General features: G+C 47.0%; 57 protein-coding genes (1 of these 57 running past the window's edge). 28 read left to right on the top strand and 29 right to left on the bottom strand.

Going from position 1 to position 57,671, the window contains the following annotated elements:
• The 5 genes from HX778_RS00285 to HX778_RS00265 all read left to right on the top strand — a co-directional run.
• Positions 1-34: the final stretch of a hypothetical protein gene (locus HX778_RS00285; protein WP_032610473.1), read on the top strand. The gene continues 512 nt to the left of window position 1, outside the view; the window shows 34 of its 546 coding nt (coding positions 513-546); its start codon lies beyond the left edge, outside the window; its stop codon occupies positions 32-34.
• A 45-nt stretch (positions 35-79) separates the two neighbouring features.
• Positions 80-316 carry a DUF905 family protein gene (locus HX778_RS00280; RefSeq protein WP_032610472.1) on the top strand — a complete coding sequence of 79 codons (237 nt, stop codon included), beginning with the start codon at positions 80-82 and terminating at the stop codon, positions 314-316.
• 537 nt (positions 317-853) lie between these two features.
• Positions 854-994 carry a hypothetical protein gene (locus HX778_RS00275; RefSeq protein WP_154591402.1) on the top strand — a complete coding sequence of 47 codons (141 nt, stop codon included), beginning with the start codon at positions 854-856 and terminating at the stop codon, positions 992-994.
• 266 nt (positions 995-1,260) lie between these two features.
• On the top strand, positions 1,261-1,575 hold the full coding sequence (locus HX778_RS00270) for a hypothetical protein (RefSeq protein WP_015063011.1): 315 nt from the start codon (positions 1,261-1,263) through the stop codon (positions 1,573-1,575).
• Positions 1,576-1,662: 87 nt separating this feature from the next.
• Entirely contained in the window at positions 1,663-2,022 is a 360-nt protein-coding gene (locus HX778_RS00265; protein ID WP_015063010.1) for a hypothetical protein, read from the top strand.
• A 32-nt stretch (positions 2,023-2,054) separates the two neighbouring features.
• Here HX778_RS00265 and HX778_RS00260 read toward each other — a convergent pair whose 3' ends face one another.
• From HX778_RS00260 to mobI, 8 genes are read right to left on the bottom strand one after another with little or no spacing between them, the layout of a single operon-like run.
• Positions 2,055-2,783, bottom strand: coding sequence for a nuclease-related domain-containing protein (locus tag HX778_RS00260; RefSeq protein WP_176981023.1), 729 nt, complete (start codon positions 2,781-2,783; stop codon positions 2,055-2,057).
• A gap of 1 nt (position 2,784) precedes the next feature.
• The gene (locus HX778_RS00255; protein ID WP_040113315.1) at positions 2,785-3,966 is read right to left on the bottom strand and encodes a S49 family peptidase; all 1,182 of its coding nucleotides are present in this window, start codon (positions 3,964-3,966) and stop codon (positions 2,785-2,787) included.
• A 12-nt stretch (positions 3,967-3,978) separates the two neighbouring features.
• Positions 3,979-4,641: a DUF4400 domain-containing protein gene (locus tag HX778_RS00250; protein ID WP_015063007.1), complete on the bottom strand. Its 663-nt coding sequence runs from the start codon at positions 4,639-4,641 to the stop codon at positions 3,979-3,981.
• Positions 4,628-5,731, bottom strand: coding sequence for a hypothetical protein (locus HX778_RS00245; RefSeq protein WP_015063006.1), 1,104 nt, complete (start codon positions 5,729-5,731; stop codon positions 4,628-4,630). The genes HX778_RS00250 and HX778_RS00245 overlap by 14 nt, the downstream gene beginning before the upstream one ends.
• Positions 5,731-7,815 carry a conjugative transfer system coupling protein TraD gene (gene traD / locus HX778_RS00240; protein ID WP_040113316.1) on the bottom strand — a complete coding sequence of 695 codons (2,085 nt, stop codon included), beginning with the start codon at positions 7,813-7,815 and terminating at the stop codon, positions 5,731-5,733. Before traD ends, HX778_RS00245 begins: the two co-directional genes overlap by 1 nt.
• Positions 7,815-10,850 carry a MobH family relaxase gene (gene mobH / locus HX778_RS00235; protein ID WP_015063004.1) on the bottom strand — a complete coding sequence of 1,012 codons (3,036 nt, stop codon included), beginning with the start codon at positions 10,848-10,850 and terminating at the stop codon, positions 7,815-7,817. Before mobH ends, traD begins: the two co-directional genes overlap by 1 nt.
• A gap of 10 nt (positions 10,851-10,860) precedes the next feature.
• On the bottom strand, positions 10,861-11,583 hold the full coding sequence (locus HX778_RS00230; RefSeq protein ID WP_015063003.1) for a hypothetical protein: 723 nt from the start codon (positions 11,581-11,583) through the stop codon (positions 10,861-10,863).
• Positions 11,580-12,065 carry a conjugative transfer protein MobI(A/C) gene (gene mobI, locus HX778_RS00225; RefSeq protein ID WP_015063002.1) on the bottom strand — a complete coding sequence of 162 codons (486 nt, stop codon included), beginning with the start codon at positions 12,063-12,065 and terminating at the stop codon, positions 11,580-11,582. Before mobI ends, HX778_RS00230 begins: the two co-directional genes overlap by 4 nt.
• 668 nt (positions 12,066-12,733) lie before the next feature.
• Between mobI and HX778_RS00220 the strand changes: the two genes are divergently transcribed.
• The 5 genes from HX778_RS00220 to HX778_RS00200 all read left to right on the top strand — a co-directional run bounded on the left by HX778_RS00220 (position 12,734) and on the right by HX778_RS00200 (position 21,114).
• Complete coding sequence (locus tag HX778_RS00220) at positions 12,734-13,531, top strand: trhR (RefSeq protein WP_176981022.1); 798 nt, start codon at positions 12,734-12,736, stop codon at positions 13,529-13,531.
• Positions 13,532-13,536: 5 nt separating this feature from the next.
• A complete protein-coding gene (locus tag HX778_RS00215) occupies positions 13,537-14,049 on the top strand; it encodes a hypothetical protein (RefSeq protein WP_015063000.1) in 513 nt (170 codons plus the stop codon).
• A gap of 615 nt (positions 14,050-14,664) precedes the next feature.
• On the top strand, positions 14,665-15,711 hold the full coding sequence (locus tag HX778_RS00210; protein WP_015062999.1) for a thioredoxin family protein: 1,047 nt from the start codon (positions 14,665-14,667) through the stop codon (positions 15,709-15,711).
• Complete coding sequence (gene trhH, locus HX778_RS00205; protein ID WP_015062998.1) at positions 15,701-17,116, top strand: IncHI-type conjugal transfer protein TrhH; 1,416 nt, start codon at positions 15,701-15,703, stop codon at positions 17,114-17,116. Before HX778_RS00210 ends, trhH begins: the two co-directional genes overlap by 11 nt.
• Positions 17,117-17,124: 8 nt before the next feature.
• Positions 17,125-21,114, top strand: coding sequence for a conjugal transfer protein TraG N-terminal domain-containing protein (locus HX778_RS00200; protein WP_015062997.1), 3,990 nt, complete (start codon positions 17,125-17,127; stop codon positions 21,112-21,114).
• Positions 21,115-21,485: 371 nt separating this feature from the next.
• Here the strand turns inward: HX778_RS00200 and HX778_RS00195 are convergent, their stop codons facing one another.
• Together HX778_RS00195 and HX778_RS00190 are read right to left on the bottom strand one after the other, a co-directional pair.
• Positions 21,486-22,052, bottom strand: a complete 567-nt coding sequence (locus HX778_RS00195; RefSeq protein WP_015062996.1) for an HAD domain-containing protein — start codon at positions 22,050-22,052, stop codon at positions 21,486-21,488.
• Positions 22,053-22,151: 99 nt separating this feature from the next.
• On the bottom strand, positions 22,152-22,667 hold the full coding sequence (locus HX778_RS00190) for a lytic transglycosylase domain-containing protein (protein WP_032610469.1): 516 nt from the start codon (positions 22,665-22,667) through the stop codon (positions 22,152-22,154).
• A gap of 147 nt (positions 22,668-22,814) precedes the next feature.
• Here HX778_RS00190 and HX778_RS00185 point away from each other — a divergent pair, with 147 nt between their 5' ends.
• Genes HX778_RS00185 through HX778_RS00175 form a run of 3 tightly spaced genes read left to right on the top strand, consistent with a single transcriptional unit; the run spans position 22,815 to position 24,439 of the window.
• Complete coding sequence (locus tag HX778_RS00185; RefSeq protein WP_040113318.1) at positions 22,815-23,564, top strand: thioredoxin fold domain-containing protein; 750 nt, start codon at positions 22,815-22,817, stop codon at positions 23,562-23,564.
• A gap of 25 nt (positions 23,565-23,589) precedes the next feature.
• Positions 23,590-23,982: a hypothetical protein gene (locus tag HX778_RS00180; protein WP_032610466.1), complete on the top strand. Its 393-nt coding sequence runs from the start codon at positions 23,590-23,592 to the stop codon at positions 23,980-23,982.
• 34 nt (positions 23,983-24,016) lie between these two features.
• A complete protein-coding gene (locus HX778_RS00175; protein WP_015062992.1) occupies positions 24,017-24,439 on the top strand; it encodes a hypothetical protein in 423 nt (140 codons plus the stop codon).
• Between the two features lie 58 nt (positions 24,440-24,497).
• Here HX778_RS00175 and HX778_RS00170 read toward each other — a convergent pair whose 3' ends face one another.
• The gene (locus tag HX778_RS00170) at positions 24,498-25,109 is read right to left on the bottom strand and encodes a hypothetical protein (protein WP_015062991.1); all 612 of its coding nucleotides are present in this window, start codon (positions 25,107-25,109) and stop codon (positions 24,498-24,500) included.
• A 105-nt stretch (positions 25,110-25,214) separates the two neighbouring features.
• Between HX778_RS00170 and HX778_RS00165 the strand changes: the two genes are divergently transcribed.
• Positions 25,215-26,024 (top strand): DsbA family protein, encoded by an 810-nt coding sequence (locus HX778_RS00165; RefSeq protein WP_015062990.1) that lies wholly within the window; start codon positions 25,215-25,217, stop codon positions 26,022-26,024.
• Positions 26,025-26,075: 51 nt separating this feature from the next.
• Here HX778_RS00165 and HX778_RS25070 read toward each other — a convergent pair whose 3' ends face one another.
• The 14 genes from HX778_RS25070 to HX778_RS00095 all read right to left on the bottom strand — a co-directional run bounded on the left by HX778_RS25070 (position 26,076) and on the right by HX778_RS00095 (position 39,740).
• The gene (locus HX778_RS25070; RefSeq protein WP_223203177.1) at positions 26,076-26,129 is read right to left on the bottom strand and encodes a DUF4113 domain-containing protein; all 54 of its coding nucleotides are present in this window, start codon (positions 26,127-26,129) and stop codon (positions 26,076-26,078) included.
• A 198-nt stretch (positions 26,130-26,327) separates the two neighbouring features.
• Positions 26,328-27,827: a helix-hairpin-helix domain-containing protein gene (locus HX778_RS00155; protein WP_032610464.1), complete on the bottom strand. Its 1,500-nt coding sequence runs from the start codon at positions 27,825-27,827 to the stop codon at positions 26,328-26,330.
• 25 nt (positions 27,828-27,852) lie between these two features.
• Positions 27,853-29,490 (bottom strand): PP2C family serine/threonine-protein phosphatase, encoded by a 1,638-nt coding sequence (locus HX778_RS00150; protein WP_015062988.1) that lies wholly within the window; start codon positions 29,488-29,490, stop codon positions 27,853-27,855.
• Complete coding sequence (locus HX778_RS00145) at positions 29,490-30,530, bottom strand: TerY-C metal binding domain-containing protein (protein WP_015062987.1); 1,041 nt, start codon at positions 30,528-30,530, stop codon at positions 29,490-29,492. Before HX778_RS00145 ends, HX778_RS00150 begins: the two co-directional genes overlap by 1 nt.
• An 88-nt stretch (positions 30,531-30,618) precedes the next feature.
• Positions 30,619-31,257: a VWA domain-containing protein gene (locus HX778_RS00140; protein ID WP_015062986.1), complete on the bottom strand. Its 639-nt coding sequence runs from the start codon at positions 31,255-31,257 to the stop codon at positions 30,619-30,621.
• Complete coding sequence (locus HX778_RS00135) at positions 31,257-31,898, bottom strand: TerD family protein (RefSeq protein WP_032610462.1); 642 nt, start codon at positions 31,896-31,898, stop codon at positions 31,257-31,259. The genes HX778_RS00140 and HX778_RS00135 overlap by 1 nt, the downstream gene beginning before the upstream one ends.
• A gap of 22 nt (positions 31,899-31,920) precedes the next feature.
• Positions 31,921-32,559 carry a VWA domain-containing protein gene (locus HX778_RS00130; protein WP_001388628.1) on the bottom strand — a complete coding sequence of 213 codons (639 nt, stop codon included), beginning with the start codon at positions 32,557-32,559 and terminating at the stop codon, positions 31,921-31,923.
• Between the two features lie 463 nt (positions 32,560-33,022).
• Entirely contained in the window at positions 33,023-33,490 is a 468-nt protein-coding gene (gene terW, locus HX778_RS00125; RefSeq protein WP_001176767.1) for a tellurium resistance protein TerW, read from the bottom strand.
• A gap of 17 nt (positions 33,491-33,507) precedes the next feature.
• Positions 33,508-34,716: a DUF4236 domain-containing protein gene (locus tag HX778_RS00120; RefSeq protein WP_000506888.1), complete on the bottom strand. Its 1,209-nt coding sequence runs from the start codon at positions 34,714-34,716 to the stop codon at positions 33,508-33,510.
• A gap of 10 nt (positions 34,717-34,726) precedes the next feature.
• The gene (locus tag HX778_RS00115; protein WP_032610458.1) at positions 34,727-35,683 is read right to left on the bottom strand and encodes an HpcH/HpaI aldolase/citrate lyase family protein; all 957 of its coding nucleotides are present in this window, start codon (positions 35,681-35,683) and stop codon (positions 34,727-34,729) included.
• Entirely contained in the window at positions 35,683-36,762 is a 1,080-nt protein-coding gene (locus HX778_RS00110; RefSeq protein ID WP_032610457.1) for a cysteine protease StiP family protein, read from the bottom strand. The genes HX778_RS00115 and HX778_RS00110 overlap by 1 nt, the downstream gene beginning before the upstream one ends.
• Before the next feature lies 1 nt (position 36,763).
• A complete protein-coding gene (locus HX778_RS00105; RefSeq protein WP_032610456.1) occupies positions 36,764-37,537 on the bottom strand; it encodes a hypothetical protein in 774 nt (257 codons plus the stop codon).
• Complete coding sequence (locus HX778_RS00100) at positions 37,530-38,672, bottom strand: phosphoribosyltransferase domain-containing protein (protein WP_032610455.1); 1,143 nt, start codon at positions 38,670-38,672, stop codon at positions 37,530-37,532. Before HX778_RS00100 ends, HX778_RS00105 begins: the two co-directional genes overlap by 8 nt.
• 9 nt (positions 38,673-38,681) lie before the next feature.
• Entirely contained in the window at positions 38,682-39,740 is a 1,059-nt protein-coding gene (locus HX778_RS00095) for an ATP-grasp domain-containing protein (RefSeq protein ID WP_176981021.1), read from the bottom strand.
• Between the two features lie 322 nt (positions 39,741-40,062).
• On the opposite strand from HX778_RS00095, the gene HX778_RS00090 reads away from it, so the two are divergent.
• The 8 genes from HX778_RS00090 (at position 40,063) to HX778_RS00055 (ending at position 46,580) form a co-directional block, all read left to right on the top strand.
• Positions 40,063-40,644 carry a TerD family protein gene (locus HX778_RS00090; RefSeq protein WP_015062979.1) on the top strand — a complete coding sequence of 194 codons (582 nt, stop codon included), beginning with the start codon at positions 40,063-40,065 and terminating at the stop codon, positions 40,642-40,644.
• Positions 40,644-41,801: a TerD family protein gene (locus tag HX778_RS00085; RefSeq protein WP_015062978.1), complete on the top strand. Its 1,158-nt coding sequence runs from the start codon at positions 40,644-40,646 to the stop codon at positions 41,799-41,801. Before HX778_RS00090 ends, HX778_RS00085 begins: the two co-directional genes overlap by 1 nt.
• A gap of 22 nt (positions 41,802-41,823) precedes the next feature.
• Entirely contained in the window at positions 41,824-42,279 is a 456-nt protein-coding gene (locus HX778_RS00080; protein WP_000007448.1) for a tellurite resistance TerB family protein, read from the top strand.
• A gap of 22 nt (positions 42,280-42,301) precedes the next feature.
• Positions 42,302-43,342, top strand: coding sequence for a tellurium resistance membrane protein TerC (gene terC / locus HX778_RS00075; protein WP_000255079.1), 1,041 nt, complete (start codon positions 42,302-42,304; stop codon positions 43,340-43,342).
• 48 nt (positions 43,343-43,390) lie between these two features.
• Positions 43,391-43,969, top strand: coding sequence for a tellurium resistance membrane protein TerD (terD, locus tag HX778_RS00070; RefSeq protein WP_015062976.1), 579 nt, complete (start codon positions 43,391-43,393; stop codon positions 43,967-43,969).
• 69 nt (positions 43,970-44,038) lie between these two features.
• On the top strand, positions 44,039-44,614 hold the full coding sequence (locus HX778_RS00065) for a TerD family protein (protein ID WP_015062975.1): 576 nt from the start codon (positions 44,039-44,041) through the stop codon (positions 44,612-44,614).
• Between the two features lie 58 nt (positions 44,615-44,672).
• The gene (locus tag HX778_RS00060) at positions 44,673-45,323 is read left to right on the top strand and encodes a hypothetical protein (RefSeq protein ID WP_032610453.1); all 651 of its coding nucleotides are present in this window, start codon (positions 44,673-44,675) and stop codon (positions 45,321-45,323) included.
• 15 nt (positions 45,324-45,338) lie between these two features.
• Positions 45,339-46,580 carry a VWA domain-containing protein gene (locus HX778_RS00055; RefSeq protein WP_015062974.1) on the top strand — a complete coding sequence of 414 codons (1,242 nt, stop codon included), beginning with the start codon at positions 45,339-45,341 and terminating at the stop codon, positions 46,578-46,580.
• Positions 46,581-46,727: 147 nt separating this feature from the next.
• Here the strand turns inward: HX778_RS00055 and HX778_RS00050 are convergent, their stop codons facing one another.
• The gene (locus HX778_RS00050) at positions 46,728-47,408 is read right to left on the bottom strand and encodes an HAD family hydrolase (RefSeq protein WP_032610522.1); all 681 of its coding nucleotides are present in this window, start codon (positions 47,406-47,408) and stop codon (positions 46,728-46,730) included.
• 313 nt (positions 47,409-47,721) lie between these two features.
• On the opposite strand from HX778_RS00050, the gene HX778_RS00045 reads away from it, so the two are divergent.
• From HX778_RS00045 to HX778_RS00030, 4 genes are all read left to right on the top strand, one after another.
• On the top strand, positions 47,722-48,351 hold the full coding sequence (locus HX778_RS00045) for a hypothetical protein (RefSeq protein WP_032610449.1): 630 nt from the start codon (positions 47,722-47,724) through the stop codon (positions 48,349-48,351).
• Between the two features lie 82 nt (positions 48,352-48,433).
• On the top strand, positions 48,434-48,853 hold the full coding sequence (locus HX778_RS00040; protein ID WP_015062971.1) for a hypothetical protein: 420 nt from the start codon (positions 48,434-48,436) through the stop codon (positions 48,851-48,853).
• A 273-nt stretch (positions 48,854-49,126) separates the two neighbouring features.
• Positions 49,127-52,468 (top strand): hypothetical protein, encoded by a 3,342-nt coding sequence (locus tag HX778_RS00035; protein WP_032610447.1) that lies wholly within the window; start codon positions 49,127-49,129, stop codon positions 52,466-52,468.
• A 309-nt stretch (positions 52,469-52,777) separates the two neighbouring features.
• Positions 52,778-52,999, top strand: coding sequence for a hypothetical protein (locus tag HX778_RS00030; protein WP_032610446.1), 222 nt, complete (start codon positions 52,778-52,780; stop codon positions 52,997-52,999).
• A 206-nt stretch (positions 53,000-53,205) separates the two neighbouring features.
• Here HX778_RS00030 and HX778_RS00025 read toward each other — a convergent pair whose 3' ends face one another.
• Entirely contained in the window at positions 53,206-53,805 is a 600-nt protein-coding gene (locus tag HX778_RS00025; RefSeq protein WP_015062969.1) for a hypothetical protein, read from the bottom strand.
• A gap of 261 nt (positions 53,806-54,066) precedes the next feature.
• Between HX778_RS00025 and HX778_RS00020 the strand changes: the two genes are divergently transcribed.
• A complete protein-coding gene (locus tag HX778_RS00020) occupies positions 54,067-54,597 on the top strand; it encodes a hypothetical protein (protein ID WP_032610444.1) in 531 nt (176 codons plus the stop codon).
• 220 nt (positions 54,598-54,817) lie between these two features.
• Here HX778_RS00020 and HX778_RS00015 read toward each other — a convergent pair whose 3' ends face one another.
• Together HX778_RS00015 and HX778_RS00010 are read right to left on the bottom strand one after the other, a co-directional pair.
• Complete coding sequence (locus HX778_RS00015) at positions 54,818-55,279, bottom strand: hypothetical protein (RefSeq protein ID WP_015062966.1); 462 nt, start codon at positions 55,277-55,279, stop codon at positions 54,818-54,820.
• 8 nt (positions 55,280-55,287) lie between these two features.
• A complete protein-coding gene (locus HX778_RS00010; protein WP_053287398.1) occupies positions 55,288-56,928 on the bottom strand; it encodes a hypothetical protein in 1,641 nt (546 codons plus the stop codon).
• 314 nt (positions 56,929-57,242) lie between these two features.
• Here HX778_RS00010 and HX778_RS00005 point away from each other — a divergent pair, with 314 nt between their 5' ends.
• On the top strand, positions 57,243-57,500 hold the full coding sequence (locus tag HX778_RS00005) for a hypothetical protein (protein WP_103216141.1): 258 nt from the start codon (positions 57,243-57,245) through the stop codon (positions 57,498-57,500).
• The last annotated feature ends 171 nt before the right edge of the window (positions 57,501-57,671 follow it).

Here is a 57,671-nt window from a genome sequence, read left to right as displayed (position 1 = left end):
CTTCGTTAAACTCGCGAAACGCCTTGTGGCCTGACACCCAGTGCCAGGCTCAGGCCTGGCCATTATGAAGGAAATGCCCATGAGCGGATTTTTCAGCAACGAATCACCGTTATCACTGGCTCAAGCCCGCGCCGTTGCCGCCGGTTACCAGAACGTCTTTATCGAAAACCTCCAGCCAGCAGGCCATTTCCAGATTGCCATCCGTAATCATCGCGACCACGATCGCCAGCTGATCTGGCGTAACTGGAATTATGAACCCGATGCCTATGATGCGCTCAATAGCCACCTGCAAAGCCACGGACTGAAGGCCAGCTGATCAGCACAAGAACCCGGTAACTCCGGGTTTCTTTTTATGGACTCAGCTGTCAGTGCTGGCAAACGGGGAAGGGAGTCTGGGTCTGCCCGGGGCCCACAGCTGGTGGTATAAGTCTGACCCGCATGCAGATGGTTTCGCCCGGTGCCGAGATGGCGCCGGGGAACTGAAAAGGTATCTTGCATCCGGAAAGAAATCGTCGTGACCTCCCGACCTGCGTGTAGATATGCCTGGCGGATGCCTGCGGTGTGTCGTCTGTAACTGAACTGAGCCATCTTAATTCGCGATCGAGAGAAAAGGGACGTGCTAGCAAAAATTAAGCGCGAGGGACTTTGATATAAATACTCAGACAATTAACGATGACTCACAGGATTTCACTGGTGCTTATGATTCTCCATATTGTTTTAACCCTCTATGTGGTTGTATGTCTTTTCTGCTGTCTATTTTTGAGAGCCCGTAATAAAAAGGCACTTTGCCATTCCCAGACCGAAGGGCGTCGGTATACGCAGGATAGTAAGAGAGGGGGGATTGCCGACGGAAATGGTTCCTTCTTTACCCCCGATACCTCAGGCGGTGATGGTGGATGTGGGGGTGGTGGTGACGCTGGTGGCGGATGTGGGGGTGGTGGTGATTGATGCTGTTCGCAGGCGTCCGCTGGTGGGGAGCTATCGACATTGGTAATTTTGACGGTTTTTTTCGTAAAGGTTGCGGCCGTGGGCTCTGGCTGGTGGGGCGTGAAGTCAGAGAATCTAAATTAAATCCGTCGTGCAGAAAAGTACCTTTTCTGAATCTGTCAGACGCATCCGGAAAGAAAATATCTCTCGGGGCAGCAAAGGCACGCCGGAGGTGATTTGCAGATTCAAGCGGGAAAGTCTATTTTTCATGCACCGAACCTATTTGGGCTGGGACGGAACCTGGTATAATGGACACATACAAAGGAGGGCATTATGAATACTTTTCTTTACGTACTGGTAGGCTGGATTGTCGTGCTGTATCTGGTTAATAAAGTGCGCGAAAAACGCAGCAAAGCGAAAGCGGTTAAAATCCTGGTGAAACGCAATGGCGTTTATCAAGAAGTGGATGCCGTAATGTTGCCCAAATACCAAGGCAGCGATGTGAGTACAGTTAAGACAGGCAATGAATCAGCCTCGCAATGGTTGAATAAAGAGGATGATATTACTGAACCGGAGTACTACAGTGGCGCTTCATTATTGAAGGCAACGAGAGATTTTGAAGCTCAACAAATGGAACAAAAATTCTAGCTACACTAGCCAGTTTTCACGACTAGGAACTGTTAGTTGAACCCTATTCATTCAGATTTAATAGGGTTGGACGGGAGGAGTTTAATAATGACAACGGCCAACGTAACCACCACTACTATCTACCGCTCCGATGATATTGTGCCTTTTCGTCGGCCACAGGGCGTTCTGGATAATCGTTATATGCCGCAGGCTTATGCTCTGGTACGGAACTGGGCCAGCAAACCAGCGGAGTACGGTTCTGGTGTTCTGGCAACCTACAGACAGGCGGTAGTTAATCTTGCGTATCAGGTTAAAGGGACTCGTGTGATTTTAATTCTGGTTCCCATTGAATGTGAGCCGGTTGGCGTAATCATGACTGACACAGTCTTATGGCCGTCGCTACCCATTGGGGAGGTCATGCAAATTATGCAGGAAGCATGGCAAAATATTCCGGTGTTGAATCCATAAAAAAGCCCCGCATAAATTAGCAGGGCTTTTTTTTACTTTGTCGAACCGAATATTTTACCCGGTAGATGCCGAAGAAAGCGCAAAAGGTTATAGGTAATACGCTGCTCCAATCGCATAGTTGTTTTGTATCTGGTGGTAACGTTGTGGATATGGTCCAGATCAGTATAAAGGCCAGGAGGCTTTCTCTTTAACTTCAGCTCCCCACGGATATAACTTACTGCCTCAGGCTTGAATACAGTTAACTGGCGCCGCTCAGTGACTTTCCGAACAAAATCACCCATACCCATGCAAAGCCAGTCTGGCTTCTCACCTTCAAACTTGCAGGGCCCGTTAATGATGACAACATTGATACACTCCAGTTCGCTGGCGCGTAATGTAGACTGAATGGCCTTGATGTGACCGTAGTTTTGCCTGAACGGGTTTTGTAACTTTAGTGTCCCTGACGATTTCCATTTTCGCCAGTGGCTTTCATCCAGCTTCCCATAGAGCTTTCCAGCATAGTTCTTCTGCTCGATGACGTAGAGCCCATGAGAGGCGATAAGGACGTGATCAATCTGCGTGGTGCCAGTGGCACTAACCGGCAGAGTTAAATCGCTCAGAAGGCCTTCTGCATCATCAGGAAGGTACGCTTCAATTTGCTTGGCCGTCCTGCGTTCAGCAATGGCTGACGATACGAATCCCATCAAGCAATAAAGCACAATGAGTACCAGGGCAATAATACTTATTGCTATCACCCGCCACGCCATCAGGATCACGTCCATCTTATTTCACCGTCGGATAGCTGGTGGCCTGAACAGAATCAAGTAACCGGGAGGTTGTGCCCGCCAGCGTTTCGATGTTGGTTGACAGGCTCATTAACATACCGAGCGCGGAGCGAAGCGATCGTTGCGGCTCGTTGTACGTTTTGAATGTAGTGGTCGAATACATTTGAGACAGACGCGAACGGACCTCGACTGGTGTCAGGTCACCGTCGATGAGACCGTACTGGATTGCTTGCTGCGTTGTCCATACCCGGCCGGAATACAGAGCGACAGCATTTGCCTCCGGGCGGCTAATTAGTTTGTAACCCCGGCCTTGCTCAACGTCCGAAATAAATTTTTCATGCATGGAATCCAGGATTTGCTTCTGCATAAAATCCCGGGTGGCCTCGGAAAGCGGATGATAAGGGTCGAGTGCAGCTTTAAATTCCCCTGCTGTGAGCGGCTCATTTTTAACACCGACCGTATCCATGACGCGGGACAGGTTCCAGTGATCCATTCGTACGCCGATCGAGCCGGTCAGAGCGCTGCTATCTGCATAAATGGCGTCAGCAGGGGACACGGCGTAGTAGCACGCTGAAGCACAAATGCCTTTGACGCTAACGATAATAGGCTTATAGCTGGTTTCCATATCGGCAATGAAACGGCCACTCCCGGCGGAGAGGACCTCCAGGGTATTGCGTTTCGATTGTTCGGCATTGATATCGTCCTGCGAGCGTGAAGCACTGGTATCACCCGTATTACGGGTCTTGCTTGCGGATTCCGCATGTGAAATACGTTCAATCTTCTGCTGGTGGCTTCGAAGTGCATTAATCTGGCGATAAATAATAATCGCGTCTGAAGGTCCGCCACCACCTGACTCCGCCTCGATAATGACAGCTTTGGCATGCGGGTTGTTGTACGCTTTTGCCAGTGCTGCGGCTATCACAGAACCGTCACCGGCCTCTGACCCGGTGCCCATTTCTCCCGATATGCGCACGACGGCAATATGATCCATTCGTCCTTCTGATTCCTGATACTTATCGTAAATATTAAAGGCCGAAACCCCTGCTGCTGCTAATGCCAGAAGGGAAATAACCACTTTTGAGGTGGTATGGATTCGGAACATCTTATAAAAACGGTCAGCGTTCTCATCAAGCGATTCTTTGATATTGGCAGGTGACTTCTTATTTTTACGGTTAAACATCTGACCACCTTATTACATAAGTTTTTGAAAGTTAGACCACAAGCGGTTGAGTGCAATTCCCAATATCAGCAATGCGACAGGGGGGAACAGTTGAGCGATATTGTTAAAAAGAGACATATTAGGCATTGAGAGGTAAACAAAGGTTAATGCACCAATTATCCAGAAGGCTCTGAACCAGATCCTGTAAAACTGAACGGTTACATTACCGAAAACGTAACGTTTTAATTTCCATTGATACATGCCGTCAGCGAGCATAGCAATTAAGTAAGGTGAAAACACAATCAGCCAGCCGAGTATCAGATTCCAGCGGAAAATGGACTGATAAATGAGCAAGGGGAGATTCTTTGCCACAGTGTAGTTTACCGATGACATCTTCTCTGCAACGTAATTCAGCCCACGCGCAGGTTTCGTCGTTTCCGGGATCAGTATCGTATTCAGATATTCGATCAGCTTATAGTCATTAATCAGAGTCGACAAAGTAGCTTCACTATTTGCAATAACCGACAACCACCGGTCATTAGAAATGAGGCTACGACTGGCGTTCACCTCCTGAGTGATTTGTTGCTTTAGATCGTCAGTATTCTGGAAGCCCAGACTATAAATAAGATAAAGCATCATCCCTAAAAAAAGCAGTCCTCTGATGAATACTGCCCGTGCAGAATTATCCGCAGCCATTTGCGTCCCTCCACTCCCTGAATAAGTCTAATCGGTCGCCATGGTCGCGGTAGTGGCTTCGCCAGATTGTTGGCACACCCAGCAACCAGTGGTATTGCTGCGGGATTATGTGGTTGATCAGGCTGAACTCAGCCAGTTCCTTATGCTCCGGACTTTTCCAATGAATTTGACCGGGTTCAGGAACATAGACACAGGCTTTTTCCTTTGCAGCCTGACGGCTAAACTCAACAAAATTAATCCCCCAGGGCGTCCAGTGTCGGTATCTCCCGGTGATCCCTGTATTAAATACCGGGAGCGTTAGCATGGTGTCTGCGTAGGTTGAGATGACCTTTTTGCACACACAAGGGCTATCAATTTGCTCCCGGTCGAGGTGTGTTAATAGTGCCCGGTCCATAATGTGGTTGAACATATTGGCATATAGCCCGGTCGGGTCGGGCAGGCGGTCAATCGCCGAGATTAGTTTAAATTTGATACGAGAGAGAAACGCCGAGTCTTCTATGGTAAGAATGTGACTTAATGTGGTTTCAGGGTGAATGAGTGGCTTATTGCGTTGTACTTGTTTAAACGTGACGCTGTCAGGCAGCGTAATAAACGCCGATGCAGCACTCGTAAAATTGACAAAATAGGGAAGTAAATAACTCCCCAGCATTTTTGAATTTTTATCAACAAGGCGGCGGCGCTCTTCAGAATTGTCGAATGTAATGCGAAAACCAATAAATTTTCGCTGTCCGTCTTCGCTCGTAAGAAGAGACTGAACCCATTCATCACAAGGTCCCTGAGCTACGGACCAGTAACTTGTTTCATGGTCACCGTATTCATTGCTGGTGGACAGTTCCCCTTGGAGCAGAAAAAGCTCGGAAAGGATAATAGCCAGCGCTGATAAAGACTCAGCATCGTTGTCATGGCAAAATTGCCCCACAGATTTCAAAGCACCTTTTTCAATCCCTGCCAGACGGTCACGAACATCCTGCGAATCGGCAAACTTCAGGCCTAATGACTGCATACGCCGTTTAACAAGCGAACGGCTTTTACTGACTTTCAGAGATGAACTGAAAATTTGATTTTGTGTCAGAGTAATTTGCTCGTCCATCAATGCAATTTCCTTAGATGTTTATTTAAATAGTCTAAACCCACATTCTGACGCAAAGTTACTTTTCCGGCGGGTTTCAGGAACATCTCCAATAATGTTGTATTGGGTCTCATCGAGTTTTCACTTACGGCAATCGGGATCTGCCCGACGACTTTACGACCATCCTGAAGTCTGGCCACAATATGAAATTTTGGAACCTGGCCTAAAAGCTCTTTCGGAATACTTTCTTCCAGCGTTGTTTGCTTTCTTTCTGATATCGAACCAGAGAAGTTATTATGCGGCAAAGTGGTTTCTGATCCTGTCGTATACGTGACCATATTTGTACTAATTGGACTTTTACCAAAGTTTTCTACAACCAGCGTTTGCGTTGGGGTGTCGTTTACCCGCAGGCTAATGTAATTGTTACACAGACCCGTAATACGATTTGCAGTCTCAATGTTTGCTGCTGCAATAAAATCGGAAATGGTTTGCGTGCAAATAAACAATGCAATTTGTGCGGCACGACCCTGAGCGAGTAAGTTTATCATTGAATTGTTGATTGCGGAGTGTGCTTCGTCGACGAAAATACTGATCCTTGAATGTGAGGACATATCACCATCATCAGAGTTATAGCGACTACCCGCGCAGGACGTCAGGTCTGACATTATCAACTGCGAAATAGCCCGGGCGGATTCCGGGTTGGAAAGACCATCGAGCGAGATATAGAGAACACCTCCGGTACTGAATATTCCATCTGAAGTGACTATTTCACGCGAAGTGAGTGAATTAGGTGACGGCGAAAGCAATTCATTCAGTGGTTGTTCGGTCAGACGACTGAACAGCGGCATAATACCCGCTGTCATTTTTGACATGTGCTCAGGATCAGACAAAGAATAATCTACTAACCGGCCGACGGTATCAATCCAATCAATGGGCTCGGCACCTTCATAATTCAAGAAGTGGGCAGAAAACCATTCAACAAGGCGCTTAAAGCGGACTTGTAGAGTATCATTCGAAGAATATTTCACCTTTTCCATCCATACATCGGGCCCGTAGTGCCGTGCATAACAGCATTCCAGAACTTTTACGGTGAGGTTCAGGATTGCCATGTGGCTTTTCATGTTTTTATGAATGAGATATATCGACGGTTTTTTATCCGTGTAAGACAGACCGGTGATCACAGTTGAAACGAGAGCCTCGGCATATTGTACGAATGGGTTAACTTCCCCGGGAACCGAAACCAGACTAAGAAGGCGTGAGGTGAGGTCCGAAACATTGGTATAAGCGTTGCAGACATCAATACACACTGAAGAAGAAGGCTGGGCAGGGTGAAACTTATAAAATGGCAACCCAAGTTCCGCCGCTTCATCCATAAGTGACTGCCGCCAATCTGCGTCGTTCTTTGGATCAATAACCACAATGACGTGGCCTAAATGCAGCATACTGATGCTCAATAACCGCTGAAGGACTGTTTTACCGGTACCGACGTTTCCGGTAATGAGGGTATGGCCGAACCAGTTATCTTCGGTAACAAAAATTGGCGCCCGTTTATCAACAGCAAAAATGGCGTTACTGCCACCCATGGATCTGGCCATCGCCTCAAAATGCCGCGCTATGGGGTTTAGGGCAAATGGCAGGGCTATCTCTCTTTTATCGCTTGAGAGATTGGCAATTTGATACGCGCGATCTGCATGCTCGGGACCCCATTCAAAGCCGTTACAGAAGTAGGTTTTTCTGTCCGGTACCTGACGGTTGGATTTTTTATACTCTTGTACCAGCTGGCGGTACTTTCGCTCGTTAGAGAAAAAGTTACTTTTGTTGATCGACCTGAGCGATTTAAGGCTAATAAACATAATCTGGCGCTGAAACACGCGCCAGTGCGCCATCAAATAAGGGTATGCCGTTTTACAGCGGTACAAACAAACCAAAAGCATGAAGGCAGCGGTATACAAAATGATGGGGGCAATATTCAACCCATCTGATCGAAACCCCATAAACAGCATTATTATGGCGCAAATTAAAAGTACTGAGGCACTTCTGTACTCCAATATCGGCCTGTAAAAGTTTTCCTGGGCGTGCAGGTTGGTCCTTTTTGATTTTGCCATTATAGATTCCCTACATCTTTAAGTGTGTTAATGATTAACTCAATATCGACCTTTGCCCGGTCGGATGCGGCTACCAGAGTTGGCATGTTGAATGCGAAACATTTTGTATTGACTATGGCGCCGGAGGTGACCTGGTATTGAGGAAGCTGGTTAAAAAGCTCAGGCGCATTTAACTGCGTCCCGTATTTTTCAACACATGACTGGGTCAGAAAAAAGGTGTTCTGGGTCAAAACCATGAATCGGTTTTTCCGCTTTCTTTTAAACGACCCAGATAACTTAGTCAGAATGTGGTGAAGCATTGTGGCAATTTCGACGTATTCAAGTTCTGTAACTTCACCGCCACTTAGCAGGGTAAAATCTTCCAGTGTCTCCTTTTCTTCTGCACCAGGTTGGTCAACGGCAATAGGAGCCTGAACTGTGGCAGAGTTGGATCGATTAAAGGCTTCTTTCACTGGAGTCGTGACCGGCGGATTTTCATGCTTCTTCTCTGCTTGAGTGTTTACCGCAAACAGACGAGCCAGGGCCGGAGATAGATGGTTCGCTTTCTCCCCGGCGGGTTCCGATTTTATAGGGTCCTGTGATGACACAGGACTTGTTAAAATTACTTCTTTCCCGGTTGTATTGGGAGCTGGTGGCTCTCTGGTATCCTCAGGATCATTCAATTTACCGGGCGCAACGACCTGGTCTGTTTCATCATGGAATTCGGCGACATCGCTATTTTTCGCCTCAGGCTGGGGGGGTTCAACCACAGAGTTGTCGGCGACTATAAAGTCAGAATATGCCTCACTATCGCTATCTAGGGTTTCTTCCAGCAGGTGGCCATATTGCTCATACTCAGAAGCAGTGACGGTCTCCGGTTCGGAGTGGGCGTTAATCTGTTCAGCTACCGAGTTGGCCTCTACAGCCTGGGGGGTATTCAGTCGCGCCGGAGGGAGATCAAGCGGTGTTTGTGGGGGCGAAACCGCTTCGTTTAATGATGGACTTTCAGGGATATCCAACGGCTGGTACATTGACGTATCAAAAAGCGACTTCAGCGTAGAAGTGGTTCGGGGTTCCGAGGTGCTCACCTGAATACCAGCACAGTTATCCCCCAGTTGTATCAGGCGTAGATTGTTTACGTCACGGACTATCCACATACCATCCAGTGATCCATCACGGTACGTCAGCTGGAAAAAGGGCCCATCACAAAATGCCGCCTCATCAATACCAGGGATTAACGCAATAGCAGCATCGAGATTAAGGTAAGGTACGGAATCAATATTAATGACTGCGTTGTGGGGCAGTGGGGCGCTCAGAAGCATTTCATGCAGCTGCTCGACCAGACGCATCTGACTCTGCTCTTCATGTTCCTCTACCCGTTCCTTTTCATCCAAGCCGCCTGTTCCGGCTGTATCTGTTGGCGTAGTAACCTGCGGATCAATAATATCGGTTGCTTTATCCGTGCCAGCCGCCTCCACACTTTCTGTGATGGCTTCAGTATTTTCACTGCTTTTACCGTTGACACTGTCGGCATCAGGGCCGTTCACGAGTTTGAGTCCGTATTGTGGAGTATCTTCAATGGCGTCGCTTACGGTGTCCGTTACTCTGGTAACAGACTCACGACCCGGGACCGGCCTTCTGTATTCTGTTACAGTTTTCTGTTCATCAATATAGATGAAATCTTTATTTGCATTAACGCTGAAGAGGCCCGGAACAGAATCCGGGATTTTATATGAGTCAAAAATTAACCCGATCCAGCGAAGTTTCAGGAGATTATAAAATTCCAGCTTACCGATACCGTTTCGGAAGATGCTGGCTATTTCATTTTCCGAGTATGTCCCGGGAATAAAATAATGAACCACACGCTCATCATCGTAAGGCTCAACATAACCCCGTTGAACCAGCGACTCTACTAGTACAGTTTTACCTGCATCCCCCTGTGGGAAGTTGAACTTGTGGGCCGCAAAATCACTAAGTACAAAGTCGAGGAAGGCGTTTTCATTGAGGTAAACTTCACCGTTTACAATAATGATGTGCATGGGTTTGGATTTATAGTTATTAATATTAATACTGGTGAAGTTATGCTTAATGGTACCTATTGCTCTTGCCGCAGCATCATTCGACCGCAGACCCATTATCGGGTCCCTCAATACATTAAGGTCAGTTCCCGTTGAATAATAATCTGAGGTTCTTACACATTTGGACAGAAAGTCATTGCCATCGTTATAGACATTCAGTGCCGTAACCATTTTTGCATAGACGCGCTCCTTTTTGACTCGGTCGAGGAATGACATACAGACCGGATCTAATATTCTCTCAAGGAAAACGCTTGACCATATATTATGTTGGTTATGAATGCGTTTTCGCCAATGTATTTCATATTCGACAACATTGTTTTCACGTGCCCAGTCAAGCAGGCTTTGCGAGCTTGGCGCCCATGTTAAAGTTTCATTCAGATTCAGACTTACTATATCGAGGTCATATACCTTTCCGGCATCATGCACAAGGCCACAGATAAAAGCGGCATAGAGATATACTTTTCGGCGAATGACTTCTTCATCCTGATACCCAATTGGGCGCAATTCAGAATGATTGGCATTTTTTAAAGAAATCATTGCAACTTCCAGGCTATGTGACAACAATCCGCCAATACCATTATGGTGGTGGTTTTCTGAAGCAGGAAGTAAATGAATCCAACGGATGTATTCAATCAATGGTTTTAAAACCAGATTGGTGAAGGTAAAGGCATCCTCACGGATGTCTCCATCACTTATTGCCAGCATCATAGAGATTGAGTGCAGTTTATCTCTGTAAAGAGAAAGAATAGACTGCTCATTAAACGTTTGTATCCCAGCTGGCCGAGTTGGGTACTCAATGAATTTCAGGACTTCAAGATTCGGGTGATCCGGTACAGTGTATTTCTGATCCCCTATAATCTGAGCAAATGGTGAAAGACTCGAAACATCCTTCATCATTAACTCAGCCACATCATTCTCCCTACTGGAGAAGATGCCTAAAACTCTTTGTATACTTAGGAATAGCGCCCTGAAATTCATCAAATAATCCTTATTGGCGTTTACCAGATAGTTCCGCAGCAATATATGCCTGCACGCTTTTGTACTGTTTTACCTTTTCGATAAACTCATCAGGACTGTAAGAACCTTTTACACGGCGCGACACGTTAAGTGTTTTTTTGACCCGTTCGATATACATGTTGAGACTTCGGATAATATTGTGCGCCATTACGTTGTAATCGCTAACCGGCAGCTGACCCAGAGAGTTGAATTTATACATCTGGGTCAGAAGGTTGTTCATTTCAAAGATGTGCTTATAAAATCGCATCGTGTTCTGGTTGTTGAAGTTTAACTGGACAGATTCAAATCTGAACGGAGAAAACTCAGTTGATGAGAAGAATGGATCACTTTCATCAACCTTAATAGTGGCGATGTGGGCCTCCAGATTCTGCTTCATCAAATTGTTTTCGTCGTGCAATTCATTAAACCAGTCCTGAATTGCCTGCACCAATTCAGGGTGTTTTACCGCATTAACCGTCCTGAATAATGATGAAATAGCAATGCTAACATCATTAAAGCCTCTTATTACGGAACGATTCCGTGCCGTAAGAAATCGGTTAAAGTCTGGCGTGCCTGGAGTAATAGTTACTGTTGCCATGCCGTAATGTTCATTTTTACTTTGCGTGGCTCTTCGGCTATCTTCAGGAGTCTGAGAGGAGCGGGCATTTACATCAGGTGTCTTCTGCTTGCTTTCATTAATTGTTACGTCGGTCATTGTGCCACCTCTGATTTTGAGTATTTACGGATTTTGCGTCCCAGTTCGATATACGCAGTATGATAGAACTCAAGTAATTCTCTGTAGGGTTCTAGTACTCCCTCCGTTTTTTCGATCATTTCATATTCCCAGAAGGCATGATTAACAAAGCAGCTTTTCGAATATTTTCCGCTTTTCATCGCAGAAATCCGTTTCGACATATGACTGGGAGACCTGGTTTTAAACGGGCTGAACTTATGCCAGGTGATTGTAACTTTTTTGGCATTACCGATTAATTCAATTTTCGGCGCATACGAACCCAGATACTCACGCTTTAGCGTATTGTTAGGCCGGGGTAAATTAATCTCCAGATGATTCCGTTCTTTCCACTCGATCCAGTAATTTGTGCAAAGGTCTTCAGCTGCCTCCCGCAGAACCTCGATTTGTGAACGCATCAAACTGCGTGATAATTCTAGTGACTTTATTAGTTTCGAATTAGACATGTGACCTCCTGATGTGAAATCACTATACCGAAGTGGTTTTTATTTTTTTTTCACAAACAGGACTTTTTTCCGTGATTTTTATCGAGAATTTTGAGGTGGGGCTTCGGAGGCGTGAGGAATACAGATAGTGCGCAGCTCCAGATGAACACGGGAACGGCTGAGATGGGCGCATTTAAGCGCGGCAGAAAAGTAACTTTTTCTGCCATGGGTATTTTGAGACCGTGATCTGAAAAGTGCTGTTTTACTTACTAAGTTATACATATATCTAGTGCCACTTTTTAAACAAAAGTGACCCTATGTTTTTTGCGCATAGTGCCACTTTTAAAAAAAGTGACCCTATGTAGTAGTCATGTTAATCAATCGGAAAAATATTCATCCTGAATCGCTTTTTTCGCTAATGTTATTGCCGCTTAATGCCGATAACGATTCGGGCTTTGCTATTTTTTTAAGCGATTAAAATTTCGTTAGCAAGCGCAGGGTTTTTTGATAAAATTCTGGTTAGTTTGGTCAAAAAGTGTTACAAGTAAGGCCAATGGATGAATGGTTAGTTTTAAGACTCAAATAGGCAGTATTAAAATTCCAAAAGTTACTTTTCATCATTCAAAAACCAAACTTTAATTTCATGTAGAAGATTAGTACAATTGTATTGACGCAAGGACAATCCGCACATGTCAGAATCAGATAACATAACGCGTAACCTACTCGGTAAACTATTACGTACCGAGATTTCGATTATTCGTAGTTACCGTGCATTCCTAATGTTATTGCCTATTCACGGATCTTCTATGTATCAAACAGGGTCTCCACTCCTGCAACGCCGTCTATTTGGAACCGGGTTTGGGGCAATGGCTGATAATGCATTCGAAGTTGAAACACGTCCCGGAAGTTTCCTCGTTCCACGTTCTTTAGGTAAAGAGATCTCGTGGGATAAATTTTTTATGGCCGTTGTTGATGGTGACACTAACGTTATCCGTGAATATGACAGTGACGATACTGACTTCGGCATTTACAATGCAGGGGAAAAAGTTACTTTGTTGAATGGGCAGGAAGATTGTTATAATCCGAGCAAAATTCAGCAGTTACGCTCCAAGTGTGTAGACATACAAAATGATTATTTTATGCAGATCTTCTTTATGTCAATGCTTGCACCTGAGTTTGTCATTATATTTTTTGGATTAAAGCCTGCTACCGTAGATGCAATAAAAGATGTTGGTGTGTCATCACTCAAAGCAATTAACGATGTCGTTCTATTCCCACGAATAATTGCCTTTACACCGGGGTTGGGGGATGATAGTGCAACATTAAAATCTAAGGTGTTTGCCTGGGCATACGAATTATCTGCCGACATTCGTTTGGGTAAAGTTAGTGACGACTTAATGGAACTATTGCGTTACGACACTATGTTTACATGCCACCGTCAGGATGTGTTCAACTCTTTGGCAAATAAAGTGCTCTTGAAGGATTAATAAAAATGGCTAAAGTCGATCAAACTAAAGCTAACATGTTGTTGAGCGCTACAAAAACGATGTCACTTGGTGCGAATAAAAACTCAATAAGAATTCTTTATGGAAGCCATGTTGCAGAAAATATTGATTTCAGATCGGAACCTCAACAAAACGTTAAAAAAGGTATTCGAGGGTGGAGTCGTCGTTCGGATAACCGCAGAGCATTTTCTGCGGTTATTGATGTCGCGGTAAATTACTTCGGTTTTGATCCTATTCATCCGGAATCCAGCTTCCGCAATATTGACTTCAACCGAATCATGAGCGTGCTGCATAACCTTGGGTATTTCGTCTGCGCCCCTGAGGTCAATAAAATCATTGAGATCCTCACGTCAATGAAAGAAATAGAGGAACTCGAAACTTGTGCGAAATGCAAGCGGCCTTACATTGTCCCGTATACCAATGATACTCATTGCCCTCGGTGCAGATTGTCGTCAACGGTCTCTGCAATAGCGAGATATTCTCAGGAGGAGTTAGATTAGCTATTACTTTATGTGAGTGGTTTTAAGCTGAGACCAAAAATCTAAAGACTGCGTCGTCTTTATCTATTAAATCTTTGGCTTGCATACCGTTACACATGGTTCCTCATGTTGCTGTTTATTTTCAGACGGCTTCCGTTCTGACGTATCTAAAACATACTGTGTTAAATATTACTACCATCCGTATTTTTTTGTCTGCTCTATCCTTCCAACGTTCATTTTCTGTAAGTATAACTAACATGAATTGCCATTCTTTGATTCATTACGGTCTTTGAAAAGTCCAGATTTTATGATGCGCCTGCCAATTTCGTTTCTTATAGGTATTCAATTAAGTATAAATTCCCTTATGCGTTAACCAGCAAAGTACGGGGATCGTTCATAATCTGGATAGTGTTGTCTGAATGACAACGCGAATTTGCATTACTGTACCGTCATATAATTAATCCATTTCTCTCTTACAGACCATGTCTTTACCGGGACACTGTGTTGAACTGTCGTTTTTGGGGCTTTGTCGGCGTCACATTTCTGGTTTTTTAACGCATGAAATCTACTCCGTTATCGAACTCCCGGTGATTTTTTTTATGCCATCATACCTCTATTCCATGAGGAGATCGGTGAATGACTCGATTAACGTTACTGCCTTCAAAGATGTTAGTGCTGATGTCTTTGTTTATAACTGGCGTCCATGCAAATGAAGACCAGACCCTTATCAAAGACACCCCATTTGTGTCAGGACAAGCCTTTAAGAAAGGTTTTTTCTGGTATGACGACCCAGCCCGGAAAACTGAGGAAGAAATTAATGAGACTACGCCTCCTGTTGCATCTTCGTCCCAGCCAGTACAAGAAGAAAAGATTGATCTTAATTCAAAGTGGCTAAAGGACAATATGCCCCGGCTTTTGACTCAGGCAATGGATAATCCGACCCCTGAAAACTTATCGAGGTTTTATACAGCGCAACGTTTAATGTTGGATATCGGTACGCGATTTTCGGATAAGTCGAAAGATTATTTTCTTAAAAATCCAATGATGTCTGAAAAACGAAGACAGCCGGTTGAGAAGGTTGCCTTGGATGCACATCGTACGGTTGTGGAAAAAAACCAGCAGACGGTAATGAAAGATATTTTCACAAGATCCGGGCTCTTTTTCTTTTTCCAGAGTACCTGTGAGTTCTGCCACGAAGAAAGTCAAATCCTCCAGTTTATGCAGAATTACTATTCGGTCGACATTCTCCCTGTCAGCATGGATGGCAGACCATTACAAAATGGGTTGTTCCAGGATTTCTCTGTCCCTAATGCGCAGATTATTGATCAATTCAAAATCCGCGAAGTGCCAACTATTTTCCTTGTGTCGAAAGACGGGTCATCAGCGCAACGAATTAGCGAAGGTATGATCACTGCTGAGGAGCTCAAGAATACTATTATTCTGGCTGCAAAGGGCATGAACCTGATTGATGATGCCTCATTCCAATCCACGTTAGATATTAAGCGCCAATATACCATTGGTGAGGATGGCGTAATTACAGTGAATAAATCAGAAATGGAATCTGACCCGTTCTTATTGCAACGAATAATGGACCAGAAGTTGGAAGGGTACGATATGCCTACAGCGGACCCTGTGAACTACTTGAATGTTGGTGGCAGTTTAGGAGGCCCATATGCGCGCTAACCTCCATGTTTGTGCAAAAAAGTTACTTTTGTCGTTAGCCGTTTGCACGGCGATGATTGCACCAAATGCCGGTGCCGATAACGCCATGCGTAATATTTTTAATGGAATGATGACGACAACCAGCCCGGCCAGTTTTGAAACGGCCACCCGTACCGGTGTGGTTGGCGGCTCTTTTTCCTACCGCACAACAAACGTGAATACCAATTTAGTTTCAATGTCTTTCCCCAAAGCTTCCGTCGGCTGTAACGGCATCGATGTTTTCCTCGGTTCATTCAGTATGATTAACGGAGATCAGTTGGTGCAGGTTGCTCGCGGTATCGCGCAGGGGGCCGCGATTTATGCATTTAATGTCGCGGTATCGGCAATCTGTGCTGACTGTGCTGCGACTATTAATGATATCCAGAACAAATTGCAGGCGTTGAACAAATTTGCCAAAGATTCCTGCAACGCTACTTACTCGTTTCTTTCTGAAAATGTTGGACCACCCAGCCAGTATGCGAATGCGGTCAGTTCCGGCCCAGCTTCAATGCTTGGTACTCTTAATGGATTGTTGCCTGATTTCGGTTCATCAATGACCAAGTCGCCAGAAACTGTGACCTCCCAGGTAAAAGCAAAAGACCCTGAAGAGTTTGCTGAAAAATTCAGTGGAAACCTTTTCTATATGTCATTTATGGACATCGATAAAGGTTCTATGAATATCGGTGGCGTGACTGAATTATCTGGCTACAAACTCGCAGAGCAGCTGATGTCGCTTGTCGGCACTGTGATTATCAACTGGGATGCTAAAGGTGAAAAAGCGGGGATGGAAGTTCGTCCATCGACGATGACGGTATCGGATTTCATCATGGGTCCTCCGGCTGGTGGCTCCATAAAAATGCTCAAATGTTCGCCTGTACCCGATCCTGCTTCAGCGAGAAAGTCGCAATGCCTGGTTATGTCTGAAGTGATGGATGGTGGTTTCAAAGGACTGAAGGATACGATTTCAGACCTCCTAATTCAGGTTCAAACAAAGGCAATCAGCGATGTCAGGATCTCTGATGATGAATTACGCATTATTTCTTATATCGGCATCCCAACAATTCTTGATTCTCTTCAGACTTTTGATGTCCCTGAAGGCTATGCCTATATCCAGGATATCAGTGCAATAGCGGCCACCAGCCTTGTCATTAACATGCTTCGGCAAGTTGAAGCAAAGATCAGCGCTATGAATATCCCCAGTGAATCACTTTCCGGACGGCGGCAGGACCTGACTCGGTTATCTGAAAACCTTAGCAATCAGGTAAAAGCAGCTTACGAGCTCACCCGTAGCCAGGTAGGTAACAGCTCTGATGTCATTTCAGCATGGGATGATCGCCGATTAAAGAGGAAGGCGTTCATGGAAAGTCTTCGTGGCACAGGTAACTGAGGTCTGATATGGATTACAACATCTATACAGTAGGTGATATCGAGTTCGTGTGGTCCGCCCTTAACGGGATTGCCCTGATTTTCTCACAATATACCGGTGTAAAAGCATTTCTCACCACGGCAGCGGTGCTGGCTGGAGCCAGCCTGTTTTATAAAACATGGCTTTGGCTGTTGAACCCGACAAAAGCAGAGGTGCCGATATTTTCATGGATTCTTGGGCTGATTCTTTTTTCGATGGCAATAGTACGCGTGGATGTGACTATTGAATCGGTTAAGTCTGGTGAAGTGAGAAATGTCGATGGTATTCCTGTTTTTATCGCGGCGATGGGAACTGTAACCACTAACCTTAGCCAGGGCCTACTCAAAGACTATAAAACGGCGTTTGATCCGCTGGCGCCGATCGACTTTGCCGCAACCACGCTTGATGATGACATTACTCTTGGCCCGATGATTCGCTTCGTTAAATTCTTACAATGGGGCGGGGACAGCCAGGGGTATTGTTCAGCGTTCCCCGAACCAGTTAGCGGATTAGGTGCGATGAACGTGTGTGCGACAGTGCAATCACTGGCCTATAACTGCCTCAAGGGAACACAAAACTCAAGCGCGAAAATCGCTGGGAAAGAAACCATTTTTAACGATATTTTCTCTTCAAATGTCGCGGAAAGCATGGAACGCATTAATCAGGCGATGAAAGGTTCGCTGAAGAACGCATCTGCTAACATCGTGGGTGTGAATAGTTCAAAGTCAGCGACTTGTGAAGAGGTCTGGTCGACCGTTAAACAGGTAACGAGCACCCCGGAGGCTCGACAGACGATTGCTTTGATTGGGCAAACAAACGGTATTCTTACCCCAGAAGAGGCGGGCGGTGCCGCATCCGGATCGAGCTTCACGGATGTAATGGCGTCGGCGAACGGCATGTATGGCAAGGCGATTGGCGCTTATGACGCGACGCTTTCTTTATTCATCATGAATGAGCTACGTAATGGTGCCAGTAAATACAAAACCCCACTTGGTCTGGCCTCGGATATGCAACTGTTTGAGGCATCATTAAAACGTACGAATACCATGGCATCTCAGGGGCAGCTCTGGCTGCAATTATCTGGTGCGGCAATTGCGTTTCTTGAAATGTTTGCGTACATGGTTGCTCCGTTTGCATTGCTCATGCTGCTTGCACTCGGCGGAAACGGTGTTGCCGCAGCGGCAAAATATCTTCAGTTGATTCTCTTCGTTAATATGTGGCCGATTACTGCGGTGATGGTCAATGCCTACGTGAAGAAGGTGGCAACAGCGGATCTTGATACATGGAGCACACTGAATAGTCAGAGTAACGCGGTGACTTGGATGGGCTTACCAGGGCTTGCCGAAACATATAGTTCTTACTTATCAGTTGCATCAGCGCTCTATGCTCTTATCCCAGTCCTGACGCTGTTCCTGATGACGCAATCCATTCATCCAATGATGAATGCGATGAAAGGAGTTACGCCACCCGCACCTGTGGACTCCAGCCACCTCACGCCGAAAGTGTGGGATGCGCCAAATAGCGGAAAATCATCATTTGGGGATGTTAATCGTACAGCACTGACAAGCACCGGGCAGGGGTTCAGCGGTGGCGGGGCCATGGACTCCAGTAACTTCCGACTCGGTACGTGGAATGCAGGTTCAAGTATCGCGTCAAGCCAGGGACAAGGGGCGGCAATGACCTCATCAGTCATGAGTGCAGCAAGTAATTCATTCCAGCAGGCCTACAATCAGATGAGTGAAGTTGGTCGTTCGGGGCAATCGGGCCAGCAATTTTCCTCGAATCTGCAAAACTTGAAATCATATACAGACCAGGCCGGTGCAAACGTCGCTAATAGCGTAGGGGCGAAGCACGGAATTAATTCGCAGCAATTAGCTGGTGTGGTGTCAAACCTTCTCCTCAATGGAAGTTTGGGACTTGGTGGCGAGGAAAAACTTGGAAAAGGGGGGGCTGGGGGCATAGGTCAGAAAGTGATGGATTCACTAGGTCTGAAAGCATCGGGTACCGTTGGTTCAGGGATCTCAAAATCGAATTCAGGCAGTGATAGCCTCTTAACTGATTTGAATAAAGCTATTACGACTCAATTGTCAGAAAACTCAGGACTTTCTGAACAAATGAGTAAAGCGGCTTCTCAGGTAAACAGTGATCAGTTTGCACAGACCAATGCATTCAAAGAAGCTGCATCAAAAATGAACCAGGCAACACAGACAATGGCCGAAAATCTGTCGACGTCACTTTCAACGAACGCCAGCGCTAATACCGGCATGACACTCGACTCAAGACAGTCTGTCAACCTAGACAGATTCTCCGATTCTATTCGTAATAAAAACTTCAGCGATGATGATGTGCGTAATTTTGCACGGAAAAATGGTCTTGATGAGAATGCGTTTATGGATAAATTCAATTCTTACAATGACACATTTAAGGCCAGCACTCAGTTGGGATCACAACTCCAGCGAACTGATGCGCTGGTGGCAACGACACGCGACTTTAGTGAGCAAAAAATTGCGATTGATACTGCCAGGGGTGAAACGGCTGAGAGCAATAAGCAGGATCTGCGTGAGACCTCCAGCCTGCTTAAAGGGCTGGTTGCTGACTTCGGCGGTAACGCTCAACAGATGCTGCCAATTACCAATCAACTTGACCGAATCACTGGTGATGCATCGGGTATTAATACCATTGCACAGGCGCAGGAGCGCACACCAGACCATGTAGATACCTCCGGCGTAATGAGTGCCGATCGTGTTGCTGACGTAGGGCAAGGTCTGGATGCTCAGGCGAAAGCTGGATTGGCACAGAACCAGCAGAATGCTAATCAACATATTGGCGGACAAACCGAATCAGGTGTTACGCCGTACAATGTGGGCTCGGTCAGTAAAGAAGATATTCAGGGCATTCATAAAGGTAATGTAGCTAACTCCTATAGCGAAGAAAACCAAAGTGTTCTCTCGTCGTTGGATAAGAATACCCCTGTAGTGACTAATGAGACCGTGGGAAGAATTCAGGGGGCTGGGCAGGACGTTAAGAACGCCAACCAAACTTTCGACCAGCTTCAAACTGGTATAGGCGGCAAGCATGCTACTTCAGGCATGGGTAATACCAGCGAAAAACTGAATTCTATGTACGGAGATAGCCAGATACGCGGGATATCAAACAACCTCCCGAATTATTTTGACAGGGTTGCAAATGACCCAACCAAAAAGCCGGATGACAAACGGGCGGAGCTGGCCGCACAAGCCGTGTTTACCTATGGGGCCAGTACAATGGCAACCGGCGCTGAGAAAGAACAACTGAAAGCGGATACTCAAAGCCTCCTCACCGAGCTGGGTCACTACAACGTTAGCTGGGGGATGAATGATCTCCAGAGTATCCATGAAGGTTTCAACATGCACAACAAGGCTTCAGGCTCTCTTGATTCAGCAATAAGGGCGAATCTTGGTGAAGGCGGCTCTGGCGGCGGGATCGTCGGCCAACGAACCCAAACCACGATTGATACCCTTGCTGGTAATAAAATTGAGTCCAATACAGAACGTAGTGTGATTGGCAGTACGCTTTTATCGGGCCAGGAGAGTGTTGCCAGAGGGCTTGACGTTATCGGAGCAAAACCCGTAAACGACATGCTCTCAGGTATTGGGGTCCTGACTACGCCCGCATCTTTGGCAAACGATGCAACGAATCCGGTAAATATGCCGAGTTCGTTATTGGGCAAGGTTGGCAACCACCTGCAAATGTCAGATGGTCTGAGCGCGGTGACCAGCCGTTATAAGGATATGGGAAGTGATGGGATCAAGACGTATGAGAGTGCATCACAAAACTCAGAGCGTGCGATTCGTCAGCAACTGACCGATGATCCACGCTTCGGGTCGGATAAAGCAGATGCGTTCGTTAACTTTATGAAGTCAGACCTTAACAATACAAACGAACCGTATCAGTCGAGAATAGAGAGAGCTGAAAACTGGCTGAATGATAATAAGAAGTAGGAGTGAATACTGACTGATAAAAGCCGTGCTCTTTTTGGGCACGGCTTTTTTATGCCTGCATCCGGGGAAAATAACTATTCACGGCAGTGCTATTCAAGGTAAACCACGAATCTGAGAAAAGTACACCGGCTAACTGAGCATTGGATAAGGTTTGTTCAGTTTTAAAACAATGGTCAAACAGGATACTATCTTAATCACGATTCAAATTCTCTTTCCAAATCCAGTTCACTCGCCACCCTAAGAAACGTGAATGCTTACTGGCCTAAATTAAAGTTGAGGAAAAAGTTACTTTTCTGATCGACTGATGCAGTGTTTTTGGTAGATGGCGAATCATGGTTTTTTTTGACGGAGTGTGTGGAAAAGTTACTTTTTTAATAAAAACGGGCCATCAGTAGGTTATATCTGGCTATCAGATCCGTTATGTCCTTTTCTTTAACCCCCGTGTAATAATCCGTACGGATCAGGTGCGGATATTCTGGCGGAAACAGGGTCGTATCGTCATCAAGGCAGATAAAGGCTTTTACCTGGTGCCTGGCCACGAATTCTTCACATTCAGCTGCACGTACCCCTATTCCCCCCGAGGGTAGACACAGGGATGGGGTTGCGCCAATTACCCGGTCTCTGTACGGCGAGCGGAAAAGTGACTTTAGGTAGGTAATACTCCCGCATTCTCTCCATGAACTTGATATAACGATGAACATTGAAGGACTTGCATCAAGTAACTTCTCAATCAAATACATCCGTTCGAAAGATTCATTCTGACATTTGTGGATTACACCATCAAAATCCAGGAAAAGAACAATATGGATTAATGGCAGAGGTCCCCATAAGCCAGCTGTTGATTCATCCTGAGGCAAGATCCCGTCCAAGTCTTTATTTCTAAGCTTCTGTGGAGAACAGCGTATCTTGCACAGGAATTCGTATATTGATTGGAGCATACCTAACCTCTTTCACGGGACAGTTTCACTCGCTCAGTGATGAATTGTTCACAGCCACGTAAAACAACTAAACAATAAATTGGAGAGTAGGGGGGTAATTTACTCCGGAACATTTTTTACAATATGTCCGTTGTACTGGGTCTTTGGTTGCGTCCACTGATATAACTCGTCCATGCCATTCCGGCCCTGAATCCGGCGATTGTATTTGACCATGAAGTTAAAGATATACCTCGCCCGGACCTTAGGGGTTTTGCTGTTGTAATCGGCAATCCCTTCAAATACATTACCATTTCGGTCTACAATTTTCCGGTAAAGCCACCAGGTACCTACCCAGAAACTGGCACAGGCGTCATAGGCCAATACCCGCCAGGTAACAGACGGAAAGTGGCCACGTATTTCCGGCAGATTGGACGAATTGATCTGCATAGGTCCAATATCATAAGTGCCATTTTTATTCCGGCTGAACGTTCCCACTTTTCCGCCTTCATTATCAAAAAGCGTAAAGACCAATTCTGCATCAATCCCGAAAAAGCGGGAGGCATCGGTAATGCACTGTGTGTAGACTTCAACAGGAACGGGAATAGGTTTCACATCATCTGCTGGTGGTATAAACACGAGATAATCTCCACTGGAATTACATACTGGATATTCTCCCACATCGCGGGCTAAAAATTTTTACTATAGGGAGGGAATTTTGTCCCTTAAGCGAATTTGGAGGATTTTTTCGCATGATAGTATTAATGCTCCATTAAAGGAGCTGAAATGAATAAGACTATCAAGGCATCATTCTTATTACTGGCATCTTGTACGGCCTTTAGCATGAATGCCCAGACAGTGAAAACTGACGTGCTTCCTGATGCAGCACTGAAGAAATTAAAAGAAGTTGGGCTGTCCATTGAGCATATTGAACCATCCCCAGTAAAAGATATTTATACCGTGATTTCAAGAGAAGGCGTGAGTTACGTCAGCAAAGATGGTGATTACATTTTTACCGGGAGCTTGTTTCATGTTAACGGCAAAGATGTGGAGAATACAACGGAACAGGCGATACTGAAAGGCGTCAGGGAGTTTGCTGCTAAAACAAAATCCATAGAATATAAGTCGGCGAATGAAAAATATCGCCTGGCGGTGTTTACTGATATAACCTGCGGGTATTGCCAGAAACTACATCATGATCTTCAATCCTATCTCGATGCCGGGATCTCAATAAAATTCCTCGCTTTTCCGCGTGCAGGCCTGAACTCCGTGGTCGCGGGGAATATGGCAAAAATCTGGTGTGCGGCCAAACCTAATGATGCGCTGGATGCTGCAATGAGCTCGATATCAATCATTCCGGAAGGACGGCCTGACGCGGCCTGCCTCGATATTATCAAATCGCATTTCCAGGTTGCTTCAACTATTCCGCTTCAGGGTACGCCAACCATGGTAACGCTGTCGGGTAAACCTCAGTTGTTCACCGGCTGGTTGAGCCCGGAAAATCTGGTGACCCGCATGGGCACCGCACAAAAGTGACTTTTCACGACTGCAAGAGGTGATTATGAAATCTGTAATACTGACAACGTTAATGCTCGTGGCGGTTGGCACTCAACCCGTCTTTGCGGCCCAATGCCAGTTCGGGTCCTGCAACGCAGACATTGAGGCCAGCAGTGAACTGCTGGTCTCTGCGGCTCAGACGGATAAAGACGCGGTTTTAAAAAAACTTAATGACGCATCATCCCCCAGCGACGCCATGTCTAAGCGGGTTGAATCGTATCTGAATAATGACAGGCTAAAGGTGAACACCGACAGTACCCGGAAAGGTCCGGGCAATGGAATCGTGAAGCCGACGGATGAGCTAGCGCCGGTAAGGCAGCTGAAAGCCATTCGCCCCGAGCTTGTACAAAACCCCATCACCCAGCCATTGGTTGCCTTTTATGAACGTATGGCCTGAGAGCGCCGTATATCCGCGATTTGGGGGTTAGAAAATGTCGCTCTGGCTCAGCATTGTCACCCGGGCAACGGGATTACCGGATAAGCGGTATTTAAATGATCCGGTGATCTTCCGTTATTACCAACAAAAGATCCAAAAGGCTCCTTTTGCCCTGGTCGGATGGACTCTCTGTTTCCTGGCAACCATCGGTGTGTCGCTGGGACTGGAGCTCTCCAACCAAATATTACTTCTCGTTCTGCTGATTCTGTTTTTACTAATGGTGGTTCTCCAGAGTCGGTACCAGTTCATGCATCCGGAGAGATGCATCAGTGCTCGATTTTACCAGGAGGTGCTGGACGATGCGTCAGTGTCAGATATTCAGAAAGCGCAGTTTGAGTATTTGTTCGTGTCCAAAGTGGATGCAATGACGATCGGTGATCTTTACCGGCTCTATGATTTCAACAGAGGAGGCCGGTAAAGGTGCGGCATGCAGGTGAGAAAAGTCACTTTGCGGTTGGGCGTTGCGGTGCTGGTCATTAGTTCCAGGGAACCGATGCGACATAGTTTCCGGAGCGTAGCGGGGCATCCAGTTTCCCGGCCAGAGCGTCGATCATTGCGGAATACGCAATGCTGTCCGATGGGATTGGCGCATTGCTCTGCATACTGACTTTAAGAACCTGTTGTGCCCCTTTCCCCGCAGGGTAGACTTCCACATCAAGGCGGCGCCAGAAATGCCTCTGTGATATCGTCTCTGACCCCACGATCCCGCTGACGGGTTTATAGTCATAGTCCGTCTGAGTCTGCCCGTGTTTATCTTTTTTCGTTGTCTTCTTCTCGACGACATATCCGGTTATGCCCGTCACCAGCTGTTCACTGTATTGCATATTTTCCTGGGTCTTACTGTAACTGAATCTGAGAATATAGTCGGGCAGATGGTTGGAAATATTAAACCCTATCCCCGTTAATCCACTCGCAAACCGGGCTGCAAACATGCGCGATTGTATACTGTCATCAGGCGCTACAATTTCAAATTTCTTGTTGCCTACCGGGCGTGACATTAAATCGTAAGCATCAACATCATTCCCGAAATGATAGCTGCACCCACATAAGAACGTTGTGGCGGTCAGTAAGAATAAATGCCGTAACATTCTAATTCCTCCAAAAAGGGTTCTTTAACGAATAATTCCGATGTGCTGTGACAGTATAATCGAACACAGGTTGATAACTAACAAGTTGAATTCGTAAAGGTGGCTATGACTAAATTAAATTATTTAAAACCCGTAGCGTCTGTTTTAATTTCTGTGTTGATTGCGACGGCTGGCTCTGTGTATATCACGTCGAAATATTTTAAAACTGAGCTCCCCAGTAACGATGAAGTAGGAAAGGTAGCGGCTACCTATCTGGTAAAAAATCCTCAGTATCTGCTTGAAGCGGGTAAGGCTCTTGAAAACCAAAATACCAACGCCTCCCTTGAGCGGATCATCCCTTACGCACCGGCTCTCTTCGAGACCAAAGAGACTCCCAACATTGGACCGGATAATGCGGCCGTCGCCGTCATCGAGTTTTTCGACTACCAGTGCCATTTCTGTATGAAGGTAGCGCCGGTCGTTGAATCCGTGTTGAGCCAGAGCAGCGATGTTAAATTCTTCTTTAAAGAATTTCCAATCTTCGCTGGTTCGAAACCCGTTTCTGCGATGGGGGCGGCGACAGGCCTGCATGTGTACCAGGCATTTGGCGCTGAAGCGTATCGTAAGTACCACAACAACCTGATGACCAGCGCGTATGTATTCTTCAACAACCAGCGAGGGTTTACGCTCAGTGATTTAGACATGGTGGTGAATAAATCCGGGTTCAACAGCTCATTCAGCGATCGAGAAAAAAGTCGCTATGAGAATGTCATTTCCGGAAATATGCAACTGGGGGAAGCTCTCGGGATCAGCGGAACGCCAGGGTTCATTATCATGAACATGCAAAAACCCGATGCTGCAACGACATCATTCATCCCGGGGGCTGTCGACGAAGCTACCCTGAAATACGCAATCCAGAAGGCCCGTGGTGGTTAAAGTAGCTTTTCATGCCAGAACTGACCATGCCGGGTAACACTGGCATGGATGTCAGGCTTTTACGACAAGTAGCTCATTCCAGCGAGTGGTATACCGTGGCGACATTGACAGTATGGTCTGCTACCCCCTGAAATCCTGCTGAATCCCTTCCCCAAGCAGGAACAGAGAGCTACGCAGCTCTTTGTTAAACCGATCCATCGCCTTCATAAGCGCTTCACAGCCTCGTTTGGCGGGCCGCTCATCGAATTAGTCGCGATGAGTGGCTCAATGCCGTAACAGCTAAAATCTGGTAAGAGATATTTGTTAGTTTTCTACTAATTGAACGACTACCAGCCTGCCACCTTCCTCTTTTGACAAAACAAATTGAGCGTTATTCTTCAGTTCTATTTTTTCCCCAACCATAATCTGCCGCTTATCCGGTAATGACATTAGTCCTGATATGCCTTCATTTACCAACCACCATTGATCGTTATGGTAAACAAAATAACCAACCCGTTTCCTTTGTGCATCCGTTGTACGTTCATTTGGCGCGATAAGACGATTCACATGCCACGCATAGATAGACTGCCCGCTCCAGACCATCAACCGGTGATCGTCAGGACGATAGCTGCCTTCTTTACGAGAAGAATAAAAATTAAGCACTGGCAACTTACCTTTATACGGCGTACCGCAGTAAGGACAGACCGGCTTTGTCTTACCCGAGAAAACGTACCACTTCTGTTCACATTTCGTGTTTTGGCAGGGCTGTATCAGGTCAACGGTCTTAACCAAGGCACTTTCCCACTCATCGGCGGTAGGGCGTTTTGTGGCATCATGTAAGCCATCGATGAAGGCTCGATCAAACAATGACGTCAGGTAGGGACCCATGATGGTGTAAGGAATTTTACCCGGGTCAGCCCAGGGAAGTGAAAAGGAGGATAACTGACTGATTTTGACTGCATTACTTTTGTCTGTCGGATGTTCAATGAAGAGCGCTTTCTCACCCATTGATAAGGTTTCATCACGCACTTCATCCGACATGTCATGTATTTTTCCGCCACGTAGCGGATGACGGAAAAACAGGTACATGTAGATAAGCACCGACAGTGCATGGCGGTCAGTAGTAATGCTTGGCAGTACGCGGTTCGGATCTTCTTTGGAAAGATGGCTGGTTTTCACCACCTCCGGAGCGATAAAATCCGGAGTGCCCACCACATCGGGAGGATACTTTCCAGGAACGACTAGGCCGTCTACGTCAATGATGCAGGCATGGCCCATTTCTGGATCAATCAGCACGTTTTTATAGCTGAGATCGCTGTGACAGAGGCCAGCTGCATGCATCCTTCTGACGGCTCTTGTCAGCAGCAGACAGACTTTGAGATAGGTAAGCGTATTGCCTCGTTCACGCGGATCGAGGAATTTATTCTGGTTGCTGGCGCTGGCAAACCATTTGCCTTCTTTCTCCCGGCCTTTAATATCCAGAAAATCATCGTTTTTGGAACCATATTTAAAGAAAAAATGGTTCTGGTAGGTTGGAACCACGATACCGATTTTATTCCCATGCTCAACAACGTGGGTCGGCCAACAAAACAGATCCTTCCAGTATTCGCCACCGGATTGTCCAAAAATGTTTTGCCTGTAGCGGCCGGTGATCATATCAATACGATCCCGGGCCTGCTCATTCTGCGGTTTTTGATAAAAAGCGACGACGTAAGATTTATCAGGCGAAAAGTAAACATCCTTCATCGAGCCTGAACCAATCACCTCGTCAACATACTGGACTGTTTCGCCGTTCTTTGTTTTACACGTAACGATATTTGCCATATTGATCACCGAAAAAGCGTATCCCTTACCACAACACCGCAATAGTGCGGTCATCATGGTTCCCAGTGGAGAAAAAGTTTAACCAGTCGCCTAACCCCTCAGACGCAATACTGGCGTCTGCGAGGATAGGGGAGATCTCATTAATGAGACGGGTCCATTTTTCGTCACTGCGAAGCCCGTTATCAGTCTCAAACAGAGGGTCTGATACGCCGTCGGTCATAAGGATCAAGTGAGATACGTCATTCCATTTGCCCACGCTGATGCGACCAGTAAATGATGGGTCTGCGATAATGCTCTGGTCAAGGAAGCGGGTTTGTCCTGCGTATTCTCCGCTATCGGGATTTCCAAGTATCCTGACTTTACCTGAAGGACTGTATGCACCTATCGCACCATCGCCAAGCCAGAAAGCAGCTGCAAACAGCTCGTTTTCAGTTCGCAGTGCTACAGTTGCAAGAAGGGTTGTTGAATAGGATTTCACAGGTTGTTCTGCACAAATGGCTTCGTTCTGGATGCTGTTGACCGCGAGCGTAGCTGCCTGTTTAAAATGATGAAGCATGGCGTTTATGGTTGCCTGCTGATCGCTCCCTTCCCAAGTCGTGATATGCTCTTTTAAACGGACGCCTTTCACTCCACTGAGCTGATTGAAAAGGTAATCGCCAGCCGTCATGACTGCAATTCGCGATCCCTCTCTGGAATTTACTGCACTACCGGCCCCGTCTGCGACCAGCATGACAGACCATCCTGTTTCCTGGCAGTGGTTGATATAGAAGTCATCATCTCTGAAGCTCCCGGCATGCTCATGAGAGCGGCCCCGGCGACTGGCGGCAGCAATACATATGTTATCTCTGACCAGGCCAGCAGAGTCCAGATGGGCCTTAGGGTAGGGAGCGTCTGCTGGTGGTTCTATTACCTTCCACAGGCTTCTCGGATCCGGGTTTACTACAAAAAGTAACTTTGTTTCGCATTCGTCGTGCGAAGTGTATGACCACAGTACTGAAAGCTCAATATCGCCAATTTCAGTGGGTATGCCAGTGAGCAACCCTTGTTCTTTTTTATACGACAAGCCAATGTCCCGGGGAAAGACAACGTCTCTTATCGTCGCCCGTCCACCCTCATCCAGTATGATGGCAACCGGCGAAGAGAAACGTTCGCCTGCGCGGGCGTTGGGTATGGTTATTCTCGCTGTCGGGGGCATTACACATTGCACTGCTGACCCGGTCCGATGCTGGCTTTCCGGTACCTGCCCAGGTTTTAGTATCGGAGACGGCTGGTTTTCAGTTTCATTTTTTCCTGGTTTCTGAAGTTCGTAAAAAGGCATCAATTTCCACAATGTAGGGCTGGTTTCGTTGACTGTGGCTGTTTGCGTCTCTTTTTTGTCAATAGCGTGGTTTCCCTGCATATCCTCATCAGTCCCGACCGGCTGTTGCTTTTCGGCAAGGCCTGGAGCAGGCGGGAGGGCAGTCACTGATTCGTTCTCACCTTCGTTAACCAGTGCAGAGGTACCTTTTGCAAGGTTCTCAATCCGCTTTATAAGCTGCATAACCTCGGCAGACAGGGCAGGATCCTGGGATGGAAGGGAAAGCCGCTCACCTTCTGCGGTGTGGCTGAGCTCAGACAGAACTAAGCGGATAATCTTTTCTTCAAGTGACGTATTTTGCGACATCAACCTCTCCCTCTGTTTACGTCGAAGTTAGTGTTTCCGCCATCATTGCTGAATGAAAGACCTTTTTCACACCATGGGCAGATCACGTCATCGGGGCCATCAATGCAGAGCAACTTCCCGCATGAGCACATGGCAAACGCACTGGCATTACCACAGTGGGGGCAACCCGGTACACCATGCAGTTCGCTTGTGTTTACCTGCAAATCGGTAGCGGTGGCATCTGACCACGCAAAATAGTCCTCATCAATGGGATAGCATCCGGCAATATTAAAGTTGTTCAGGTTCAGGTTGAAATCGAGCCCGGAAACCCTTGCTGGTGGCCGTTCATATTTCATCAGGTACGGTCGACGAGTCTTGCTGCAACGCCCGGTGAGCGTAACGCAGTTTTCGTCGTACGCTTTTACATACTCGTCTTTGGACAGGCGAACTATGTATTCAGTCTGGCTGAGCTCCGGTTGTTTTTCGTCCCCGACACTGCGGCTGTGAGCAGTAACCGAGGCCGTGATCCATTTGATGAAGCGGGTAAAGTCGCCTTCCTGTGACTCTGTGAATAGCATGACATTTTCTGTCAGCTGCCGCAGGATATTCAGGTCCGCTGACGGTCCCAGGCCAACGGCAATGAGATTCACCTTACTCGCGTAGTTATTTTTCCAGCGTTTCACTTCTAAGGTTGTGTCGTCAGTCGGACGTCCGTCGGTAAGGAGATACACTACGGGTTTCCAGTCGCCTTTAGTCTCATGAGTGGTTTTTCTTACCTGAGTATCAATTTGCACGGTCAACTCACGCAATGCAGCCCCAAGGCTCGTGCCGCCGCCAACGGGAAGGCGGGGAGGGTAGAACGAGGCAATTTCGTGCAGAGGTACAATCGTGCGGGCTATTCCGGCAAATGCGATTACCGAGACCCAGGCCGTTTCCAGTGCGTGTGGATCTTTTCTTAAATCTCCGACGATCATTTGCAGACCATCAGTCATTTTTTTCAGGTTTTCACCGATCATGGACTCTGAACAGTCCAGAACAAAAAAAACGGGAAGGCGTCTCATAATATCCCTCGTACGGCTGGTAACAGTCAGCAGAAAACGGTTCTGTAAAGGAAGGCGTTTGCCGGGTAAAGCAGCACCTTCCTGTCTGTCAGAGCACCAGCTGTATTTCTGGTGGAGGAGGTGGGAGGGTATCTGTTCCGGCATTGATCCCCGCGCTTGTGCTACCGGAAGAAACGCTGGCCGAAACCCATTTAAAGAAACCTGCAAAAGCGGTTGAGTCGAGAGTCTCCAGAGACACAACCTTATCAGTGAGCTGTTTTAAATGCTCGTGGCCTGCTTTAGGACCTACCGCACAGGCAATGATGGAGCCAAATCCCCGGCCACGAATAGCTTTTACCGCTTCACCGTACGCCATGGCATCAGAAGGCGTACCATCAGTCATCAGGAATACCAGGGGACGCCAGTCTCCTTTTGTATCACCATCTGAGCGACGCACATCCCGGTCTACACACTGCATCAGACATTCAAGGGCAGCGCCGGTGAACGTCCCGCCAGCGCTTGGCACAACGATGTCAGAAAACTGGAAGTCTTCCAGCGGCGTGAGAGGAATAAACTCACGCGCCTCATTGTCATAGGTGATAATGGAGACATGGACACTTTCGAGGGCGTATGGATCCTGGCGGAGTGCGTTTAGCATCGCCTGAATTCCAACGTTAACGGAATGGATGGACTCACCGCGCATTGAACCGGAGGTGTCGATAACAAGGTAAACAGGCAGGCGACGCATCAGATGTAATTCCTCAGGTGTGAGACAAACGAATCTGATTCTGAAGGCTCACCAATTGCCTTGAGTTTCCAGCCTGTAGGTTCGCGTATCAGCTCGGCAAAGACCATGGAGCGCTGGCTGGCAAAGGCGGGTCCGCCAGAAAGATCGAATCGTGCCATTTCAATATTACGGGCATCTACTGCCCGGATGAAGGCATTCTGAACTTTACCAAAGTGCTGCTGGAGCTTTTCACCATTGTAGATCTGAACGATGAACACAATTTTCTCGTACTGAGCGTCAAGGGAATTCAGGCGCACAATAATTTGCTCATCGTCACCGTCACCGGCTCCGGTTCGGTTATCGCCTGTCAGCCAGATATTGCCTGACTTATGGCGAAGGCTGTTGAAAAAGATGATATCGCCATTCACAAGCGTTGGTTTACCATTTTCCACATTGCCGAGATCGGTCACCTTTCCGGCTGAATTACACAGGAAAGCGATCACATCAAGGTCGTATTCTTCTTCTTTTTTACCAAAGATCCCGCCGAGGAAACCTTTCTTTTCCTCATTAATATCCCAACCCAGGCCGATAGTAACGGACGAGAGATCGTATTCATTTTTTTTCAGGCTTACGCCCTGGCCTTTGCTCAGACTGACAGACATGACATCCCCTTAATTAATAAAATTATAAGACCACATTTACTTCTGGCGGCGGCGGTGGCAGGTCTTCAAGACCGATCACTTCTTTTTTGCTGGACTCCACTTTCTGACTGCCTACCGAAATGCTCGCACTGACCCATTTAAAGAAAGCTTTAATCGTCGAACTGTCAGCTGTATCGAGCTGAACCACGATTTCAGTGATTTCTTTGAGGACGCTGGTATCGGCATCATGCCCGGCTGCACATGCCACAACAACGCCGGTTCTGGCGGCTTTAAAGTCATTCAGGCCTTTACGCCAGTCATCATTCGGACTTCCATCCGTCATCAGGAATACTAGGGGACGCCAGTCACCTTTAGTGTCAGCCGTCGTTTTCTGTACTTCTTTGGCAATGGAGCTGGCCGTCAGGGTAAGCGCTTCGCCAAGAGACGTGGTGCCGCTGGCTGTTAGTGCTGGCATCTGGAAACTCAGGAGGTCTGTCAGGGGGACTGCCTGTCGGGCTGAAGAATCAAAGGTGATCACTGACACGTAAGCCGTTTCGAGTGCATACGGATCCTGTTTCAGCGTGGTAAGCAGCGTCTGAACGCCATTCTTAACCGCTTCGATAGGCTCTCCGTGCATAGAGCCGGACGTGTCGAGTAGCAGATATACGGGTAAGCGTCTCAAATGTAATTCCTTCTTAAGAGATCGGAAGAGGAGAGTAGTTTCAGGAAGAGGCCAGAGTTTGTAGATTTGATAAAACGGCACGACATCTGTCGGGTGGAGATTAAATACTCAGAAGCGGCATTAAAGAAATAAGTTAACCACCATTGAATTACCGACATGTGAATGGCCTCTTATCAGAGAAAAAAATTCAGACCGTACTGGAATATAAGATTTCTGAAAAAAACTCCGGCAAAAATAAACTTTCTTATGTATGAAAATCATCATACATCACAGATCTGCATGAATGGAGTGTAAATCGCCCAAAGATTGATGTGTAGCACAAGAGGATGTCAAGACACCAGGTTTTGTAGGCAGAAAGGCGCTGCTGACATTGCGGGAGGAGAATAGATCAAAACTCCGTCACGCAGATACAGAGGTGAAATATGACAAAACCGGGGTTTTCACCCCGGTCTGAGATTTAGCGTCAGGACTTTTTAGCGCTGTATTCTTTTATCAGTTCATCAACGGAGTGCAGAGCCAGCTTCTCTACCGCTTCACTTCGGGTCGAGCCACTCAGCGCAGCCAGACGGTCAATTTTTCTTAAAATCCGCATGCGTAGCGATAATGACACGGCTGTTTTTTTATCCTTATCGAGTACGACCTTCCCTGTGGACTCACCGGTTTTCAGTTCAGCATTCTGTGCGAGCGCTTCATTCATCCGGCGAAGGGTCTTTTTATCCAGCTGGCCCGGATTAACGAGATGGTATGAATGACCTGCCTTGCTGTATTTGATCTCCGCAGAATATGACTCGCGTAGCTCTTTGAGTGCCCGGGTTAATGTCGGCTCTGAGCATTCCAGACTGGTTATAATGTCGGCAGCGGAAACGGGCTTGCCGGTGCCCAGTAAGTTGGCAAGCTTAAAAATCCGGGCCTGTCTGGTATTTAATTGCATCGTAAGATTTAGCCTGCTTAAAGGGTTAGTGGTTCAATAGGCTGAAAAATGAAGGTACTGCTCATCTTTCGAATAACCGGTTGATCGCCTAACGCTTCAACCGGATCAATGTGTTCTAAGCCTGCAAAATTTACTGACGACATCTGGCTGCGACTGCATTTGCAGGACAGGATATACTCATCCTCCAGATAGCCGGTCCGCTTACTGACCCGTTGCGTAAAGCCTGACACAATCACGTTGTCGAACGGTAGCGTATGTAAAACGATACCGACCAGGCGGAACAAGCAGCCATGGACGTGGCGGGCATAGTTTTCGCGTACGGCTTTTTGCGTCATGGCTTTTTCCGTCAGCTCCGTGCCCCGGGCATTAACGCCGTAAATCTTATCAGGGAAATCTTCAATCTCAGCTAAATCAACATCCAGCAGGACTGCTGATAGCTCCGGCTTTACTTCAAATGCAACAAGCGTTTCACGCGGCCATTCAGTTTCTGCCAGCACACCCGCCAGGTATGATTCGAAAAACGCGGCGTCTGTCCGGAACTGCTGCCGGGCATCTGCCTGAGCCGTGGCGAGCCGTTTTTCATGTTCTTCAGCCTCAAACTTCCAGTTTGCATACTGTTCGGCCCAGGCCGTCCGTTGTTGCTGGTACCGGTGCTGTCGAAGGGTATTCTCACGCTCCACATCAATCAGCTCCTGCTGCCACCGGCGAAGATTTTCGGCGTGGCGCTCAGCTTTAGCTGATTCCGATTCAAACCATTTACCCAGAAAACTAATGCCTTCGCTCTCGGCAGGCTTTTCCGGCAATGCAAGATAGTCTGGCTTTTCTGGACGCACCGGTGCCGGAACCTGAAAAGGCGACGTTCTGTTATGCAGGTATACTGCTTCCAGCTCTGCCCAGCTGATGCCTGTTTTAGGATCCGGCGTCAGCTCGTGAATATTACGGATTGCGGTCACCGCTGACATGAGATCAGCGGCTTCCTGCTCAAGCGCCTGTCTGAGCCCCGGGTCGGTAGCCGTCCGGTTCCCACCTCCGGAACGCGCGGCCCGGTCAAGCCGGGTACGGTAACTCAGCCCGGTACCGGGCAAGCCCAGATTGGCATAGGTCCCCCGGCTTCCAAAAGAAACGGAAGCACCTCTCGGCCCGACACTCAGGCTCGGTGCACCGTTACTCAGGTTGAGGCGAACACCAGGAATAATGTTGATCGACTTTCTGAACCTGAACCCCATTATGATTTCCTTAATGATGCTGGGTCACGGTAAGTAATCTGATTCCATCAGCGCTTTGCTCGTTCTGTAACCCATAAAAACGAGCTCTGTCCAGAATGCCAGCCGCCCAGCGGCGATGTGTGGCGGGTTCACACATTGCTCCCTGCGACTTAAACACGGCCTGGGTAGAGTTCAGGATCCGCAGAGCGTCAGAATGCTCACCCTGAGTGACCATCAGCGCGTTTTGAATGACCTCTATCTGACCCGGGTGAATGGCCGTTTTCCCAACAAGCCCATGTGCCATATCAAGAGCCAGCTCTCTGGCCATTACGGCATGATCGTCAATATGCTCACATACGGGCGCGGTCAGGGCAAAATCACGCGGGCCGAAGACCGAAACGAGCATTTTGATGACGTAGCCCATCGGGCTGTCATACAGCGTCAGGTCCCGGGGACGGCGAAGCGACACAACGTTCATAAGATCGTTGCCGCCGATTCGAAGCGCAATAATGCGGTCGTGGCAGGGATGTTCCACCAGACGGGTGGCCAGCTCCCGCATCTGAGCCACGTCAAAGACGTCTTCTGTTTCCAGCGTTGGCATCATGCACAGGTGAGTCCCGCCCATGATATCCCACCATTCAGCTAACGAACTGAGGGTAAATTTCGGCAACACAAACCCGTCGACAGCGGAAAGATCATAATGCGCTTTTAACCATCTGCCCATGTCGGCATGCCGGGGGCGAATGAACACCAGAGGCCAGTCATTTTTACCCAGGCTACGCATGCTGTTACTGAGCTCGTGCAGCAGGTGCTCCAGATTTATGAGGGCGATGGGGATGTCTGCTTCACTGACAGCATCCTCAAGGCAAATTACCAGAGAGCGCAAACCCGGGATTTTCCCATGCAGGACGGCATCAGCAATATCTTCCCGTGTTGCAGGCATGTATAGCGTGGCTCCCAGATTCCAGGGAGAAAGACGATTTTTCATCAGAGTACCTTCTTGATAATGGTTACAGCCCGATACTGGCCGAGGGTTCCCCCCATTTCTGTAACAACTATTCCCTTTTCACGAGCAAGCCCTACAAGCAAGGCAACGTCCGGGTCGTCAATAGAACGCACAAATATATGGTCCGGTACCCGACGCAATACAGCCCGGGTTGCTTCAGCAATACCGGGTTTAATACGATTGACGCTGTCCACTTTAAATTCATCGGCCAGGAACGCGATAACGTCGCGACTTGTCTGCCATAAGATCCGGGCTGACTCCGTATTCCAGCTCAGGGGAGCGAGGGATGTCGGTGTTAACTTCTTACGGAAATGAGCGACGGTATCGACAAGCATCCGGCTGCATTCGAATTCACTGAGATGCTCGCAAACCATGCACCCATGTAATCCTTCAGAGGACCATACTGACCGGGAGATCAGGCCTGATACCGGCGCACCCATGATGCCAAAAGGAATGAGCCAGTCATCATCACTGGCAGCAAGCCAGGAGCAGCCACAGGGATCCGCCAGGACAACCAGTCGCGGCTGCTCAGGATAGCCCGGGCGATCTTTCAGTGCGCGTACAAGCTCTCCGGTAATTGCACCTTTACCTGTCCATCCGTCAACAAACACAATACCGCTGGTACCGTGTCGCTCTTCAATGACGTCAAGTGCTGTACTGTCAATTCCGCGATCCCGGATGATACTGATGCCGTAATGCCATGAGGTTTTCCCCATATCACGCAGGGTCTGGTGCAGCATAACGCCGAGGGGCACACCTGCCCTGACAAGACTGGCCAGAACGATGGGCTCATCACCGAAGCGTTCGACCAGAGCAATAGCGAGCTGCGTGACTTCTTTTGCAAGCCGGTCTGCCCCCCGATCCAGCGCCCGGTGAAACAAATCAAGATGCCATTGTGTGGGTGCTGGCTCCTGGCTGAGCATGTCCGAATAATGTTTCTTTCCGGACTGAATCAGCTCTTCTTTTTGCTCAACCGGCGTCATCTCAATGACTACCGGCTTTAGCAGAAACTCCACGTCACCGGGCTGGTATGAGCCAGCGAATGTTTCATGTGGCTGCATTTTATTCTTCTCCAAAAATTCGCTGTGAAATGGCCTCTGCAAACTGACTCTGTCGCGGAATGCCAAACCAGCTGCACAGTTTCATAAAACGGTGATCGCTCAGGCTGTCACCCAGACCTATTACGGGGAAAACCCCGCGCTCAGCGCGAAGCTTTTCGAGCAGCCAACTGACAGCTCGCCCCTTCTCAACCGGCGTGGGGAGCCAGGCTACGTTATTACTGTTTCGATGGATGTAGAAACCTTCCGTTGAGAACACCTTTTCAATTTCATCAGCAATAGCAGTGAGCTCATCGAGGCGTGTGCTGTCCCGGTGTTTCATCACCATATAAACCGGAGTTTCATCATATTCATAGTTAAGCCTTGCCCAGGCCTTGATCCCCTTTGCGTCCATCATTTCAGTGATCAGACGTTGCATAGACTCTAACCTTTCCTGGTAGGGCGCTAACTGGTCGAGCATAAGGGCCTTCCATTCCTCGTCGGGCGTTCCCTCTGGCGTTAGAATGACGGCCCCATGCGTGGTGATTGCCCAGGAGCGGAAAGGGATCCTGACGCGGCTGATTTCTTCAGTTCCCCGAGCGGTAACAGGAATGAGTTCAGCCTGCTCAAGGAGCCAGTCCACCAGCATGGACTGTTCTTCTGTCATAAAACTTCGTGGATTCAGGGTGCGATCAACGGCACCGGTACGAAATGGCTCCAGGGCCAGCTCGTCTACCATTTTACGACGGGTCTGAAAGAGCGTGTCGTCAAGGTCGCTCAGAACAACGGGTTTATTCATAGGTAACAATCTCCACGACGGGCGCAACCTCAGCCAGCGCCTTAAGAAGCTGCGCGTCAATACTTTCTGCGGGTGTCTCAGTACACACAAGAATGCGGTCAAACTGCTGGTGGGCGACGTTATAGACAAAATTGGGGATGCCCAGCCCGTAGTTATCCGTAAAGGAAATGGCGGACTCAATGGCATAACCAACGGCGATAGGGGAGCGGGTGGTCGAACCGTAAAATGCCTTTGCCCCGGCAGCTTCGAGCCGTTCTGCAAGCAGGAACGGCTCCCAGACGAATTCCCCTGTCCCGAGAACCAGAACACGCTCCCCTTTGCGGACGGAAACCTCATGGCCGAGATCGGCCGCAGGTGCGAGCATCCCCAGTCGACCCCATGACTGTTTCCCCTGGATGTCCCATTCTCCGCGTGAAGTTACGTTGACTTTCGGCATGTCCGGGACCGGTGCATCTGGTAATGTGGTCCATCCCCACTGACCGCTTACAAGAGAAACAGAAGTGACGGGTAAGGTGCTGCGCTCGGACAAGGCTTTGCCACTCCAGTCGGTAAGCGTAACGGCGATAACCTGTTCAATATGTTGAAGCTTGCCGGTATTACGCAGGGCAGAAAGCAGGTTAATAAAGGTATTACCGGTGGTTGCCTCGTCATCAATCAAAACCAGCGTTCGCGCGTTGGTAACACGACGTCTTTTCTCTTCATCATCTGGCAGATAGATCAGATGATCAGTGGCGTGGCTGTGTTCTTCCTTGAACTCGCAAAGCAACGTGCCATCAACCGGGTGACGGGTAGAGGTCAGATATACAGATTCACGATGCTGGTGGCGCACTTCATCAAACACACCGGCCCCAAGCCCAACGGCGGTTTCAGCCATACCGATAAAGAGTACGGGCCCTGTCAGCGTTGCGGGGAACTGGCTGGCAAGCTGTCTATAGGCCTGCCGCATGACTGAGGGTGGCACGGGAATGTGTCTGCCGAGTACTTTGCTGACAAACAGAAAGGCGCGTTTCGGGTTACGTCTTTCAGCGATATCAAACAGGTCATCGAGCGAAACTTCACCCTGGTCGCGGGTTACCTGAATCGTACCGCATGAGAGGGTACGGCGATAAATCATATCTTCGAGGATGTCAGACATAAATACGCCTTAATTCAGAAGGTTAGAGAGTGATTCCGGGTATGTAATTACATCCGTAATGGATCTCACCGCAACCGGAGAAAAGGTGTTTTTAGCGCTCTGGCGCACCATATCTTCAGACATCAGACCGAGCTTAAAGGCAGCAAATAACCCAGGAAGGTTCACCCCGCTGTGAAGGGTATAACCCACCCCCCCTGACGGACGCATGTTGGTTTCAAGCAGCACCGGGTTGCCATTCACATCGTTTCGCGTCTGAACATTCACCAGCCCGTCGGCCTTCATAACACGGGCGCAGTCACACGCCAGTTCCCAGGCGCTTCCTTCGTTTACCAGATACTGGATAGCCCCTTCCTTACGGCGTCCCACGGCTGCGAGTATTTCGCCCTTATCCGCGAGGATATCGACGGAAAATTCCGGGCCTGGCAGGTACGGCATCAAAACAAGGGGTTTAAACGACTCAGCAGCTGATGCTGCTGCAATATACTGTTGCGGACTGACCAGACGATGTTCGGGATGATTAAAGACGGCCATAGGCGAAGCACTGTCATCAAAGCGCCAGAATCCCATGCCATAGATACCCGTCACCGGCTTCACGCATACCGGGCTGTCAGTGAACGGCGGGGCCGCGAGGTGTGTCTTTAATTCTGCCAGCGTATTCACCCGCCAGGATGGTACGACCGGGAGACCCTTTTGCTCCATAAACTGAGCAAAAGTAACTTTTTCGTCAGCCAGAGTTAACCAGTCGACGCCCGTTGCACCGGTAGTAAGGGTGGCACCGGTCGATTCAATGGCTGAACGGTGTTCTTCAAACCACTGGCTGTTACGGCCAGTATGAATATGGTGGATGCCGTAGGTCTGAATGGTTTCCTGAATAAACTGGAGACGTTTTTGAGGATCTTCAGGTTCAGTCAAAGAATAATCGGCAACGGAAAGGATTTCATTTCTTTCGTTACGGTGGGAGGCAAAAACGGTAATGGCAAAATTATTTTTTTGTGCAAATGATTTTACCCCCTGAATAATATCTCGCTGGGAGGACAAACCTTCCATAAACCAAATTTTTTTGTTCATTTTTTTTAATTATCCGGAACGCCATGCAAATTTATGATTGAGAAGTGAGTCTATGAGTGTCTACGCAACATGTCAATCATAATATGATTAATAACTCCTGAGGTTATGGAGTGTGTCAGTGTTTTTGTGTGCCCTGTTAAAGTATTGATATTTAATACAAGTCTAGAGATAAGGACATCCTAAAAAGGATTTCATTTTGTGTTTTTACAGAAAACTACCAAAATTTCCCTTGTCAGAGAACTTCATCATGATATGATTTTCTTCGTCAGTTAATAAACAACCCTTTGATTGTCTCGGTCATTACCATTTTAAGGAATAAAACATGGTTTCATTAAGTAAGAACCAGACGGTATCACTCAGCAAAGAATCTTCAGCATTAAGCCAGCTTCAATTCGGCCTCGGTTGGGATCCGATTAAGAAAAAAGGTTTTCTTGGCGGACTGTTAGGTGGCAACGACTCAATCGATCTCGATGCTGGCTGCGTATTAATGGACAGCACTGGTAAAACAATTGACACCATCTGGTTCCGCAAACTGGAATCCACCTGCAAAGCTGTTGTGCACAGTGGCGATAACCTGACCGGTGAGGGTGACGGCGACGATGAAGTGATTAAGGTCAACCTCTCCCGTCTGCCTGCAAACGTTGAATACCTGGCGTTTACGGTTAACAGCTTCCGTGGTCAGTCGTTCAATGACGTCGAAAACGCATTCTGCCGCGTGGTCGATCAAACCGGCAAAGAGCTGGCTCGCTACAAGCTGACTGAGCAGGGCTCACATACCGGGATCGTTATTTCTTCGCTGCGTCGTAATAACGGCAACTGGGACTTTACCGCCCTTGGCCATGCCTGTCGCGGCCGCACAATTGACGATATGCACTCCGATATCGTTTCAGCGGTTATTCGCTAATGAACCTGACGCCGGGGGGCAATGCCCCCGTTCCAGCCCAGGAGTTGCGGGTCCGGATCACCTCGGGCGGTCAGGTGGATGCTTCGGCGTTTCGCCTGTATGCCGACGGGAAGGTGCAGGGTGATGCGGACATGGTGTTCTATGGTCAGCCACGCAACGATGATGGTACCGTCAGCCTGGTCAGTGAAGGCCAGTACTCAACTTTTACTGTCGCGCTCAACCGGCTGAAATCTGATGTCCAGAAAATTGCGTTCACAGTGACCTGTGACGGTGGGCAGACGGTGTCCGGTCTTCGTAATCTTTCCATCGACGTGGAGCAGGGGGCTACCGGCCTGGTTAGCGGCATTGTCGAACTGAGCGGCCGTCAGGAAGCAGCCTTAATTCTGGGTGAGTTTTACCGTCGTAATAATGACTGGAAATTCCGCTTCGTTGCACAGGGGTTCAACGGTGGTCTTAAACCGCTGGCAGAGCATTTCGGCGTAAATATTGCCGACGAACCTGCTCCCGCCGCCCCGACCCCTCCGGTTGCAACCCCTCCGCCAGCTGAGACAAAAATCAGCCTGAGTAAGGTATCTCTGACAAAAGAGAAGCCAGCAATCAGCCTGACCAAACGGGATAACTTCGGTGAAATCCGGATCAACCTGAACTGGCACCGGGGCAGCGGCAAATCGGGTTTCGCAGGCATGTTCGGCTCCAAAGGAATCGACCTGGATCTTGGGGCATTTGTTGAGCTTCAGGACGGGTATAAATCGGTCATTCAGGCGCTGGGTAATGCATTCGGTAATTATCGCGATGAGCCTTATGTTCAGCTCAAGGGCGATGACCGGACGGGTGATGTATCAGACGGCGAGTGGCTGCATATCAATGGCCGGGAATGGAAGCATATCCGTGAAGTGCTGATTTACGCCTTTATTTATGAAGGTATTCCCAGCTGGGACAAGACTGATGGTGTGGTCACCATTCATGTGCCGGATCAGCCTCCCATTGAGACCCGCCTCACCGAAGGTGAAAACCGTCGCACATTGTGCGCCATTGCCAGACTCGTAAATGAAAACGGCGCGATTAAAGTCGAGCGTATCAACCAGTACTTCAAAGGCCAGGACGAAATGGACCGGGCATTTGGCTGGGGATTTCGCTGGAGCGCCGGTTCTAAATAACACAGCAACAAAGGAAACAGGTATGAGCTTTTTCGACAAGGTAAAAGGTGCCATTAACTCTGGCCGGGACGAACTGACCCGCCAGGTTGGTCGTTTCAAAAACAAAAAATTTATGCACGGCACCGTTGCTGTATGTGCCCGTATTGCCGTATCGAGTGACGGCGTGAGTTCGGAAGAAAAGCAGAAAATGATGGGCTTTCTTCGCTCTTCAGAAGAGCTGAAGGTCTTCGATACCAATGAGGTGATCGAGTTCTTCAATAAACTGGTTTCAAGCTTCGATTTCGATGTTGAAATCGGCAAGGGCGAAACCATGAAATACATCCTGGCGCTGAAAGATCAGCCTGAGGCCGCTCAGCTGGCCTTACGTGTTGGTATTGCCGTTGCGAAAAGTGACGGTAACTTCGATCAGGACGAGAAACTGGCCTCCCGCGAGATCGCTATCGCGTTGGGCTTCGACCCGGCTGAATTTGGCCTCTGATCCACATCCCTAAGGGTAAAATATGGTTTCCACACACATCGGCTTCCCGACTGAAACGGTCATTGTTTTCATTGCGCTTTCAGTCGGTGCCATCTTTATTGACCTGTTTATGCACCGTGATGACAAGCCCATTTCCCTGAAGAGTGCGGCGCTCTGGTCCGTATTCTGGGTTGTGGTTGCGATGGCATTTGCCGGTTTCCTCTACATCCACCACGGTGCTGAGGTTGCCAGCCTGTTTGTAACGGGTTATGCGCTGGAGAAAGTGCTGTCGGTCGACAACCTGTTTGTCATGATGGCCATCTTCTCCTGGTTCGCCGTTCCTGATCGTTACCGCCACCGTGTTCTCTACTGGGGGATCATTGGTGCCATCGTCTTCAGGGGCATCTTTGTCGCCATCGGTACGAGCCTGCTGAGTCTGGGGCCGTATGTTGAAGTTGTCTTCGCTATCATCGTCGCCTGGACGGCGGTCATGATGCTTAAAAGCGGTGATGACGATGATGAAATTGAGGATTATTCCCAGCATCTGGCTTACCGCATGGTTAAACGCTTCTTCCCTATCTGGCCGAAGCTCAGAGGTCATGCTTTCCTGCTTAACCAGAAGGAAGTGGATGCCGAACTGGCGAAACCAGAAAACAGCGATGTCACCATTGGCCGTGGTAAAAAGGCGGCGCTGTATGCGACCCCTCTGTTCCTGTGTGTGGCCGTGGTTGAACTATCGGATGTTATGTTTGCGTTTGACTCGGTACCGGCAATCATTGCCGTCAGTCGTGAACCGCTTATCGTCTATAGTGCCATGATGTTTGCTATCCTGGGCCTGCGTACTCTGTACTTTGTCCTTGAAGCACTGAAACAGTACCTGGTTCATCTGGAGAAGGCCGTTATCGTGCTGCTGTTCTTCATCGCGGCAAAACTGGGCCTGAATGCGACCGATCACATTTGGCATCATGGTTACAGCATCGCGGCCACAACCAGCCTGTATGTTGTACTGGGTGTTCTGGCGCTGGGCATTCTCGCAAGCGTCATGTTCCCGGGCAAACCTGAATCTGAGGAAAAGGGGAGCTGATCCCCTGAAGTGTTAACCTGAACAATTACTAATCGAAGAGGTTATTTTATGAGTGTTTCTCTTTCCAAAGGCGGGAACGTCTCCCTGAGTAAAGCAGCTCCGTCAATGAAAAACGTCCTGGTGGGCCTTGGCTGGGATGCGCGTTCAACAGACGGTCAGGACTTTGACCTGGATGCTTCAGCTTTCCTGCTGGCCGCAAATGGCAAAGTGCGCGGCGATTCAGATTTCATCTTCTATAACAACCTGACGTCATCGGACGGTTCCGTAACGCACACCGGCGATAATCGCACCGGTGAGGGCGATGGTGATGATGAATCGCTGAAAATTAAACTGGACGCCGTCCCGTCTGAAGTTGACAAGATCATTTTCGTTGTGACTATCCACGATGCTCAGGCTCGTCGCCAGAGCTTTGGTCAGGTATCCGGTGCGTTTATTCGCCTGGTAAATGACGATAACCAGACTGAAGTTGCTCGCTACGATCTGACCGAAGATGCGTCCACTGAAACCGCCATGCTGTTTGGCGAGCTGTATCGTCACAATGGTGAGTGGAAATTCCGCGCAGTAGGCCAGGGTTATGCTGGTGGTCTGGCATCTGTATGTGCTCAGTACGGTATTAACGCGTCCTGATCGAAAAGTTACTTTTCTTATCCGGGGCTGTTTATTCAGCCCTAATTCAACTGTTTGCAGGAGCTTAAAATGGCAGTTTCTCTCGTAAAAGGCGGCAACGTATCTCTGACCAAAGAAGCACCAACCATGAATGTCGCTATGGTTGGCCTGGGCTGGGATGCCCGTGTAACCGACGGTCAGGGTTTTGACCTGGACGCTTCCGTATTTGCAGTAGGCGAAGACGGTAAAGTGCTGTCAGATGCCCATTTCATTTTCTTCAATAACAAAACCAGTCCTGATGGCGCGGTAGAGCACCAGGGTGACAACCGTACCGGTGAAGGCGACGGCGACGATGAGCAGGTCAAAATCGATCTGACCAAAGTCTCAGCAGACATCAAAAAACTGGTGTTTGCCGTTACCATCTATGATGCAGAAGCGCGTAAACAAAACTTCGGCATGGTGAGCAACAGCTTCATGCGCGTGTACAACAACGACAACGGCGCGGAAATTGCTCGTTTCGATCTGTCTGAAGACGCCTCAACCGAAACTGCAATGGTCTTTGGCGAACTGTACCGCCATGGCGCTGAATGGAAGTTTAAAGCTGTCGGCCAGGGCTTTGCTGGCGGGTTATCTGCACTGGCAACCCAGCACGGCGTGAATATTTAATAATAAAAATAAACTCAACCCCGGTGCTGTCACCGGGGTTTTTTATAGGTGTTAGCACATGGCAAAGAAAAAAGATGATGGTTCAGCAGTAATACTACTTTTTATTGTGGCTTTTTTTGTGTTCCTGCCGTTTCTGATATTCGGGATGTTTTTCTACCGAAAGCTAAAAAGAAAATATTCAGCTATCCCCAACATTCAACGTGTATATGATATTGGCGTCATTTTTAAAACGTTAAGTGCCTCTATCGCAGTTATTGTGGTTTCAGCAGTGCTCGTTCTGCAACTCAGTGCGCTTCCCGTCAAATTTGTATCGCCAGAAATATCACATTATATAGCAAGAGTTATGTTCGTTCTCTATCCACTTGTAATGATCTGGCCAATGAAAAAAATGGCGGAACGCATCGCCATAGAATATTTCGGTATAATTTTTAACGACAATGACAGAACGATAATTCTTCCAGCAGATTTAGGCAATATGGGATTGGGTGACTGGCTTCGTCTCAAGTTTCTGAGCAGGATGGGTGAGCAAGACAGCATTGAGATTCGAAAAATATCGAATATCACACGCGAGAAAGGTGTCAACTTCTATATCCATGGTGATTTCGGATCCCGACGCATCAACTTTTCGAACAAGCAAAAGCGCGATGAGTGTATTTCAGCACTTCAGGCCAGAACCCGGGTAAAGGGTGGCAGAGACTACGGTTACTAAACAAGGAACAGAGTCATGCAATTACAGTCAGGTCAAAATATCCTTCTATCTTCATCATCAGTCACTCTTAATTTGCGATACCCGGTACGTCCCGGTTTTAACGGCGAACCCGACACCTGCGTTTTCATGCTCAACGCACAAGGTAAGGTGAGCGGTGATAACGATTTCATCTTTTTCAATAACCTGAGTTCACCGGAGGGGGCTTTAAAACTGACGGCAGGGACGCAGCAATCAAGCGTACATATTGATCTTAACCGCGTTTCCTCGGCTGTTCAGAAAATCGCCATAACCCTCGTGATAGACGGAAGCGATACTATTACAGGCTTGCAGAATCTGAATTTGCAGGCCTCCGGTATTGCATCGTTTGATCCCGAAACAGCAGGGCGCAGCGAGAAAGCTATTATCGTGGCGGAGGTGTATCGCCATAACGGCAGTTGGAAGCTACGGGCGCTTGGCCTCGGTTTCAACGGTGGGCTTGAGCCCCTGGCGATGAGTTATGGTGTTGATGTTGCACAGACAGCTCCGCAGCCAGCACAACCTGCTCGTATCAGTCTGGAAAAGAAGCTCGAAACAAAATCTCCGCGACTTGTAAGTCTCGCTAAAAAGGCCTCAGTCAGCCTCACTAAAAATAAACTGGAAACCCTGGAGGCAGCAGTTGCGTTTGTTCTTGACGCGTCCGGCTCAATGAGTGGCCAGTTCAGTAAGGGTAACGTTCAGTCCGTGCTGGATCGCATCGCCGTCCTTGCCGCCCAGTTCGATGACGATGGCGAAATGGATGTCTGGGGCTTTGGAGAGAAGCATAAGAAGTATCCAAATGTCACTCTGGATAACCTTGACGATTACATTCAGACCATTCGTGGATCCGGAAAGCGTTCAGCCTGGGAAAATTTGCCGGGGCTTGGTGGGACTAACAATGAACCACCGGTAATGGAAGAAATTGTCGACTACTTCAAAGACTCAAAAATCCCGGTTTACATAGTGTTTATTACCGATGGCGGGATAAGCAAGACCGGAGCAATTAAGAATGCTATCCGGCGCTCAGCCAACTTCCCGATCTTCTGGAAATTTGTCGGCCTCGGTGGATCTAGCTACGGAATCCTGAAAAACCTGGATGATTTTACAGACCGCCGCGTTGATAACACCCATTTCTTTGCAATGGATGACTTCGGCTCTATCAGCGATGAAAAATTATACGATAACTTACTGGAAGAATTTAGACCGTGGATAGATGAAACAAAAAGGTTAAATATCCTTTAGCTTGCTTCCTGATAAAGCTTAATTAGAGGGCTCTGGCGAGAGACCCAGCCAGCTGGGTCTTAAAGGTATCAACGGCCAAACACTGGTCATGGACAACTGTGAAAGCTAGCCCCGGTATATTATTTAAAACGTTCATGTTGTGCGATTTTAGACCCTGAACGACTCCTTTTTTAAGCGGTGTATAAAAGCTTTTTTTCTGTCCCAACGAGGATGGAAGTGCCGCCAGTGGGCATCTTTGGCGGCTGCCAGCAATTCATAATCGCCCCGAGTGTCCCCCCAGGCTCGAAGATGATACTGATCTAATGGTCCGTAAATAGACTCCAGCCGGTTAATTTTCTGTATGCAACGACAATTGTGCCCTGTAATGCGCCCGGTCAGGATACCATTAACGCTTTCCAGCTCTGTACCGATGAGCTTGATCCCCAGTCGTTCAGCAAACGGAGCAAGTACAAGCCTCGGTGAGGCTGAGCAGAGTGTCACCTCAACATTGTTAGAAACTTCCGTTGCCACGGCCAATAGGCCTGATGCTCTCATCAGACGCCCCCAATAAAGGTTGCAATAGGCTTCAGCTTTCTCCTTGACCCACTTTTCCTCGATACCAGTGAGAAACGTTGATATTAAAATTTCTTTGAGTTCATCACGAGTTAGTTTGCGACTCAAACACCGCAGGGTAGGAAGAGCGAGTTTAACCAACCGGCGGGTGAAGACACTGTTACCGAAGGCAAAGCGCAAAAAGGGGATAAAGCTGTCATGTCGGGTAAGAGTTCCATCAAAGTCGAAAACGGAAAGAACCTTTATTTCTGCACGAAATGAATTATCCACAAGCAGCCCTTTTTGAATTAGATAAATTTTCCATATTTTATCATCTGACGAGGGTGACTCAAAGCATGTCAGAATTGGATTGGACCATGAAGATCTCGCAGTCTTACACTGCATCTTGTTATCCATGCCGTGGTCAACTAATTGTGGCCCACAACCTGGCTGTTCGTGGAACAGTTGTTCTGATTCATTTGGCGTTTAGCAACTGTTCTCTCTGGCGCTGCATTTAGGAAAGATATAATGGCGCTAAGCCATATTTTATGTAAGGGTATGATATGGTTCAGCGGATTTTCATTCACGATACTGACAACAGGATTTACCTATGACTATCGATACCGACGATTTCGATCCGGTAGATGTAGATGTAGAGGTTGCAGAGGCGTTAGAGAAGCACATGGCACAGTTACGGGACCTGGAAGCATACTGGCCGTACAGCACGACAGCCGTTATTGATTGTTTTTTTGACCAGGCTACCCGGGCAACTCACGCTGAATTGTGGTTGGCTGCCTGTACAACTTTCCTGAACGGGATTGAAACCTCACTGAGGGTGACGCTTGAACTGATGGAGTCACAGGCGCATTCGCAGCCAGCCGCAACGCTGGTGGATTTAAGTGATATGGCCACACTCAGTAATGCCCTAATGAGAAGGGCGCACATGGCTGGTATGCCGGTGACGCTGCTGGCGTTTCCCGAGGAGCAGGATCTGCTGACCAAGATTGCTGAAGGTGCCCCGAAAAGGCCCTATGCGGAAATCGTGAGGGTTCGTCACAATTTATGTCACGGGAACATCCTGGAGCACATCATCACTGTGAGTGACGATTTGGGGGAGCCAGTCCGGTTATTCACACCTGAATGTATGCGTGTCCTGGCAGAGACGATGTCGGCAATCTCGAAACAATGGGTTGCAGGCATGCATCAATATTGGCGTGATAACAATTTATCTATGCCTTGAAAATTCCGGCCGGATTCTGTTCCCGGCGTCAGTTTAACGCCGGGATGAAATAATTATGATCCACAACCAGAAATAGCTGTTTATGGTTGAGAAAATATTGTGGTATAAAAATTATGTTTTTAACTTGGTGATAGTCATGGAGAAACAAATGAAAATTAAATGCATCGTATTGGCAGGAATATTTTCACTGGTATTTTCTGTTCATGCCAGCGAAACACAGAATAAAAAAAGTGATCCAGTACCTGTCTTTGGGCACGCAACAGCTGTTTCAAAAATGTGTGGTGAACTTCTCGGAGAAACTAATCCAGTTAAGATGAGAGATGGGGCTACTAAGATACTAAACGAGACTCTTAGAAGATTACCTGATGCCGAAGTGTCAGATGAAGGGAAAAATGTAATCGAGGCATTTGTTACTCGATCAAGATCCCCGTCTGACATACCTTCTCGCTGTGAAACCAGTGTTAACGAGAGATACTGGGAAATTGTTCAGTCCAAAAAATGATCTGACGTTGGTTGACTGTAAAAAAACATTTCGCCCGTTAAGCTTCTGTCTCTAAAATATATGACTTAATGGGCTATTCAACTCCTTCCTATGTAATATATGAAGTCATTCCCCGATGATTTAATTAACGAAGGTTTAATCCACATGTTCAAAACTGATAAATTGGACAGGCTCAATTTTAATTATTTTACCTCTTCCCGTACTTCAGGTTATTTGGCTGACAATCCAATCTGGTATGATGCTTATAACAAACAAATTCGGAGGGTATAGTGAATGGGTGGCCTGGTCAGCAAAACTAACATTGATCGCCTTGAACGTTTTCATTCTCTGCTGGCGGGGCAATACTGGTCCGCCCTCGTCGATATTCCGGCAGAGGCGATTGCGGCCGGGGATACACTCCTCATCAACTCGTTGCGGTACGTGGATGACAATCTGCATACCGTCATCCTTCGTGCCCACCCTCGGCACTACGGGGAATGGGTAAACGTTGAAGTCGTTGCTGAGAACGGCTCAAAATCAACGAAAGACAAGAAACTGAATGAACATCGGTTTCTGACGGCCGATTTTCTCGCCTTGTTTGAATATCAGCCCGACCATGAATCGATCCGTCAGTCAGAGCTCAAAGGCATTCAGGACGAGGTTGCTGACCTGCAAATGCGTCTCACCGAAACACTGAAAAATCCCTCAGATCTCCGGGAACTGGCTATGAAAAGGATCGAAGACGAAGAGGCCAGTAAAAGGGGGGGCGAGTCAGACGACAGAATGCTTCCGGTCGTCAGAAATGCAGAAGATGCCGCAGTTACCATGGCGCTGGGTACGGTGCAGAATGCCCTTTCTCAGGGAATTTCCGAAGCTCAGGTTTCTCTGATGGCGAAAGTCGCGGAACGGGAAGGGAAGATTGCCGGTGCCGTAGCTAACATTATTACGTCGCGTACCGGTGCTATTACCCGGGCGCTGGAGAAAATGCATCCGTATTATGCGGAGCTGGCCGCTGCCAAGTTGGCCGGAACGCAGGAGGGCATTGAGCAGGCTAACAAAATTCAGGCCGGTGTTCTCACGCTGGAATTATTCGTCGGCAAAAACGTGACGGTAGTCGATATTGCTGAAGGCGAGCCAGCTGACAGCAGCATTCCGCTGACGCTGTGTCAGAAGAAGCTCGTAGTGGATGAGGAACTTTCAGCCTGGTGTGACATCGACGAACACTTTGATTTCAGGAGTCTTTCCGCATTCCACAAGGCGCTAAAAGATAACCCTGGGCTGGTGGAGCAAATTTTTCCGACTGAGCGATGTGTACTCGTCATGGTAACCACCCGCAGATTTATTGACTATGGTGATACCTGGGCGAATTCAGAATACAATGAAAAGAACAGCATCGTGTTTCTGATGGTCCGCAACGGGCAAAACATCAAACAAATCTATTCCCCGGTGGAAAGCCATCTTGGAGCATCACGGTTATTTCCGTCTGAAGATGAGCAGCAGGGCCACTTTCGTGGGTTTGACGGTACCACCATCAAATTTGAAGATGTGGCCTATACCGATCGTCTCAAATCCCATGACCTGATGGCTCTGCATTACCGACGTCTGCTTATCATGCTGTTTGGTCTTGACCAGCGGCTGGCTCTCTTTGGTCAGTTCTATCCCAAGCATGAAAAGGCTAATTTCCTGAATCTGAGCTTCCAGGAGCGGTACTTCCATTTTCTGCACGATGAAGACGGCACAGGGCTGCTGGCATCACCAGACTCGCAGACGCTCGATGAATTTATTAGTGAAAAAAACTCCTATATGCAACCGGGCTCGCGGCTGCTCTGCAACTGGCGTGAGCTTATGACCCCCAGAACAGCACCTGGTGCCGTCAAAGAGGACAGCAGCTATTCAGGGTACTCCTTCATCGCTGAACCAGAGAATAATGTCTCTGCTGCGGTTGTGTATCGTCAGGGAGATAGTCTGGCAGTTGATGTGGCGGTGAAGCGCTACAGAACAGATAAGATGTTTAACTGTAAGGTAAACGTTTCTGGCTACAGGCCGTGGCGCCGGGGAGAAGCAGAGCTTGCATATCTGTGCCTGGATGCAGTGGGCCCGGAGGAACTGAACCGTTTTATCCAGCAGCGCAAATTCCGGAGTAACCACCTTTTTTACATTCGATTTTTTAAGGCCGCAATCAAATTCCTGGAGCAGGAACGTGAAAGAGAATTGCCGCACCGGCAATATCTGCTGACTGCAATGCAGGATTCGGGGTTGCGCCTGCCGGTGAACATTCATGAACTGATTCATCAGTGCATTGCTTCATGGAAGACCGGTAACCGTGGCGTTTCGCTTGATGATGGAATGCGTTTCGAAAAAGGGCGCCAGGCCCTGCTGAATCAACTTTACAGGCTCACTCAGGGTGCAAGCGAAATGGCATCGGTCATTCAGGAGCAGGTAACTGCGTCCGGATCGCAACTGCTTCGGGCCGGGGTCAACTCGTCAGGGAATTACGTCGCGTTTATCGCGCCTAAACCCTATGAGTGTGATAACAGACTTGAAGCTCATGCGTGGGTCCATCGTGTTGTCTATGCAACCGGAAAACGAAACATTCGGGAAACCAGCAGATCCTGGGTCTCTATGCCGGAGCGTTCGGCATCCGAAATTACCCTTTGGGAAGATGAGGAGCAGTCTAGGAAATGGTACTCCATGAAACCGGTATTCAGTTCGTGGGCCGAAAAACAAAAGCTATTTGAAATGTGCGAAAAAGGTGCGGAATTACTGAAAGGGGCCATGGGCAAGTCGGGACATGAGGAATATAGCGATCTTTTTGAGATGTGGGGAGATGCTTATATTGCATGCAACTCCAACTCTGGCGCGGAATACGTAACAACCCCGGATATGTTCCTCCCGGTTGGCTTGATTAAGTCACGAAACTCATTACAGCTAATTGCATTAGGGACATGCTCAACGGAGCAATGGATGTATGCCCGGGCAGGGGATGATGACACACGGGAGCTGTTGCTGGAGTTGTATACCAGTTGGTATGAATGCCCGGATAAAGCGCGAGCAAGGGTCCTGTCGATGGCAGAGAAAAACTCAGGTCTGAGGTTTGTGTTGCTTGAAGGAAAGGCAAAGAAACTGGAGCGGTTTGTTGTCAAACGGCCAGAAGAGATTGTTAACTGGCATGCCGGTGATTTAAAGGAATTCCCGACAATGCTGAATGATCAATGGGCATGTCACATGGCAATGGTCAGTCGGAATGATAAAGTTTATCTGACGCCGGATTTGCTGGATGATGATGGCCTACCAAATTTTAATGAAGTCACAAGGCAGGAGCCCGGAGACGGTTATCAACCCGTCAATGTCTATGAATTTGAGAGTGATTATTTTAACGCGATCTATGATGCAGACGGTAAGAAAGTGGTACTTTGTCACTGGTATGATGTGACGGGTGATTCATATACTGCTGAAGATCTTACAGGGAATATGCCTCATGACGCATTTAAATTCCTTCAGTATAGGCTGGATAATATCGAGCAGGCTGAGGCATTTATCAAATACAGAAACCGTAATTATCAGTCCCGAGAAAATTCAGATTGGCCCGAACCGCCTGAAGGTGTAAAGCGTTACGTCATCAGAGCCCGAAGCTAAGTGAGCAACATTAAGCTAAAAGTTCAGTATGGAAATAGATAAATCATACTGAACAATAAATATAACTTTATGCATAACACTATGACGGTATCTTATTAGCAGGTGCTTCGGAAAAAAGTAACTTTCCAAAGGTAAGTAAGCGCAGCGGGAGATATGCTAACATGAATACATCACGGGGACAGTGCTGGATACTGGCCAATCCATAATTTGCATATGATTAAAATGTACTTAGATGTTGCAATACTGATGAATTGTGTTAAAAGATAGCCGTCGTTACCTAAGTTAAATTTTATGAAGTATGGTACTGTTATGGCTAAGAAAAATTTATACTCGGAAGAGATTGTGATTGCCAAAAAGCAACTCAATCAGCTATCCACGCTTAAAGATAAAGTCAGCCTGCTAACGCGTCAGTGGGAAGGTGATATTGGCAAAAATCTGCCTGGTTACACTGAGCTATATGCTCACGTGGAAAGAATTGAAAGACAGATTCATGAACAAATTGGTAGCTGGAAGAAAAGTCCTACAATGTAAGATTACGGCGATCCATTCTGAAGCGGTGTATTTGGTTCAAGAATGCATAAATAACATTCCTTTATAACTCAATTACCCGCTTTTAAATCTCTTTATTTTCAATCCCGCTCATCCATTTGAGGAACTTTGCGCGGAAGTTCAGCGGCATCATAAACTGTATGGGACAGTAAGAATTGCACTGACATTAACTGGTACAAAATGCAGGGCTATTGAATCCCTTCAGTGTACGCAAGCCTCACGTGTTCATCTACTGTAGCTTGGTTGCCGGGGATATATCGCGGAAAGTCCGACACGTCATTGGCATTTTTGACAATGAAAGAAGGGTATCCAAACTGCTCGGCAGCAATATCGATATAAAAAGTCATTCCTCCAGCACTCAGCTCACACCAGTAGTGGCCATGTCCTCCATACTCATTGAAAAGACCTCCATTATCTGTACCATTCCCGCCGCGTATACTTGCGACCATGCCTCTGAGTCGTGCAAATTTACAAACCAATATACATGCGAACATGCATGTTCCGGTTGTGTCACTTGTTCCAATTTCCTTAAGGTTCTCTTTTAAGGACTTATGGGCTTCTTCTGCAAGCTCCAGGATTGGCGTAAGAACTAAAATAGATGTCTTGTCAGTCACGAATAATGTCTCCGGTAAACAGAACAATGGTAAGGCTAGAATCCCGTTTAAAATAATTTTAGTATCAGGTAACAAGTACCTTGAACAAAGCACTTGATTCACACAGATCAATAAAAACCTTTCGAATAAGGAAAATACGAAAATTTGTGAAAGTACATTATCGAGTTTTAACATGAATCTATTCTGAGTCGCAAGGGTTTTCAGTTCGGACAGAAGGCTTCTAAAATTTCATGAAGTCGTCCAACCATCTTTAACTACTAGGTAACAAACCATAATTATTGATTTCATGAAAATAATTAAACTCAGAAATTGTGTTGTTGAGGTTATTAGAGATGGATATAGGATGTGGTATATTTGTTTGGAAATAAAAACAAAGGTTAGAACTCAGCTTTCGTACAATCTAGTTCAATCAAATTATGACGCTTAGGAGTATAAATGAGCATTAACGACAAAGATTTTAGTTCTTTAACAGTAGAGCAATATGGCTGGAATTTGGGGGTTTTTAATCATTCAACCCCATTTACATCACACTTTATTTATGTCTACGATTGTTATAAACAGTATGTTGGATTGATTTCCATTTCACAGGAGGATTTTAACACCACTAAAATTTCCACATCGTTAAGCATTCATATGTGTGTGGCAAAGCTAGGTAAAATCCTTAAGAAAATGTCAAATAAAAAGGCTTTGTCACAAACGGAAGAAACTGAATTGGCCCCTCTTATTATTAATTATGTAAAGCAAACGATGACTTTTAGGCAATGGGTAAGTCAATCAGAATTAAATCAACGCATGCATTTTCTAATTAATATCTACGGTTCTAAAGATGATAAAAAAGGGGAGGTGGTTCTACGACCATTAATTTCGAATCCAGATGCCTTAATTTTAACACCGACGGAAGTCATTGAATTGAACACGCAAGTTATTAAAGCTGATCGTATGCGACATCCGGAATGGTTCCGTTAAGCAGATTTACCGCATTCACCATTGGAACCTTCGCCAGTAAGAGCTCGATGGTAAAATTACAATCTGAGATGGTTCAAAACGGCTATAGAGTTTTGAACCTCAAACGGGAATATTTTCACATTCATCCTTTGAAAGAAAGTCGTGGCTAAAAGAACTGAAGTAACCCTATCAAAGCCAATTTTCCTAACGATCGGAGTTATCTACTATTTACCGGATAACATTATTTCATTTGTCCTGTCGAATACCATGCCAACGTAGATTCCGGGATGCAGATTTTTGAGGCGAATCCATCGGTAATTAAATCGAGCAGATTTGGGGCTAGTAGATTACACGGTGCTGGCCTCAGTGGTTCATAATGATGCTTCGGGTAATGAAGGCTGCTGAAAATGCCATGGGGCGCCCCTGAGGCTTTATCTGGGCCACAGAAAAGGTTAATCCACATCCGGAGGCGGTAGTCCACCGTGAAGCCGTCGATTTGCAACCATAAGTGGGGGGAGAGCACAAAATCACATCCCTTAACGGTAACTTTCCCAAGGAAGCGAAGATGTGGGATCTTAGCCTCCATCAAGGCATGGCTGAGCATTAAAGTATGCCCATCGCATTCCAGCTTTGCACTGTCTACCGCTAAAAAGGCATCATTAAGGTCAGAGAGATGTATAGGTGTGTTATTCACTGTTACCATTGTGTCTCTCAATTTTTATCCTTTGTCCTGAGATTTGCTATAGTTAAGTTAATATAAACGACTTTATCCGCAAATATTCCGCCAGACTCTCGCAAGCTAAAGCGTATGGTTTGATGATGGGTGCTGTGCATCATTTCAAGTTTAATATTTCTGTTTTCTTTTTGGTAGTCTTCAAGCGCTGATTCAGTGTGTTTACGAATATTCACAAATTTATGGTCAAAGCAGAATAACACCAGATATAGGTCAGGCGGAACGATAAATGACTGAGCAACAGAGTCTGAATACTTTGTATAAAGTTGAAATATTCCTTTTGTTATTACAGATTTTATTGGCACTTCGGTGGAATGTTCTTGTATTAACTTGGATTCGATAATGCAAACTCTCACACCTGAAGAGAAAATAGAAATATCACTTCGCCCGTTTGCGATCTGATCTTCCTGGACCACCATAAACTTTTTAAGTTCAAGGCTTGCTTTCAACCAGGTTAATAATGATGCTGTAAGGTTATTTTCATAAAACAGAATGTCGTTTTTCACACGATACAAATTACTGTTGCTGGTAATGTTCTGAATGCCAGTGAAAATAGTATTAGGCAGAAGGTCGATTGTCTTGCTTTTAACATCGTAATTATTAAATGAATCAGCTAATACACCTAGTTTAAAAGCGAGCGTCCGTATTTTTTCTGTATTTCCAAACTCAAGATGATTGGCTTGATGTTTAAGTGATCTGATTTTATTATATATATATTGTGTGTTTCTTTCACTTAATCTGACCTGCATAAAACTCTGGCGCATGTATTCTTCAAAAAGGTTCTGGAGCTCAAACAATTCTTCAATAATAGAGGTTAACTTATTTTTAGGTTCAAAGAACATTGAGTCTTTATTTTTAATATTTGAAGCCAGTGAAATGATTTCATAAAGAGCATCGGTAAGCAGATGAAGTGGTTCAACTGTTTTTATAATGCCTTTTTCATTCCTATAAATCATAATGTAAGGCTGGTGACGTGAAAATAAATCCTGCAAGACATCTTGTGACACTGGCGTTGTAATGAAGAAAATAAGTCCCGGCTTAAGATCTTTGTTTTTCAAATGTTCTAATTTATCAATAAGTAATACTTTCCTAATCCCGTTCGCTAGAATTAGTCCGAATTCAGTTCGATAAAGATTCCAATTTCGCTTTGTTGATGTAATAAGGGATAAATCATAATTAATATTTACGAGGTTTTCATTGATTGTCGTAATTAAGTTATGAATGTAATTGTTGTGATAAGTGGCATAACTCATAATGCCAAACTTACTTTTGAGTTCGTTGATGTGTTCGACAAGTGTTTTCAAGTACGTATAAGTTGTGCTTTGAGGAACTTTTTGGAAATTGTAAGATGACCAATCTTTAGCTATATCATAGATAAAATCGCATTCTTGTGATTCAAGGAACTTAACCAAGCGATTTCTGGAACTTTTATTGCTGTTAAATTCTTCTTCAAATCTTTCGAGCTTTCTGCAAAAAATATGAACCGACAGGCAATGGCGACGTTCCTGCTCTAATAATTGATCATCCAGGAAAATCTCAGTATTTTTGTTACGACTGAAGATAGATATGGGGGCCATTTCCATTAGTTCTAACGCATTGAAATCATAAAATCTGCTCATTTATTTCGCCTGCATAGTAATTTTAATCACTAAAAGCTATTAAGCTTTTTCCTTTTTTAAACATACGAAAGCCTTTAGAAACACGATTTATACTAACGGGGCATCTAAATTCGTGATCTGTTCAATGTATTCAAAAGAGTATTGAACGCCTCATATGATATTTTCGCTCTGAAAGCGATTCCCCTAGCTTCATTAAGAGCCTTTCTTCCGGAAGCAGATTCAGGCGATTTAAGGTACTTTAAAAGTAACTTTTCAATCTCTATAGTTTTGTCATTCTGAAGTAACTGAGAGGCCATGATGGCTCCGAGCCTAAATTGAAGCTGAATATTCACTTCTTTGTGAAACTCCAGGTGCTGACGGTGGCGGTCAGCCAGCTGGCTTCCACGGACCCTGGCACGATACAAACGCATATAGTCGGCCATTTCGGCGGTATGGCGTTGACGATACCGGTTCTTGGCTGCATTGACTACATTGCGGTTATTCAATTTATACAACCGGTTTTCGCCAGCTACGCACTGGCGGCAGCGAGTCTTATGGCCATCCTTACTTTTACGGTCAATTCCGAAGTCTAACAAGCTCTTCAGAGTCTTGCATTTTCGGCACAGCTTACTTTCAACGAGTTCAGTCATGGGTATATTATGAATTGAAGTACTTCCCGAAAGTATACCCAATTCGACTATCCATTACAATTAAACGTTTTTGGTTTAACATAATCAATGTTATGCGCACCTAAAATGTAGTAG

The organism is Cedecea sp. P7760 (assembly GCF_013386425.1).
Classification (GTDB): Bacteria; Pseudomonadota; Gammaproteobacteria; order Enterobacterales; family Enterobacteriaceae; genus Cedecea; species Cedecea selenatireducens.
Note: the sequence above shows the minus strand (reverse complement) of the source record. Positions and strands in the feature narration are given on the sequence as shown.

Bases quoted from the DNA above. Each gene is read 5' to 3' on its own strand.
- HX778_RS00020 (WP_032610444.1), top strand. From the start codon at position 54,067: ATGAGCATTAACGACAAAGATTTTAGTTCTTTAACAGTAGAGCAATAT.
- HX778_RS00245 (WP_015063006.1), bottom strand. From the start codon at position 5,731: ATGGACGAGCAAATTACTCTGACACAAAATCAAATTTTCAGTTCATCT.
- HX778_RS00145 (WP_015062987.1), bottom strand. From the start codon at position 30,530: ATGAGACGCCTTCCCGTTTTTTTTGTTCTGGACTGTTCAGAGTCCATG.
- mobH (WP_015063004.1), bottom strand. From the start codon at position 10,850: ATGAATTTCAGGGCGCTATTCCTAAGTATACAAAGAGTTTTAGGCATC.
- HX778_RS00035 (WP_032610447.1), top strand. From the start codon at position 49,127: ATGGGTGGCCTGGTCAGCAAAACTAACATTGATCGCCTTGAACGTTTT.
- HX778_RS00275 (WP_154591402.1), top strand. From the start codon at position 854: ATGGTTCCTTCTTTACCCCCGATACCTCAGGCGGTGATGGTGGATGTG.
- HX778_RS00090 (WP_015062979.1), top strand. From the start codon at position 40,063: ATGGTTTCATTAAGTAAGAACCAGACGGTATCACTCAGCAAAGAATCT.
- HX778_RS00155 (WP_032610464.1), bottom strand. From the start codon at position 27,827: ATGGCAAATATCGTTACGTGTAAAACAAAGAACGGCGAAACAGTCCAG.
- traD (WP_040113316.1), bottom strand. From the start codon at position 7,815: ATGGCAAAATCAAAAAGGACCAACCTGCACGCCCAGGAAAACTTTTAC.
- HX778_RS00055 (WP_015062974.1), top strand. From the start codon at position 45,339: ATGCAATTACAGTCAGGTCAAAATATCCTTCTATCTTCATCATCAGTC.
- HX778_RS00230 (WP_015063003.1), bottom strand. From the start codon at position 11,583: ATGACCGACGTAACAATTAATGAAAGCAAGCAGAAGACACCTGATGTA.
- HX778_RS00140 (WP_015062986.1), bottom strand. From the start codon at position 31,257: ATGCGTCGCCTGCCTGTTTACCTTGTTATCGACACCTCCGGTTCAATG.
- HX778_RS00265 (WP_015063010.1), top strand. From the start codon at position 1,663: ATGACAACGGCCAACGTAACCACCACTACTATCTACCGCTCCGATGAT.
- terC (WP_000255079.1), top strand. From the start codon at position 42,302: ATGGTTTCCACACACATCGGCTTCCCGACTGAAACGGTCATTGTTTTC.
- HX778_RS00110 (WP_032610457.1), bottom strand. From the start codon at position 36,762: ATGCAGCCACATGAAACATTCGCTGGCTCATACCAGCCCGGTGACGTG.
- HX778_RS00135 (WP_032610462.1), bottom strand. From the start codon at position 31,898: ATGTCTGTCAGTCTGAGCAAAGGCCAGGGCGTAAGCCTGAAAAAAAAT.
- HX778_RS00180 (WP_032610466.1), top strand. From the start codon at position 23,590: ATGAAATCTGTAATACTGACAACGTTAATGCTCGTGGCGGTTGGCACT.
- HX778_RS00150 (WP_015062988.1), bottom strand. From the start codon at position 29,490: ATGTCGCAAAATACGTCACTTGAAGAAAAGATTATCCGCTTAGTTCTG.
- HX778_RS00210 (WP_015062999.1), top strand. From the start codon at position 14,665: ATGACTCGATTAACGTTACTGCCTTCAAAGATGTTAGTGCTGATGTCT.
- HX778_RS00195 (WP_015062996.1), bottom strand. From the start codon at position 22,052: ATGCTCCAATCAATATACGAATTCCTGTGCAAGATACGCTGTTCTCCA.
- HX778_RS00060 (WP_032610453.1), top strand. From the start codon at position 44,673: ATGGCAAAGAAAAAAGATGATGGTTCAGCAGTAATACTACTTTTTATT.
- HX778_RS00105 (WP_032610456.1), bottom strand. From the start codon at position 37,537: ATGAATAAACCCGTTGTTCTGAGCGACCTTGACGACACGCTCTTTCAG.
- HX778_RS00170 (WP_015062991.1), bottom strand. From the start codon at position 25,109: ATGTTACGGCATTTATTCTTACTGACCGCCACAACGTTCTTATGTGGG.
- HX778_RS00215 (WP_015063000.1), top strand. From the start codon at position 13,537: ATGGCTAAAGTCGATCAAACTAAAGCTAACATGTTGTTGAGCGCTACA.
- terD (WP_015062976.1), top strand. From the start codon at position 43,391: ATGAGTGTTTCTCTTTCCAAAGGCGGGAACGTCTCCCTGAGTAAAGCA.
- mobI (WP_015063002.1), bottom strand. From the start codon at position 12,065: ATGTCTAATTCGAAACTAATAAAGTCACTAGAATTATCACGCAGTTTG.
- HX778_RS00085 (WP_015062978.1), top strand. From the start codon at position 40,644: ATGAACCTGACGCCGGGGGGCAATGCCCCCGTTCCAGCCCAGGAGTTG.
- HX778_RS00270 (WP_015063011.1), top strand. From the start codon at position 1,261: ATGAATACTTTTCTTTACGTACTGGTAGGCTGGATTGTCGTGCTGTAT.
- HX778_RS00045 (WP_032610449.1), top strand. From the start codon at position 47,722: ATGACTATCGATACCGACGATTTCGATCCGGTAGATGTAGATGTAGAG.
- HX778_RS00065 (WP_015062975.1), top strand. From the start codon at position 44,039: ATGGCAGTTTCTCTCGTAAAAGGCGGCAACGTATCTCTGACCAAAGAA.
- HX778_RS00030 (WP_032610446.1), top strand. From the start codon at position 52,778: ATGGCTAAGAAAAATTTATACTCGGAAGAGATTGTGATTGCCAAAAAG.
- HX778_RS00100 (WP_032610455.1), bottom strand. From the start codon at position 38,672: ATGTCTGACATCCTCGAAGATATGATTTATCGCCGTACCCTCTCATGC.
- HX778_RS00280 (WP_032610472.1), top strand. From the start codon at position 80: ATGAGCGGATTTTTCAGCAACGAATCACCGTTATCACTGGCTCAAGCC.
- HX778_RS00095 (WP_176981021.1), bottom strand. From the start codon at position 39,740: ATGAACAAAAAAATTTGGTTTATGGAAGGTTTGTCCTCCCAGCGAGAT.
- HX778_RS00015 (WP_015062966.1), bottom strand. From the start codon at position 55,279: ATGGTAACAGTGAATAACACACCTATACATCTCTCTGACCTTAATGAT.
- HX778_RS00220 (WP_176981022.1), top strand. From the start codon at position 12,734: ATGTCAGAATCAGATAACATAACGCGTAACCTACTCGGTAAACTATTA.
- HX778_RS00255 (WP_040113315.1), bottom strand. From the start codon at position 3,966: ATGTTTAACCGTAAAAATAAGAAGTCACCTGCCAATATCAAAGAATCG.
- HX778_RS00025 (WP_015062969.1), bottom strand. From the start codon at position 53,805: ATGTTAAAACTCGATAATGTACTTTCACAAATTTTCGTATTTTCCTTA.
- HX778_RS00175 (WP_015062992.1), top strand. From the start codon at position 24,017: ATGTCGCTCTGGCTCAGCATTGTCACCCGGGCAACGGGATTACCGGAT.
- HX778_RS00040 (WP_015062971.1), top strand. From the start codon at position 48,434: ATGGTTGAGAAAATATTGTGGTATAAAAATTATGTTTTTAACTTGGTG.
- HX778_RS00080 (WP_000007448.1), top strand. From the start codon at position 41,824: ATGAGCTTTTTCGACAAGGTAAAAGGTGCCATTAACTCTGGCCGGGAC.
- HX778_RS00120 (WP_000506888.1), bottom strand. From the start codon at position 34,716: ATGGGGTTCAGGTTCAGAAAGTCGATCAACATTATTCCTGGTGTTCGC.
- HX778_RS00260 (WP_176981023.1), bottom strand. From the start codon at position 2,783: ATGGACGTGATCCTGATGGCGTGGCGGGTGATAGCAATAAGTATTATT.
- HX778_RS00250 (WP_015063007.1), bottom strand. From the start codon at position 4,641: ATGGCTGCGGATAATTCTGCACGGGCAGTATTCATCAGAGGACTGCTT.
- trhH (WP_015062998.1), top strand. From the start codon at position 15,701: ATGCGCGCTAACCTCCATGTTTGTGCAAAAAAGTTACTTTTGTCGTTA.
- HX778_RS00165 (WP_015062990.1), top strand. From the start codon at position 25,215: ATGACTAAATTAAATTATTTAAAACCCGTAGCGTCTGTTTTAATTTCT.
- HX778_RS00185 (WP_040113318.1), top strand. From the start codon at position 22,815: ATGAATAAGACTATCAAGGCATCATTCTTATTACTGGCATCTTGTACG.
- HX778_RS00010 (WP_053287398.1), bottom strand. From the start codon at position 56,928: ATGAGCAGATTTTATGATTTCAATGCGTTAGAACTAATGGAAATGGCC.
- HX778_RS00200 (WP_015062997.1), top strand. From the start codon at position 17,125: ATGGATTACAACATCTATACAGTAGGTGATATCGAGTTCGTGTGGTCC.
- HX778_RS00115 (WP_032610458.1), bottom strand. From the start codon at position 35,683: ATGAAAAATCGTCTTTCTCCCTGGAATCTGGGAGCCACGCTATACATG.
- terW (WP_001176767.1), bottom strand. From the start codon at position 33,490: ATGCAATTAAATACCAGACAGGCCCGGATTTTTAAGCTTGCCAACTTA.